The 57,430-nt window shown below is 69.1% G+C and carries 46 protein-coding genes (2 of these 46 only partly in view); 15 read left to right on the forward strand and 31 right to left on the reverse strand.

Translation table 11 applies throughout. The annotated features are described in order from the left end of the window. The 13 genes from UN84_RS03280 to UN84_RS03340 all read right to left on the reverse strand — a co-directional run. Positions 1–1,443 carry the 5' portion of a glycosyltransferase gene (locus tag UN84_RS03280; RefSeq protein ID WP_052719348.1) on the reverse strand. Its footprint begins 477 nt before the window's first position, so only the first 1,443 of its 1,920 coding nucleotides appear in the window; the start codon lies at positions 1,441–1,443; its stop codon lies beyond the left edge, outside the window. Positions 1,444–1,452: 9 nt separating this feature from the next. After that, positions 1,453–2,799, reverse strand: coding sequence for a UDP-glucose dehydrogenase family protein (locus UN84_RS03285; RefSeq protein WP_046079141.1), 1,347 nt, complete (start codon positions 2,797–2,799; stop codon positions 1,453–1,455). 513 nt (positions 2,800–3,312) lie between these two features. After that, the gene (locus UN84_RS03290) at positions 3,313–4,971 is read right to left on the reverse strand and encodes a BCCT family transporter (RefSeq protein WP_035598021.1); all 1,659 of its coding nucleotides are present in this window, start codon (positions 4,969–4,971) and stop codon (positions 3,313–3,315) included. Positions 4,972–5,012: 41 nt separating this feature from the next. Beyond that, the gene (locus UN84_RS03295) at positions 5,013–5,435 is read right to left on the reverse strand and encodes a universal stress protein (RefSeq protein ID WP_035598015.1); all 423 of its coding nucleotides are present in this window, start codon (positions 5,433–5,435) and stop codon (positions 5,013–5,015) included. A gap of 315 nt (positions 5,436–5,750) precedes the next feature. After that, positions 5,751–6,611: a glycine betaine ABC transporter substrate-binding protein gene (locus tag UN84_RS03300; RefSeq protein ID WP_046079140.1), complete on the reverse strand. Its 861-nt coding sequence runs from the start codon at positions 6,609–6,611 to the stop codon at positions 5,751–5,753. 85 nt (positions 6,612–6,696) lie between these two features. Further along, the gene (locus UN84_RS03305) at positions 6,697–7,536 is read right to left on the reverse strand and encodes an ABC transporter permease (RefSeq protein WP_375700484.1); all 840 of its coding nucleotides are present in this window, start codon (positions 7,534–7,536) and stop codon (positions 6,697–6,699) included. After that, positions 7,536–8,738, reverse strand: a complete 1,203-nt coding sequence (locus UN84_RS03310; RefSeq protein WP_035597988.1) for a quaternary amine ABC transporter ATP-binding protein — start codon at positions 8,736–8,738, stop codon at positions 7,536–7,538. The genes UN84_RS03305 and UN84_RS03310 overlap by 1 nt, the downstream gene beginning before the upstream one ends. A gap of 165 nt (positions 8,739–8,903) precedes the next feature. Then, entirely contained in the window at positions 8,904–10,100 is a 1,197-nt protein-coding gene (locus UN84_RS03315) for a PQQ-dependent sugar dehydrogenase (protein WP_046079139.1), read from the reverse strand. Positions 10,101–10,176: 76 nt separating this feature from the next. Continuing rightward, a complete protein-coding gene (locus UN84_RS03320) occupies positions 10,177–11,052 on the reverse strand; it encodes an AEC family transporter (protein WP_035597986.1) in 876 nt (291 codons plus the stop codon). A 52-nt stretch (positions 11,053–11,104) separates the two neighbouring features. Continuing rightward, positions 11,105–13,162, reverse strand: coding sequence for an FUSC family protein (locus UN84_RS03325; protein ID WP_046079138.1), 2,058 nt, complete (start codon positions 13,160–13,162; stop codon positions 11,105–11,107). A gap of 6 nt (positions 13,163–13,168) precedes the next feature. Further along, the gene (locus UN84_RS03330; protein WP_046079137.1) at positions 13,169–14,041 is read right to left on the reverse strand and encodes an efflux RND transporter periplasmic adaptor subunit; all 873 of its coding nucleotides are present in this window, start codon (positions 14,039–14,041) and stop codon (positions 13,169–13,171) included. 2 nt (positions 14,042–14,043) lie between these two features. Continuing rightward, positions 14,044–14,259 carry a DUF1656 domain-containing protein gene (locus tag UN84_RS03335; protein WP_046079136.1) on the reverse strand — a complete coding sequence of 72 codons (216 nt, stop codon included), beginning with the start codon at positions 14,257–14,259 and terminating at the stop codon, positions 14,044–14,046. Positions 14,260–14,328: 69 nt separating this feature from the next. Beyond that, the gene (locus UN84_RS03340) at positions 14,329–15,255 is read right to left on the reverse strand and encodes a LysR family transcriptional regulator (RefSeq protein ID WP_046079135.1); all 927 of its coding nucleotides are present in this window, start codon (positions 15,253–15,255) and stop codon (positions 14,329–14,331) included. Between the two features lie 226 nt (positions 15,256–15,481). Between UN84_RS03340 and UN84_RS03345 the strand changes: the two genes are divergently transcribed. From UN84_RS03345 to UN84_RS03370, 6 genes are all read left to right on the forward strand, one after another. Further along, positions 15,482–17,437 carry a ligand-gated channel protein gene (locus UN84_RS03345; RefSeq protein ID WP_046079134.1) on the forward strand — a complete coding sequence of 652 codons (1,956 nt, stop codon included), beginning with the start codon at positions 15,482–15,484 and terminating at the stop codon, positions 17,435–17,437. Between the two features lie 93 nt (positions 17,438–17,530). After that, entirely contained in the window at positions 17,531–18,409 is an 879-nt protein-coding gene (locus UN84_RS03350; RefSeq protein WP_082090887.1) for an ABC transporter substrate-binding protein, read from the forward strand. Positions 18,410–18,568: 159 nt separating this feature from the next. Further along, positions 18,569–19,504 (forward strand): ABC transporter substrate-binding protein, encoded by a 936-nt coding sequence (locus UN84_RS03355; RefSeq protein ID WP_046079133.1) that lies wholly within the window; start codon positions 18,569–18,571, stop codon positions 19,502–19,504. 59 nt (positions 19,505–19,563) lie between these two features. Next, on the forward strand, positions 19,564–20,532 hold the full coding sequence (locus UN84_RS03360; protein WP_046079132.1) for a FecCD family ABC transporter permease: 969 nt from the start codon (positions 19,564–19,566) through the stop codon (positions 20,530–20,532). A gap of 46 nt (positions 20,533–20,578) precedes the next feature. Then, positions 20,579–21,670 carry a FecCD family ABC transporter permease gene (locus UN84_RS03365; RefSeq protein WP_173835038.1) on the forward strand — a complete coding sequence of 364 codons (1,092 nt, stop codon included), beginning with the start codon at positions 20,579–20,581 and terminating at the stop codon, positions 21,668–21,670. Then, positions 21,667–22,455 (forward strand): ABC transporter ATP-binding protein, encoded by a 789-nt coding sequence (locus tag UN84_RS03370; RefSeq protein WP_046079130.1) that lies wholly within the window; start codon positions 21,667–21,669, stop codon positions 22,453–22,455. Before UN84_RS03365 ends, UN84_RS03370 begins: the two co-directional genes overlap by 4 nt. Positions 22,456–22,518: 63 nt before the next feature. Here the strand turns inward: UN84_RS03370 and UN84_RS03375 are convergent, their stop codons facing one another. Continuing rightward, on the reverse strand, positions 22,519–23,067 hold the full coding sequence (locus UN84_RS03375; RefSeq protein WP_035592859.1) for a PRC-barrel domain-containing protein: 549 nt from the start codon (positions 23,065–23,067) through the stop codon (positions 22,519–22,521). Between the two features lie 192 nt (positions 23,068–23,259). Between UN84_RS03375 and UN84_RS03380 the strand changes: the two genes are divergently transcribed. Genes UN84_RS03380 through UN84_RS03395 form a run of 4 tightly spaced genes read left to right on the forward strand, consistent with a single transcriptional unit; the run spans position 23,260 to position 27,331 of the window. Continuing rightward, positions 23,260–24,213 (forward strand): metal ABC transporter solute-binding protein, Zn/Mn family, encoded by a 954-nt coding sequence (locus UN84_RS03380; protein ID WP_046079129.1) that lies wholly within the window; start codon positions 23,260–23,262, stop codon positions 24,211–24,213. Between the two features lie 39 nt (positions 24,214–24,252). Beyond that, entirely contained in the window at positions 24,253–25,035 is a 783-nt protein-coding gene (locus UN84_RS03385; RefSeq protein WP_035592861.1) for a metal ABC transporter ATP-binding protein, read from the forward strand. Further along, positions 25,035–26,183: an iron chelate uptake ABC transporter family permease subunit gene (locus UN84_RS03390; RefSeq protein WP_046079128.1), complete on the forward strand. Its 1,149-nt coding sequence runs from the start codon at positions 25,035–25,037 to the stop codon at positions 26,181–26,183. The genes UN84_RS03385 and UN84_RS03390 overlap by 1 nt, the downstream gene beginning before the upstream one ends. Then, positions 26,183–27,331 carry a metal ABC transporter permease gene (locus UN84_RS03395; protein ID WP_046079127.1) on the forward strand — a complete coding sequence of 383 codons (1,149 nt, stop codon included), beginning with the start codon at positions 26,183–26,185 and terminating at the stop codon, positions 27,329–27,331. The genes UN84_RS03390 and UN84_RS03395 overlap by 1 nt, the downstream gene beginning before the upstream one ends. Before the next feature lie 7 nt (positions 27,332–27,338). Here UN84_RS03395 and UN84_RS03400 read toward each other — a convergent pair whose 3' ends face one another. From UN84_RS03400 to UN84_RS03425, 6 genes are all read right to left on the reverse strand, one after another. Continuing rightward, complete coding sequence (locus tag UN84_RS03400; RefSeq protein ID WP_046079126.1) at positions 27,339–28,259, reverse strand: sucrase ferredoxin; 921 nt, start codon at positions 28,257–28,259, stop codon at positions 27,339–27,341. After that, the gene (locus UN84_RS03405) at positions 28,256–29,101 is read right to left on the reverse strand and encodes an ABC transporter ATP-binding protein (RefSeq protein ID WP_046079125.1); all 846 of its coding nucleotides are present in this window, start codon (positions 29,099–29,101) and stop codon (positions 28,256–28,258) included. The genes UN84_RS03400 and UN84_RS03405 overlap by 4 nt, the downstream gene beginning before the upstream one ends. Before the next feature lie 140 nt (positions 29,102–29,241). Continuing rightward, positions 29,242–30,279 (reverse strand): FecCD family ABC transporter permease, encoded by a 1,038-nt coding sequence (locus tag UN84_RS03410; RefSeq protein WP_046079124.1) that lies wholly within the window; start codon positions 30,277–30,279, stop codon positions 29,242–29,244. Continuing rightward, positions 30,276–31,280, reverse strand: coding sequence for a FecCD family ABC transporter permease (locus UN84_RS03415; protein WP_107181704.1), 1,005 nt, complete (start codon positions 31,278–31,280; stop codon positions 30,276–30,278). The genes UN84_RS03410 and UN84_RS03415 overlap by 4 nt, the downstream gene beginning before the upstream one ends. Continuing rightward, a complete protein-coding gene (locus UN84_RS03420) occupies positions 31,274–32,293 on the reverse strand; it encodes an ABC transporter substrate-binding protein (protein ID WP_082090886.1) in 1,020 nt (339 codons plus the stop codon). The genes UN84_RS03415 and UN84_RS03420 overlap by 7 nt, the downstream gene beginning before the upstream one ends. A 77-nt stretch (positions 32,294–32,370) precedes the next feature. Continuing rightward, positions 32,371–34,515, reverse strand: coding sequence for a TonB-dependent receptor (locus UN84_RS03425; RefSeq protein WP_082090885.1), 2,145 nt, complete (start codon positions 34,513–34,515; stop codon positions 32,371–32,373). Positions 34,516–34,739: 224 nt separating this feature from the next. Between UN84_RS03425 and UN84_RS03430 the strand changes: the two genes are divergently transcribed. Together UN84_RS03430 and UN84_RS03435 are read left to right on the forward strand one after the other, a co-directional pair. After that, entirely contained in the window at positions 34,740–36,404 is a 1,665-nt protein-coding gene (locus tag UN84_RS03430) for a multidrug ABC transporter permease/ATP-binding protein (protein WP_046079121.1), read from the forward strand. 132 nt (positions 36,405–36,536) lie between these two features. After that, entirely contained in the window at positions 36,537–38,678 is a 2,142-nt protein-coding gene (locus UN84_RS03435) for a TonB-dependent siderophore receptor (RefSeq protein WP_052719346.1), read from the forward strand. Between the two features lie 90 nt (positions 38,679–38,768). Here the strand turns inward: UN84_RS03435 and UN84_RS03440 are convergent, their stop codons facing one another. The 5 genes from UN84_RS03440 to UN84_RS03460 form a co-directional block, all read right to left on the reverse strand. After that, entirely contained in the window at positions 38,769–39,785 is a 1,017-nt protein-coding gene (locus tag UN84_RS03440) for a nickel/cobalt transporter (RefSeq protein WP_237022356.1), read from the reverse strand. Beyond that, positions 39,770–40,468: a DUF1007 family protein gene (locus UN84_RS03445; RefSeq protein ID WP_052719345.1), complete on the reverse strand. Its 699-nt coding sequence runs from the start codon at positions 40,466–40,468 to the stop codon at positions 39,770–39,772. The genes UN84_RS03440 and UN84_RS03445 overlap by 16 nt, the downstream gene beginning before the upstream one ends. Further along, complete coding sequence (fhuB, locus tag UN84_RS03450; RefSeq protein ID WP_173834952.1) at positions 40,465–42,468, reverse strand: Fe(3+)-hydroxamate ABC transporter permease FhuB; 2,004 nt, start codon at positions 42,466–42,468, stop codon at positions 40,465–40,467. Before fhuB ends, UN84_RS03445 begins: the two co-directional genes overlap by 4 nt. Beyond that, positions 42,458–43,306: an ABC transporter substrate-binding protein gene (locus tag UN84_RS03455; RefSeq protein ID WP_046080371.1), complete on the reverse strand. Its 849-nt coding sequence runs from the start codon at positions 43,304–43,306 to the stop codon at positions 42,458–42,460. The genes fhuB and UN84_RS03455 overlap by 11 nt, the downstream gene beginning before the upstream one ends. A 98-nt stretch (positions 43,307–43,404) precedes the next feature. Then, positions 43,405–44,172 (reverse strand): ATP-binding cassette domain-containing protein, encoded by a 768-nt coding sequence (locus tag UN84_RS03460; protein ID WP_035592868.1) that lies wholly within the window; start codon positions 44,170–44,172, stop codon positions 43,405–43,407. Positions 44,173–44,421: 249 nt separating this feature from the next. Between UN84_RS03460 and UN84_RS03465 the strand changes: the two genes are divergently transcribed. The 3 genes from UN84_RS03465 (at position 44,422) to UN84_RS03475 (ending at position 49,371) form a co-directional block, all read left to right on the forward strand. Further along, entirely contained in the window at positions 44,422–45,033 is a 612-nt protein-coding gene (locus tag UN84_RS03465; protein ID WP_046079119.1) for a superoxide dismutase, read from the forward strand. 156 nt (positions 45,034–45,189) lie between these two features. Next, positions 45,190–46,989, forward strand: coding sequence for an ABC transporter ATP-binding protein (locus UN84_RS03470; RefSeq protein WP_046079118.1), 1,800 nt, complete (start codon positions 45,190–45,192; stop codon positions 46,987–46,989). 264 nt (positions 46,990–47,253) lie between these two features. Further along, positions 47,254–49,371 (forward strand): TonB-dependent siderophore receptor, encoded by a 2,118-nt coding sequence (locus tag UN84_RS03475; protein WP_237022357.1) that lies wholly within the window; start codon positions 47,254–47,256, stop codon positions 49,369–49,371. 152 nt (positions 49,372–49,523) lie between these two features. Here UN84_RS03475 and UN84_RS03480 read toward each other — a convergent pair whose 3' ends face one another. The 6 genes from UN84_RS03480 to UN84_RS03505 form a co-directional block, all read right to left on the reverse strand. Continuing rightward, positions 49,524–51,620, reverse strand: coding sequence for a TonB-dependent siderophore receptor (locus tag UN84_RS03480; RefSeq protein ID WP_046079117.1), 2,097 nt, complete (start codon positions 51,618–51,620; stop codon positions 49,524–49,526). Between the two features lie 106 nt (positions 51,621–51,726). Continuing rightward, positions 51,727–52,665: a helix-turn-helix transcriptional regulator gene (locus UN84_RS03485; protein ID WP_046079116.1), complete on the reverse strand. Its 939-nt coding sequence runs from the start codon at positions 52,663–52,665 to the stop codon at positions 51,727–51,729. Then, entirely contained in the window at positions 52,662–53,438 is a 777-nt protein-coding gene (gene fhuF, locus UN84_RS03490; RefSeq protein WP_052719343.1) for a siderophore-iron reductase FhuF, read from the reverse strand. The genes UN84_RS03485 and fhuF overlap by 4 nt, the downstream gene beginning before the upstream one ends. Positions 53,439–53,508: 70 nt before the next feature. Continuing rightward, positions 53,509–54,045 (reverse strand): RNA polymerase sigma factor, encoded by a 537-nt coding sequence (locus UN84_RS03495; RefSeq protein WP_046079115.1) that lies wholly within the window; start codon positions 54,043–54,045, stop codon positions 53,509–53,511. A gap of 150 nt (positions 54,046–54,195) precedes the next feature. Further along, on the reverse strand, positions 54,196–56,688 hold the full coding sequence (locus UN84_RS03500; protein ID WP_046079114.1) for a GNAT family N-acetyltransferase: 2,493 nt from the start codon (positions 56,686–56,688) through the stop codon (positions 54,196–54,198). A gap of 3 nt (positions 56,689–56,691) precedes the next feature. Beyond that, a protein-coding gene (locus tag UN84_RS03505) for an MFS transporter (RefSeq protein WP_173834953.1) crosses the window boundary here: on the reverse strand, positions 56,692–57,430 show its 3' portion. 446 nt of this gene lie beyond the right edge of the window; 739 of the gene's 1,185 nt are visible here — the last part of the coding sequence; its start codon lies off the right edge, out of view — the gene reads right to left on this strand; the stop codon is at positions 56,692–56,694.

Consider the following 57,430-nt stretch of genomic DNA (forward strand, 5'->3'; position numbering starts at 1 on the left):
GCCCATGCGACGCTGGCGGGTCACCGCGGCCGGGTCGTCCGGCTCGCCGGCGGAGATCCCCTGGCGGGACCATTTCTGGCGATTGAAGCGGAAGCTGACGTAGGTCTTGAGCAGCGCGCCGAAGACCTGGTTGTAGTAGATCAGCGGAATCCACAGCAGGCTGAAGCGGCCGCGCTGCCAGGCCAGGATCAGCGTCGAGATGCTGCGCGTGAACAGGATCCACAGCGCGTAGGCGAAGATGAACGAGGGGCGCACGAACAGGGTCACCAGGATCGCCACCGTGGGGCCGATCAGGGTCGTCCACATGGAGAGTCGCTGGTCGACCAGGCTCCACCAGGTGAACATGCCCATCGGGCGCGGCCCCAGGGCGATCGCCCGGCCGCTGGTGCGCAGCATGTTGCCGTACCAGCGTCGCATCAGGTCGGTGGTCGACTTGAAGAAGCGTCGGCGGTCCGGCAGCTCCTCGAAGCCGGTGACGAAGACGTCGGGTAGATACAGCATCCGCCAGCGGTGCTTGAGCAGCCAGTACCAGGTCGACTTGTCGTCCCCTGAGAGGAACGTGAAGTTGCCGAAGCGCCAGTGGTCGACCCGGTCGTTCTCCACCAGTTCGATGAAGCTCGGCTGGGTGGCGAGGTCGAGGCGGAAGGCGCTGTAGCGCCCGGTCAGCACCAGCAGGCGCCGCGACACCGAGCCGGAACTCATTACCAGATGGCGCTGGGCATAGCGCAGGTCGTACCACTCCTTGGTGGCGTCGCCGCCGGTGACGATGGCGCTGTTGTTGGTGGTCAGCGCGCCCAGATCCTCGTTGGTGCGGAAGAACGACAGCGAACGCTCGAGGGTCCGGGGCTCGAGCAGGATGTCGCCGTCCATCGAGACCAGCAGGGCGTCCGGGGCCGGGGCGCGGCGCGAGATGGCACGCAGCACTTCCGCCATGGCGGAGCGCTTGCCGTCCCCCTTCTGGAACATGTAGCGCAGCTCGACGTTGCTCGGCCAGCCGAGGTCCTCCATCACGTGGGTGATGATGTCGACATCGGTGCGGTCGGCCAGCGAGGCGAAGATGGTGGTCGGGACGCCGTAGTCCCGGACCTCGCGCACCAGCGCCTCATAGACGCGATAGCTGACGTCGGCATCGATGCGGAACGAGGTGCACAGCACGTACAGTTCGCTGGGCTTGCCGGCCTCGCCGGCGGCGTCCGCCGCGGCGCGCAGCCGCGGAAAGATGCGCCGGTTGTACCACACCGAGCGCAGCGCCTGGACGAACCACCAGGAGTAGCGCCAGGCGCCGATGGCCCCGATGGCGAAGAAGAAGCTCTTCGACGCCGGCGAGAAGACCTCCGACGGCAGCTCGGAAAGCAGCAGCACCAGCAGGGCCAGCATCAGCAGCAGGGCGGTGACCTCCGTCACCTTGCTGGCGACGGAGGTGTGGTCGGGGAGCTTCGACATGGCGAGGCCTCAGGCGACGACGGGACGGACGGAAGCGCCTCGACCGATGGCGTAGTAGGTGAGCCCGGCGTCCCTGGCGCTCTCGGGCGAGAAGAGGTTGCGGCCGTCGACCACTACCGGCTCGACCAGGCGCTCGCGGAGCTTGACGAAGTCGACGGTGCGGAAGGCCTTCCACTCGGTGCAGATGACCAGCGCATGGGCCCCCTCGAGGGTCTCGTCGCGATGCTCGGTGAGGTCCAGGTCTTCGCGGTTGCCGTAGATCCGCAGGCACTCCTCGGCGGCCTCGGGATCATGGGCCTGGACCCGGGCCCCGGCCTGCCACAGGGCCTCCATCAGCGCACGGCTTGGCGCCTCGCGCATGTCGTCGGTGTTGGGCTTGAAGGCCAGGCCCCACAGCGCGATGGTCTTGCCGGCCAGGTCGCCGTCGAAGGCGTCGCTGACCATCTCGAACAGGCGGCTCTTCTGGCGCGCGTTGACCTGCTCGACGGCGTTGATCAGGTGGGCCGGGTGACCGGCGGCCTCGGCGGTGTGGGCCAGCGCCTTGACGTCCTTGGGGAAGCAGGAGCCACCGTAGCCGCAGCCCGGATAGATGAAGTGGTAGCCGATGCGCGGATCGCTGCCGATGCCGTGGCGCACTTCCTCGATGTCGGCGCCCAGGCGCTCGGCCAGGTTGGCCATCTCGTTGATGAAGCTGATCTTGGTGGCCAGCATGGCGTTGGCGGCGTACTTGGTCAGCTCGGCGCTGCGCACGCCCATGAACATCAGCTTGTCGCGCTGGCGGTTGTAGGGGCCGTAGCACTCACGCATGGTCTGGCGCACGCGCTCGGACTCGGTGCCGATCACGATGCGCGAGCCGCGCGAGAAGTCCTCGATGGCGGCGCCTTCCTTGAGGAATTCGGGGTTGGAGCAGACGTCGAACTCGATGTCCGCGCCGCGCGCCTCGAGGGTGGCGGCGACGGTGCGCTCCACCTTGCTGGCGGTGCCGACCGGTACCGTCGACTTGTCGACGATGATGCGGTACTCGGTCATGTGCGTGGCGAGGGTCTCGGCGACCTTCAGCACGTGGCGCAGGTCGGCACTGCCGTCCTCGTCGGAGGGTGTGCCGACGGCGATGAACTGGAGCAGGCCGAACTCGACCGCGGCCTTGGCATCGTTGGTGAAGTGCAGGCGGCCGGCGTCCAGGTTCTGGTGGATCAGCGTCTCGAGGCCGGGCTCGTAGATCGGCACTTCGCCCTGGCTGAGGCGGGCGACCTTGTCGGCGTCCACATCGATGCACATCACTTCGTGGCCGACGTCGGCGAGGCAGGCGCCGGTGACGAGTCCTACGTATCCGGAACCGAAGATGGTGATCTTCATGGGCGTCTTGCTCCTGGTCATGGTCGGAAACGAACGTCATGTCCCTGGCCCCCGTCGGGGAGCGAGAGTCACGGACGATCATGGATCTGCCAGGGAGAGGGGCAAGCATCGGGCCGTAATGAGAAAAAATAATCTATATCAAGATGTTAAGTGATCTATGGCCGTGGTGTGGCCGTGTGGCGACTCGCCTGTGGCGTGTGGAGAGAGGAAAAGCGTCGCGATCAGCCAACAACATGCCGTGTCGGTCGGCGAGGGAGGTGGGATTCGAGGCGCCGTCGGCGTCGGCTGTCGCGCTCTGACATCACCGGCGGGAACTGTCGCAAAGGCCCGCACCGCATGGCCGGTGCGTGATCGGGTGGCGGGGGAACGACATTACATTAGGTAAGGAATATGTACGGGTGTTGCATCGTATCGACACCCGGCCCGGATCGGCGCCATGGCGTGACGCCCGGGAACGACGCCCCAACGAAAAAGGCGGCCCGAAGGCCGCCTCTTGGTGCGTCAGGGAAGCGCTCAGGTTCCCTTGGGCTCGCTTCTCAGCGCCTTGACCAGCGCGAAGCAGCCGATCAGCAGGACGATGGTGAAGGGCAGGCCGGTGGAGACGGCCGCCGTCTGCAGGGCCGTCAGACCGCCGCCCAGCAGCAGGGCGATGGCGATGGCGCCTTCGATGATCGCCCAGAAGATGCGCTGGGGCTTGGGCGCGTCGACCTTGCCGCCGGCCGTGATCGAGTCGATGACCAGCGAGCCGGAGTCGGAGGAGGTCACGAAGAACACGATCACCAGGATGATGCCGACGAAGGAGGTGATGGCTGCCAGCGGCAGCTCACCGAGCATGGCGAAGAGCTTGATCTCCAGCGCGGCGTCCTGGACGCCCTGGAAGCCGTCGGAGATGACCTGATCGATGGCGGTGCCGCCGAAGGCGGTCATCCACAGCACCGAGACCAGGGTCGGCACCAGCAGCACGGCGGTCAGGAACTCGCGCACGGTACGGCCGCGGCTGACGCGGGCGATGAACATGCCGACGAACGGTGACCAGGAGATCCACCAGGCCCAGTAGAAGGCGGTCCAGCCCTGGCTGAAGTTGGCGTCTTCGCGGCCGAACGGCATCGACAGCGCGGGCAGGTTGACCGCGTAGGCGACCAAGTTCTCGAAGAAGCCGGTGGCGATCAGCAGGGTCGGGCCGACGACGATCACGAAGGCCAGCAGCAGGAAGGCCAGCACCATGTTGAGCTGCGACAGGCGCTGCACGCCCTTGTCGACGCCCAGCATGATCGAGCACAGCGCCACGGCGGTGATGCCCATGATCAACAGCACCATGGTGATGTTGCTGTTGGGCACGTCGAACAGATAGTTGAGGCCGGCGGCGGCCTGGGAGGCGCCGAGGCCCAGCGAGGTGGCCAGACCGAACAGGGTGGCGAACACCGCCAGGATGTCGATCAGGTGTCCCGGCCAGCCCCAGACGCGCTCACCCAGGATCGGGTAGAAGATCGAGCGAATGGTCAGTGGCAGACCCTTGTTGAAGGCGAAGATCGCCAGGGACAGGCCGACGATGGCATAGGCGCCCCAGGGGTGCAGGCCCCAGTGGAAGATGGTGGCGGCCATGCCCAGCTTCTGGGCGGCGGCCTCGTCACCGGCGGCGGCGCCCAGCGGCGCCCAGTCGGTGCGTACGCCGTTCTCCATGCTGGTGCCACCCAGGGCGGTGCCGAAGTGGGTCAGCGGTTCGGAGACGCCGTAGAACATCAGGCCGATGCCCATGCCGGCGGCGAACAGCATCGCGAACCAGCCGGCATAGCTGAAGTCCGGCGTGGCATGGGCGCCGCCGATGCGCACCTTGCCCAGCGGCGATAGCACGATGCCGAGACTGACCAGCACGAAGACGTTGCCGCCCAGCAGGAAGACCCAGCTCAGGTTACCGGTCAGGAAGCTGAAGATGGTGTCGAAGACCGGCTCGATCTCGGCCTGCAGGGCCAGCGTCAGGATCACGAAGACCAGGATCACTAGCGACGACACGGTGAAGACCTTGCCGTGCAGATCGACATCGAGGCCGAACTTGTTGGTTCTGATGTTGTCCTGACCGATCACGTAATCGGTATCGATCAGGTTGGCCGGGCCTTCCGGGGCGGGAATGCCCTCACCCGGGCCGCCCTCTTGGGCTTTGTTGTCGTTCGTCACGGGATCTCTCCTTGTTGACGTCGAGGAACGAGTGGGGCGCATCAGTCCTGGGGGCGGACCAGAAACACCGATGCGTCGGTATGGGTGGCGATCTTGCCGCCGTGCGAGGGAAGCACGACATCCAGGTGCTTCGGGGGATGGGTCTGCATGATCACCAGATCGGCGCCTTGCTCGTCGATCGCCTCGACCAGCACATCATCCAGATCAGCGGTGGGGTCCGGACAGACCAGCGCCTTGGCGCTGACCGGCTGGCCGTGGACCTGGGCGCGCTCCTGGGCGAAGGCTTCCAGTTTCTGCTGGTACTCGTCCGGGGTGCGGGCCACGCTGCCCGGGGTGTTGGCGATGACCGCCACGTAGCAGACTTCCGCACCGTAGTGCTTGGCCTGATCGGCGACGATCTGCAGCGATGGTTCGAACACGTCGGGATGTGCCAGGTCCACCGGCACCAGAATCTTCTTGAACATGCCTGCGCTCCTTGTGGGTTGCGTCCGCGCTCACACGCTCAGTGTGGCCGTTGGACGACGATTTGGGAGTGCCGCGCTTTCAACGGCAGCGGGCCGGCAATCGGCGTCGTTCGGGGGAGGCTTGCCCTTGTTGTCATTGTCGTTGTCATCCGAAGGCTCGTGGCCCAGTCGGACAGGCGATTCTAATCAAATAGGGAGCGGCTGATAACCGGCGATTTGCGACGCCCTCGGTTCCGAGGGCGCTGGTGGCGTCGTTCGGCACGCAAGAGGGAGGTGCCCTGAAGGCACCTCCCTCTCGTCGTCATGCCGCCACGATCATGCCTCCGGCAGCCACTCCTGGACCAGGTCCTGGTTGTCCTCGACCCACTGCTTGGCGTTCTCGTAGGGGTCGGAGTCCTTCTCCTGGTTCATGAGCATGACCTCGCCCATCTGCTCCGGGGTCCACTCGAAGGCGTCCAGGATGGCGTAGGCGCCCGGCATGTCTTCCTCGAGGCCATCACGCACGATGGTATGGATCTGCTCGGCGCCGCCATAGACGTTCTTGGGATCCTCGAGGTACTTGAGGTCCCAGCGGGCGAACATCCAGTGCGGCGTCCAGCCGGTCACCGCGATCTCTTCCTGGTTGTCGATGGCGCTCTTGAGCGCCGCGGTCATGGTGGCACCGCTGCCGCTCTGCACGTCCAGGTCGAGGTCGTAGTCGTCCACCACCTGCTCGGTCAGGCTCATGATGCCGGCGCCCGGATCGATGCCGGTGATCTTGCCTTCGAAGGCCTCGGCATGCTCGTTCAGGTCGGTGATGGAGTCGGCTTTGCTGTAGGCCGGAACCACCAGGCCGAGCTTGGTGCCGTCGAGATTCGGGCCCAGGTCGTCGACCTGATCGCCGACCCGGTCGAGGTAGTCGGCGTGGGTGGTCGGCAGCCAGGCGGCGACGATGCCGTCGGCATCGCCGGTGGCCACGGACTGCCACATGGCGGCGGCGGACAGCGAGGTCATCTCGACCTCATAGCCGGCCTGTTCCAGCACGGCGCGCATCACGTTGGTGGAGGCGACTTCCGAGGCCCATTCGACATAGGCCAGGTGAACGCTGCCCTTGTCCTGGGCCTGGGCCGTCGCCGCGGTCAGGCTGGCGCCGGCGATGAGGGCCAGGCCAGCGATGCGCATCGGTTGCTTCGGCATTGTGCTTATCTCCGTTAGGAATGTATTCATGAGCATGCTGAGACGAGCCGCCGGTTGCAACCGGCGGTCGTTCAACGGCGTGACGTCAGCTCTTGCCCTGCTTGCGCAGCGACTGGGTCAGGCGGTCCAGCAGCATGGCCAGGATCACCACGGCGATGCCGGCCTCGAAGCCGTCGCCCGGACGCAGGCGTTGAATGGCGCGCCAGACCTCGCTGCCCAGGCCGTCGGCACCGATCATGGCGGCGATCACCACCATCGACAGCGCCAGCATGATGGTCTGGTTGATGCCGGCCATCACCGTGGGCAGCGACAGCGGCAGCTGCACCTTGACCAGCTTCTGGCCGCGGGTGGCGCCATAGGCGTCGGCGGCCTCCACCAGGTCGGTGGGCACCTGGCGGATGCCTAAGGTGGTGAAGCGGATCGCCGGCGGCATGGAGAAGATCACGGTGGCGAAGATCGCCGATACCGAGCCGATGCCGAAGAACGGGATGGCCGGGATCAGGTAGACGAAGGCCGGCATGGTCTGCATGAAGTCCAGCACCGGCATGATCGTCTTGTAGAGCCGCTCCGACAGCGCCGCGGCGATGCCGACCGGCAACGCGATGACCACCGCCACCAGGGTGGCGATCACCACCAGGGTCAGGGTCTCGATCATCGGCTCCCACAGGCCCAGGTTCATGATCAGCGCCAGCCCGGCGACGGCGCCGATGGCCAGGCGCACGTTGGCCAGCCACCAGCACAGCGCGGCGATGATCACCAGCAGCGACCAGTCGGGCAGCCACATCAGGGCGTCGTTGAGGCCGTCGATGCCGGTCTGGGTGATGCGGGAGATGCCGCGGGTCACGGCGGAGTATTCGCTGGTCAGCCAGTTGAGGCCGTTCTCGATCCAGTCGCCCAGCGGCATGCGCGGGAATTCGATAGCCATCAGTGGTCTCCTGCCTGTGCGAGTTCGTCGAGGACGGCGCCTTTCACGACCACGCCCTGGAGCACCTGGTCGTCATCCACCACGGCGATCGGGAAACGGTTCTCGCTGAACATGGCGAACAGGTTGTGCAGCGGCTCCTCGCGGGTGACCTTGCGGAAGTCCTGGGTCATCACCTCGGTGACGGTCTGCTTGCCGTCCTCCAGCGCCTGGCTGGCGGCGTCGGCGTCGATCAGGCCGATCAGGCGGCGGTCGCGGTCGAGGATGTAGATGGAATCGAGGCTGTGGTCGCGCATCTTGCGTAGCGCGGTGCGCGGACCGTCGGTGTCGCGCACCGTGGAGCGGACCTTGCGCATGGCGCTCTCGGCGCTGAGGATGCGCGACTTGTCGACGCCCTCGATGAAGCGGCGCACGTAGTCGTCGGCGGGCTTGGTGAGGATCTCCTCGGGGGTGCCGATCTGCACCACCTCGCCGTCCTTGAGCAGCACGATGCGGTCGCCGATGCTCAGCGCCTCGTCGAGGTCGTGGGTGATGAAGACGGTGGTCTTCTTCATGCGGTGCTGGAGCTGCAGCAGCTCCTGCTGCATGTCGCCGCGGATCAGCGGGTCCAGCGCCGAGAAGGCCTCGTCCATCAGCAGCACGCTGGCATCGTTGGCCAGCGCGCGCGCCAGGCCGACGCGCTGCTGCATGCCGCCGGAGAGCTGGCGCGGATAGGCGTTTTCCCAGCCTTCCAGGCCGACCTGCTTGAGCGCGTTACTGGCGGTCTCGCGGCGCTCGGCGGGATCGATGCCGCGGATCTCCAGGCCGAACTCGGTGTTCTGCTGCACGGTACGGTGGGGGAAGAGGGCGAAGTTCTGGAACACCATGGAGAAGTGGCGGCGGCGGCATTCCAGCAGCTCCTTCTCCTTGAGGCTCGGGATGTTCTGCCCGTCGATGACGATCTCGCCCTCGGTCGGGTCGATCAGACGGTTGAGGCAGCGGATCAGGGTCGACTTGCCGGAACCGGACAGCCCCATGATCACCAGCAGTTCCCCTTCGTAGACATCGAAGTCGATGTTCGACAGGCCCAGGGTCTGGCCGGTCTTGTCGAGGATCTCGGGGCGCTTCAGCCCCTGGTCGCGCAGTTCCAGCGCCTTCTTCGGCTGGTTGCCGAAGACCTTGCTGAGGTTGCGCACCCGAATCTTGACGTTTCGGTTGTCACTCATTGGCGAGCCTTGTGTGGTGCCGCGCTCTGGACAGGGCGGGCAAAATGGTTGCGTTGAATGTAACCCCAGAGTGACAGCCGCCAGCGTTGACTCGAACCGGACGCCAGCAACCCGGGAGTTATTGAATAACCGTTCAGAAATATGCCGGGGGCGTGCCGGGGCGGTCTATTCAGGGCAGGCCGAAGCGCCCGCCTGGCCGGCAACGGCCGGCGTCAGGCGCCAGAGACCGGCCTCGGCGGCGTCGTTGAGTATATAGAGCGTGTCGTCGTGCCCCTGGTCAACGGTGCGTAGGCGGCCGATCTCCCCATCGAGCACTTTCTCGCGTTCGATCACCGTGTCGCCCTCGAGGCGCAGTCGCAGCAGCGCCTCGCCGCGCAGCCCGCCGGCCAGCAGATCGCCCTGCCAGGGGGCGAAGGCCGGCGAGGTCACCCGGGTCAGGCCCGAAGGCGCGAACCGGCCGTCGAAGACATGCACCGGGTCGCGCATGCCCGGGGCGCTGTCGCGGCCGATCGGCAGGAAGGTGACGTAGTCGCGGCCCCGGGAGACCTCCGGCCAGCCATAGTTGGCGCCCGGCACCAGGCGATTGAGTTCGTCGCCGGTGCGCGGGCCGTGCTCGGTGGACCAGGCCGTGCCGTCGTCGGCGACGATCAGCCCCTGGGGATTGCGGTGGCCGAGGCTGAAGATCTCGTCGCGCACCTCGGTGTCGCCCACGAAGGGATTGTCGGCGGGCACGCCGCCAGTCTCGGTGAGGCGCAGGATGCTGCCGGCGTGGTCGCCGCCGTCCTGGGCACGCTCGGGGCTGCCGCGTTCCCCGACGCTCATCAGCAGGGTGCCGTCGGGGCGCCAGGCCAGTCGCGAGCCGAAGTGGCGACCGGCGTCGGTGGCGCGGTTCTGGGTGAAGAGGGGCTCGATGCCGATCAGGCGGCCGCCCTCGAGGCGTGCCCGGGACAGGGCGGTCGCGGCGCCGTCGGCCACCGGCCGGCTCCAGGTGAAGTAGAGCCAGTCATGCTCGCCGCTCTCGTCCTCGCCGAAACGGGGATGCAGGGCCAGGTCGAGCAGCCCACCCTGGCCACGGGCCGCGACCTCGGGCAGGCCGGCGATGCTCAGGCGCGAGCCGTCCGCGGCGATCCGCGTCAGGCGACCGCCGCGCTCGCCGACCAGCAGGGCGCCGTCGGGCAGCTGGGCCAGCCCCCAGGGGTGGCGGAAGCCATCGGCGACGCGGCTCAGGCACAGCGTCATGTGCCGGGTGTCCAGCCGCATCGGCGTGTCCTGGGCCTGGCTCGGCAGGGCGGCGGCCGTCAGCAGCACGCTCAGGACCGCCGCCGGCAGGCGCGAGGATGGACGGGGGCGAGAGAGGATCATGGGCCGACTCCTTGTCGATGGCGCCCCCAGTATAGAAGGCGCCGGCGAGGCGTCGGCCTGTCGGTTGCCTCTCCGGCTACATCAGCCACGCCAGCAGCAGCGGCAGGTAGATCAGCGACAGCAGGGTCGAGCAGAACACCAGGCTGGCCACGTATTCCGGCTCGCGACGGGCCTTCTGGGCGAACAGGTAGTTGAACACCGCCACCGGCATGCTCATCTGCAGCACCAGGATGGCGTGAGCCATGGGCGGCAGGGCCAGCAGCGCGCCGATGCCCCAGGCCAGGCCCGCGGCCAGCGGCAGGCGCAGCAGGCAGAAGCCGAGGCCCGAGCGCAGGCTCCTGACCTGGATGTTGGCCAGCGACACCCCGAGGGTGATCAGCATCAGCGGCACCGTGAAGCCCGAGATCAGATCCACGCTGTTGGCCAGCCACGGAGGCAGGTCGGTGTCGGTGAGCAGCAGCGCCAGGGCGATCAGGATGGCGTAGACCGTGGGCGTCCTGGCCAGCGACTTCAGCGGGTTGCCGCGGCTGGTCATCAGGGTGCCGAGGGTGAACTGGAACAGCGACACCGTGACCATCACCGTGATGCCGAAGGCGAAGCCCGCCTCGCCGAAGGCGTAGAGCACCACCGGCAGGCCCATGTTGCCGGTGTTGGGATACATCATCGGCGCCAGCAGCACCCGCCAGTCGCGCCGCAACAGGCGGGCGGAGACCACGGTGGCCGCCCCCATGGTGGTCAGTACCAGGGCGGTGGCCAGCATGGTGCGGCCGAAGCTGTCGGCGTCGATCTCGGCGCCGGCCAGCGAGGCGAGCACCAGCGCCGGGGTGCCGATGTTGAACACCAGGCGGGTGACGAAGGCCACGGGATAGTCGTGGCCGAGCCGAACCCAGCCGAAGCCCAGTCCGGCGCCGGCGATGACCGGCGCCATCACGGCGAAGAGTTCGGCGAGCATGGAGTGTCTCCTTGGTTGAGAGAAATGAAGGAAAGCCGTGCCGACGTCGGCCTCAGGCGACGTCCGCCTGCGGCGGTGGTGGCACCAGGCCTCGCGAGGCCCGGGCACGTTGGGCCTGGCGCTCCAGCGACAGTTCGAGGCGCTGCGCCAGTCCGGCGAGCCGGGCGTGCTGACGCTCGCTCAGTCCGGGCTGGTGGCGCACGGCCTCGACGAAGGCCTCGCCGGCCGGCTGCACCGCGCTCGGGGAGTGGCCCCTGGCGCTGTCGGCGTAGGCTTGCGCCAGGGCGGCGAAGAAGTCTCGCTTGGCGCGATGCAGGGGCTCGTCCGGCAGGTCGTCCAGGCGGCGGCGCACCTGCAGGCAGGCATAGCCGATGTCGAGCCCGGTCAGCCCCAGGGTGAAGAGGTGGCGCTGGTCCTCGGGCAGGACGTCGTCGTGCTTGGCCAGGTGCAGCAGGCGATCGGCCATGCCGCCGACGAAGCGTGCCTCCGCCTCGTGGATCGGCGGTGAGGTCAGGCGCCGCAGGTCGCCGACGATGGCGCCGACCAGCCGGCGCTTGCGCAGCCGTGAGCCGAAGCCGGGCAGCAGCCGGAAGCCGGCCACCACCGCGGAAAGGCCGATCATCACCGCGATGGCGCGGTTGATGAAGGCGTCGAACGAGAAGTCCATGCCGTTGCCGGGCATGGTCAGCAGGATGTTGCCGATGGTGAAGGCCAGGCAATAGCCCATCAGCCGTGGCACCGCCGCGCCCAGCAGGCCCAGGAACAGGGGCGGCATCAGCAGCATCGCCAGCATCGGGAAGCCGCTGGCCTGGGCCAGCAGCACGTGGCCGAACAGCAAGGCGCTGGGAATCGCCGCCAGCATGCCCTTGGCGAACATCATGCAGACCACCACGGGATTGTCGCGGGTGGCGAAGAAGGCCGAGAACAGGGTGCCGAGCAGCATCGCCACCTGGCCGTTGTCCCAGCCGGTCGCCAGCCAGAAGGCGGCCAGCAGCGAGAAGATCAGGCCGGCGCGCAGGGCGTTGAGCCCGGCGATCAGATGATCGCGATGCCAGGCCAGCGCCGCGCCGCGCAGGCGCATGCGGCCGGGATGGGAAATGGCATCGCGGGCGTCGAGCATCACCACCGCATGGCCCAGCGCCTCGCGCAGGCCCAGCAGGCAGCGCTGTTCGAGGGGCGTCCAGTCGTCGTCGGGGCAGTCCTTGACCCGATGGCGCAGCGCGTGGAGGCGGCGCTGGGCGGGGGCGACGCCGCTGACCTCCGCCGACTCGCGAAAGCCTTCCGCCAGCTCGGCGGCCAGCCGGTGGATCGTCGGCGAGAGGCGTTCGCCGTAGTGGTGAAGGATCTGCTGCAGGGCGTGCAGGGTAGCCATCAGGCGCAGGGTGCGGCGGGTCAGCACGTGGCTGGCGCGGATGCGCCCAGGGCCCTCGGGCCCTTCGTAGCGGGCGGCCTGGCTGTCGGTCTCGAGCTGGGTGAGCGGCTCCAGGCTGTCGGTCAGGGTCTGCTGCAGCGCGCTCGGGTCGTCGCTGTCGCTCAGCCTCAGGGCGGCGTGGCGGAAGGCCTGGTTGACCACCGCGTCGGCCTGGTGACCGAGATGGTCGCCGACCTTGATCGGCCACAGCAGGGCGCTGACCAGGGTGGCGCACGCCGCGCCCAGTGACAGCTCGGAGAGCCGGGCCACGGCGATGGAGAAGATGCCATCGGGCTGGCTGGCGCCGATCACCACGATCAGCATCGCCGTCACCGCGCCCATGATGCAGCCGTAGGAGGCATTATTGCGCAGCAGCGAACTGCCGTAGGTGCAGATCATGATCCACAGCGTCAGGGTGGCCAGCGCGGGAATCGGCGCCTGGGCGAACAATCCCATGATGACGATGCCGGCACCACAGCCCACCAGGGTACCGCCGATCTGGCTGAGTCCCTTTTCCACCACCATGCCGCTCATCGGCCGGACCTGCAGTAAGGCCGCCGAGATCAGCGCCCAGTAGGGCCGCTCCAGGTCGCACCACAGCGCCGCGTAGAGCGCCAGCAGCATGGCCAGGGTAGCCTTGACGGCGAATTTCACCGCATCGGCGCTCGGGGTGAGATAGGCCTGCAGCCAGGGGGACATGCGCCGTTACTCCGTCGGCTCGGCGTTCGGCTCCACGTACACCGAGGCCGTCATGCCGGCGCTCAGGGTCGTTCCCTCGGGAATCTCGTCCAGCGCGATGCGCACCGGAATGCGCTGGGCCAGCCGCACCCAGCTGAAGGTGGGCTGCACCCGGGGCAGCAGCTGGCTGTTGGGGTCGGTGTTGGGATCGGCGATGGCGCGGCCGATGCTCTCCACGTGGCCCCGGATCTCGGTGTCGCCGCTCATCAGCGTCACCCGGGCCGGATCGCCGACCGAGAAGTGCGGGGTCTTGGTCTCCTCGAAGTAACCGGTGACGAAGTAGGAGCCTTCCTTGATCAGCGCCATCACCTCCTCGCCGGCGCTGACGTAGTTGCCCTCGCTGAGCTGCAGGTTGAGCACGTGGCCCGCCGCCGGCGCCGCCACCGTGGTGCGCTCGAGGTCGAGCCGGGCGCTAGCCAGATCGCTCTGGGCCTGGTCGAGGCTGGCGCTGGCCACCTGGCGGTTGATGCGAGCCGTCTCCTGACCCTCGGCGCTGATTGCCTGGCGGCTCAGGCGGCTGCGTCGCGAGGCCTCGTCCTGGCTCAGCTGGAGCTCGGCCTGGCGCTGGGCCACCACTGCCTCGGCCCGGCTCACCGCCGTCTCGTAGCGCGATCGATCGATCCGGAACAGCGTCTCGCCGGCGTCGACGCGCTGGTTGTCGGCCACCGGCAGGGCCACCACACGCCCGGCGACGTCCGGGGCGACGGTGATCACCTCGGCGCGCACGCGGCCGTCGCGGGTCCAGGGCGTGTAGAGGTAGTAGTGCCACAGCCACAGGCCGGCGGCGATGGCCAGGGCGACGATGACCAGGGTGACGAGGCTGCGTAGCAGGGTGCGCATGTTCAGACGTTCCCGGTGGCGGAGGAGAGGTAGGCGATGACGGCGGTGAAGATCACGAACAGGGCGGTATCGAACCAGGCCTCGTACCACAGGCGGTTGGCGCCCAGCAGACGATAGAGCCCCGCGCGGATCAGCAGCGTGGCGCCGAAGCCGAGCAGGGCATACACCAGCAGGGGGGAGAGATAGAGGCCGCCGACGGCGATTTCACGAAGTCCCATGCTCGCTCCTTGAGCGTCGTCGAGGGCTCCATTCTAGCAATCGCGCTCGCCGGAGGCACGGCGGGTGGCTCAGGCCTCGACCGGAGCGGCCGCCGGCAGGGTGGTCCAGGCGGCGGGACAGGCTTCGCGCAGGAACTCGAGCAGCGCCGTGACCTTGCGCGGCAGGTGGCCGTGGGGATAGAGCAGGCTGACCGGCGCCGCCGAGGCCTGCCACTCGGGCAGGCAGCGCACCAGCTGGTCGGGATGGGCCTGCCGGCGGAGCTCGGCCATCCATACCGGCAGCACGCCCAGGCCGTGGCCGCGGGCGATGGCGTCGGAATGCAGCAGCAGGCGGTCGACGCGCAGCCGCGAGCCGGGCGGGCAGACGTCGTGGACGCCCTCGCGGGGATGACGCAGCGCCAGGCCGGACTTGGCCTCGCCGAGCAGGTCGATCCAGGCATGGCCGTCCAGGTCACGAGGGTGGGCCGGCGTGCCATGGCGGGCCAGGTAGTCGGGGTGGGCGTAGAGCCCGCGAGGCAGCCGGGTCATCGTCTCCTGGCGCAGGGAGGTCTCGCCGGGGTCGCCGTACCACACCACCACCGACTGGCTGGCCGCCTCCGACGTGAGTCGGTCGCGGGTGTGCAGGTTCAACTGGAGGCCGGGATGTCGGGCCATGAAAGCGTCGAGGGCAGGGGCCACCCAGCAGCGGGCCAGGGCCTCGTGGACCTCCAGCGTCAGCTCGCCGCTGATTTCCTCGCGCAGCTCGTCCAGGGCCTGGCGTCCCTTGTCGGCCAGCGCGATCAGCCGCAGGCAGTAGTCGTGGAAGACCCGCCCGGCCTCGGTGGGCTCCAGGCGGTTCGATTGACGGCGCATCAGCGGCTGGCCGAGCCGTGTCTCCAGCTGCTGGAGGCGGCGGCTCAGGGTCGATTTCGCCACGCCCAGCCGGCGAGCGCTCAGGGTCAGGCTGCCGCTGTCCATGACGTCGGCGAAGGCGATCAGTTCATCGGCATCGTGCATGGGGTAAAGCCGTAGGATGCTAACGGAGCCGCCATCCTACCAATACCTTTGTTGAAAATCATTCGCGTTGTGATGGGCAAAGGAGAATCCCTGCCAGCCGTTGCGCGTTTGGCAACGCGGCGTACGAGGACGTGGGCGAACGAATATGGAAGAATGTGAATGATAAAAATTCCTATTCACTAAAAGCCGGCCCAGCGGCCGGTGGGATCTTCAGGAGTCGCAACCGATGTCGTTTCCCTCTTCCCGCACCGTCCTTGCCACGCTGATCGCCGGCCTGGCGGCGTCTACCGCCGCGGCCCAGGAAACGGCCCGGCTCGACGATGTGGTGGTCACCGCCGCCGGGTACGAGCAGCAGGTCCAGGATGCCCCGGCCTCGATCAGCGTGATCACCCGCGAGGAGCTGGAAGGCCGCGCCTACCGGGACATCACCGATGCGCTGCGCAACGTGCCGGGCGTGACCGTCACCGGCGGCGGTTCGTCCCAGGACATCAGCATCCGCGGCATGGGCGCCAAGTACACCCTGCTGCTGGTCGACGGCAAGCGCCAGGGCTCGCGGGAAACCCGCCCCAACAGCGATGGCCCGGGCATCGAGCAGGGCTGGATGCCGCCGCTGTCGGCCATCGAGCGCATCGAGGTGATCCGCGGGCCGATGTCGTCGCTGTACGGCTCCGATGCGCTGGGCGGGGTGATCAACGTCATCACCCGCAAGGTGCCGCAGGAGTGGGGCGGCGAGGTCTCGACCGGCATGACGCTCCAGCAGGACTCTGCCTCCGGCGACGAGCACAACAGCCGCTTCTACGTGGCCGGTCCGCTGGTGGCCGAGCGGCTCGGCCTGCAGGTCTACGGGCAATATGACCAGCGCGACGAGGACGCCATCATCGGCGGCTACGCCGACCAGCGCCTGGCCAGCGGCACCGCGAAGCTGACCTGGACCCCCGACGACATCAACGAGATCGGCCTGGAAGCGGGCTACAGCGAGCAGCGCCGGATCACCAATCCCGGTGAGTCCGTGGCACTGGTGGGGCGTCGGGGGCCGAACGAGCGCTCCGAGCAGAAGTACGACCGCCGCCACTTCGCGCTGAGCCACGACGGCTACTTCGACTTCGGCAGCACCGAGAGCTACGTGCAGCACGAGGAGGTCGACAACCCCTCGCGCGACATGAACTACCGGAGCACTGTGGCGGACACCAAGGCGGTGCTGCCGCTGGGCGCCCATATCCTGACCCTGGGCGGCCAGTACGAGAAGCAGCGTCTGGAGGACGGCGGCAACGAATCCGCGACGTCCAGCCTGAGCGAGCTGGAACGCTATCGCTGGGCGCTGTACGCCGAGGACGAATGGATGCTGACCGAGGACGTCTCGCTGACCGGCGGCGTGCGCCTCAACGAGGACGAGAAGTACGGCAGCCACTGGTCGCCGCGCCTCTATGGCGTCTGGCACCTGGACGATCGCTGGACCCTGAAGGGCGGCGTTTCCTCGGGCTTCCGGGCGCCGGATCTGCGTGCCACCAACGCCGACTGGGTCCAGGTCAGCCGTGGCGGCAACATCTACGGCAACCCGGACCTGGAGGCGGAAACCTCGCTCAGCCAGGAACTGGGCCTGCACTACGCCGCTGACAACGGCCTGCTGGCCGGCCTGACCGTCTTCCATACCGACTTCGAGGACAAGATCACCCGCGTGGCCTGTCCGACCTCCGTGTGCACCGAAGGGGCCAACCAGTTCGGCTCCGATCCGACCTACCGGCTCAATGTCGACGAGGCGGTCACCCGAGGCGTCGAATTCTCGCTGTCCACGCCACTGGCCGACAACCTGGACCTGAGCACCAGCTACACCTACACCGACTCCGAGCAGAAGACCGGCGAATACAAGGGCGAGCCGCTGAACCAGCTGCCCAAGCATCAGGTCACGGCGTCGCTGGACTGGCAGGCCACCGAGCGCCTGAGCCAGTGGACGCGCCTGACCTATCGCGGCGAGGAGAGCCAGCCCACGACCGGCCCGTCCCGGGATGCCATCGTCGCCCCGTCCTACACCTTCGTCGACGCCGGCCTCGGGTATCAGCTGACGCCGCAGACCACCCTCAACGCCGGCCTCTACAACCTCTTCGACGAGGACATCACCGAGGAAGAGTACGGCTACGTCGAGGACGGCCGCCGCCTGTGGCTGGGCATCAACGTCGAGTTCTGATCGCCGCCACCGAGCAGGACACCACGCCGCGGCCGGGCACTCCGCCCGGTCGCGGTCGAAGATGGGCAATTCACGGATGAACCACAGGAGAGCATGATGACGAACGGATGGTTACGCACTGCGGTGATGGTCGGCGCCTGCGCCGCCCCGATGATGGCCCAGGCCCATGACGTCGAGGGCGAGGCGCACGGTCCCGCCGTGGTCAGCTTCGACTGGGGCGCCGCGGACACCCTGGCGGCGCTGGGGCTCGAGGAGCATCTGGTCGGCGTGCCGCATCAGGCGGCCCCGGCCTATGTGGCGGCCCTGGCGGAAGGGCGCGCCGACGTCGGCGGGCTCAAGTCGCCGGACCTCGAGGCGATCGCCGGCCTCGCGCCGGAGCTGATCCTGATTACCGGCCGCCAGTCGGCCTCACAGGGTGACCTCGAGGCGCTGGCCGAGACCCGCGACGTCACCCTCGCCGAAGGCGACTACTTCGCCGCGCTGAGCGACAAGGTGCAGGCCCTGGCCGCGCCCTACGGCGCCGAGGCGCAGGCCAGCGAGCGTCTGGCGGCGCTTGAGGCCGATATCGAGGCGGCCCGCGCGTCGCTGGCCGATGATCTCGAGGCGGTGGTGGTGACCCACAACGACGGTGGCTACTCGCTGCGCCAGGAGCCGGTGATCGGCGAGCTGCTGGGCATCGACCAGCCGGAGGTGCCGGCCTCGGTGGAGCCGGTGAGCCATGGCAGCCGCACCTTCACCCCGCTGGCCCCGGCCGATATCGCCGCGATGGCCCCGGACGCGCTGTTCGTGGTCGACCGCAGTGCGGCCATCGGCGACACCCCGCTGGACCTCGCCGGGCTGGAAGCGGCGCTGGCCGAGGCGGGCGGAGAGACGATCGACGTGACGGTGCTGACACCGGACCTGTGGTATCTCTCCGGCGACGGCCTGCAAAGCGTCCACGCCCAGCTGGGCGACGTCGTCGACAGCCTCTAGTTCCGCTTCCTGCGCTCCTGCTTCGGCATCGGTTGCCGTTGCGAAACGCCGAACGCGACGTTGCGGTGCGCAGGGCTGAGAACTGGTTTGAGATTCATTATCATCGGTAATCATTCGCATGATCGGGCGCGTCAGCGCCCGGCAAGCCCAGGAGCTTCCATGTCAGTTTCCCTGCCCAAGGCGTCGACCCTGATCGGCGCCTGCCTGGTGGCGGCGTTCGCCGCCGCGGTCACGCCGGCCCAGGCGCGCATGCTGGATACCGCCCACGGCGAGATCGAGGTCCCCGACGCGCCCGAGCGCGTGGTCACGCTCTATGAAGGCGCCCTGGACACCGCCCTGGCGGCCGGCGTGATGCCGGTGGGCGCCGTCACCACCCGCGGCGGCGACGACGTGGCCCGCTACATCGAGCCGCACCTCGGCGATCAGCGCCCGGCGATCGTCGGCGTGGTGCGCGAGATCAACATGGAAGCGGTGGTGGGCGAGCGCCCGGATCTGATCCTGGCCGGGCCGCGCCTGCCCGATGCCCAGTACCGGCTGCTGTCGCGCATCGCGCCCACCGTGGTGCCTCAGAGCCCGGGCATCACGCCCGACGCCTGGAAGGTCGAGGGCCGCCAGTTCGGCGAGGCCCTGGGCCGCGAGGACGCGGTGAACGCGGCCATCGATCACGTCGAGGCGCGCACCGCCGAGCTGCGCGAGACTCTGGGGGGCGCCGAGGCCCGGACCGCGAATCTGGTGCGCTGGATGCCCCAGGGCCCGCTGGTAATGTCCGATCAGCTGTTCGCCAGCGGCATGCTGGAAGCCGTCGGCCTGGACGTGGCCTCCAGCGGTCTGGTCAACGACGGCGGTGTGCACAGCGATCCGCTGAGCCTGGAGAACCTGTCACGGCTGCAGGGCGACTGGCTGTTCCTCGCCACCCTCAACGAGGAAGGTGACGCCGCCCTGGCCGCGGCCAAGGATTCCCCGGCCTTCGCCCGCCTGCCGGTGGTCGAGAACGGCCAGGTGGTGCCGGTGGACGGTCAGCTGTGGACCAGCGCCAACGGCCCGCTGGCCGCCGAGGCCATTCTCGACGATATCGAAGCGGCGCTCGTGCCCTGATGTCGAAGGCAGCCACCGTCAAGATCGAGCCCCGCCCATCGGCGGGGCTTTCCCGTGTCATGCTGATGCTTTCCGGGCTGCTGGCGCTGGCGGTCCTGGCCAGCCTGCTGTGGGGCGCCGGCGAGGTCGGCCCTGGTCGTGCCCTGGCGGTGCTCGCCGGCCACAGCGACGGCGAGGCGCGCTTCGTGGTCGAGACCCTGCGCCTGCCGCGGACCCTGATCGGCATTGCCGTGGGGCTGTCCCTGGGCGTGGCCGGGGCGCTGCTGCAGGCGGTGTCGCGCAATCCGCTGGCCGAGCCCGGGCTGCTCGGCGTCAGCGCCGGGGCGGCCTTCGCCGTGGCCGTGGCGCTGTGGCTGGGCGCCAGTGCGGCGACACTGCGCGTGGCCGTGGCCCAGATCGGGGCCCTGGTCGGCTGCTTCGCGGTGATGAGCGTGGTGCGGCTGCGCGGCCTGGGCGACGATCCGGTGCGCCTGGTGCTGGCCGGCGCCGCCTTCTCGGCGCTGCTGGCCTCGCTGACCTCGCTGCTGCTGCTGTTCGATCAGCGCACCGCCGACGAGATCCGTTTCTGGGTGGTCGGCAGCCTGGCCGGCCGCCGTCTCGACGACCTTGCCGCCGTGCTGCCGAGCCTGGGGCTGGCGCTGGTCGTCACCGCACTGATCGCCCGGCCCCTGGCGGCGCTGGCGCTGGGCGAGCGGGTCGCCTCCGGGCTCGGCCATCGCCCCGGCCGGGTGAGGGCCCTGGTGGTGATCGCCGTGGCGCTGCTGGTCGGTGCCGCCACCGCCATTGCCGGGCCGATCGCCTTCGTCGGACTGGTGGTGCCCTTCGCGGCGCGCGCCCTGGCCGGTCCCGATATTCGTCGCACCCTATGGCTGTGCCTGCCGCTGGGCCCGCTGATGGTGCTCACCGCCGACGTGGTCTCGCGGCTGGTGGTGGCGCCGTCGGAGCTGCCGCTGGGCGTGCTCACCGCCCTGGTCGGCGCCCCGGTGCTGGTCGCCGTGGTGCGCGCCCGTCGACTGCCGACACTGTGAGCCGGAGACCCTGATGTCCGAGACCCAGATGTCCGATACCCTGCTGATGCCTTCCCGCGCCGACGCCCCGCGCCTCGAGGCGGGCGCCGCCGAGCGCATCGCGCCGCCGCCCGGCTACTGGCGCCTGGCACGGGGCGAACGCCATCTGCTGGTCGAGCGCCGCGCACTGCTCGTCGGCCTGCTGCTGCTGGGGTTGCTGGCGGCAGCCTCGCTGGCCTATCTGTGCCTGGGCCAGCAGTCGCTGTCGCCCGCCGGCGCCTGGGCGGCGCTGCGCGGAGAGGGTGATCCGCTGGCCGGTTTCCTGGTGCAGGAGCTGCGTTTCCCCAGGCTGCTGGCGGCCTGGCTGACCGGGGCGGCGCTGGCCCTGGCCGGCTGCCTGATGCAGACCCTGGCCCGCAACCGCCTGGCCACCCCCGGCATCATCGGCATCGACAACGGTGCCACCGCCTTCGCCGTGGCTTCGGTGGTGGGGCTTGGCGTGTCGCTGGCGCCGCCGGCCATGGCGCTGGTCGGTGCCGCCACTGCCGCAGCCGTCACCTTCGGGGTGGCCACCGGCGGCGACACCCGCGGCTATCGCTTCATCGTCGCCGGCATCGGCGTCGGCGCGGTGTTCGGCGCGATCACCCAGCTGCTGCTGGCGCGGGTGGACATCGATACTGCCAACCAGGCCTACCCGTGGACCGTGGGTACCCTGAATGCCCGCCCGGGCGGCGCCGTGGCGGTGCTGGGCATCGGTCTGGCGATCGGCTGGCCGCTGGCCATGGCGTTGGCCCGCTCGCTGTCGCTGATGCGCTTCAGCGATGCCGTGGCCCGCGGGCTCGGCGTCGGGCTGCGCCGCCGGCGCGCCCAGATTCTCGGGCTGTCGGTGCTGTTGACCGCGCTGGCGGTGGCGGTGGCCGGGCCGGTGGGCATGGTCGGGCTGATCGGACCGGAGATCGCCCGCTCGTTGTCCACGTCGCGGGGCGTGCCGCTGGTCGCCTCGGCCCTGGCCGGCGCCCTGGTGATGGTGCTGGCCGACCTGACCGGCCGGCTGCTGCTGGCCCCCATCGAACTGCCGGTGGGCATCGTCACCGCCGTGGTCGGCGGCCCCTGGCTGCTGTGGATCCTGATGCGTCCCGCCAATAGGAGAGTTTCATGAACGCCCCGCAACGCCTGCAGGCCGAGGCGCTGAGCCTGAGCCACGGCCGCCGAACGGTCATCGCGGACCTGGCCGTCGCGCTGCCGCCGGGCAAGGTGACCGCCATCGTCGGCCCCAATGGCTGCGGCAAGTCGACCCTGCTGGCCGGCCTGGCGCGGTTGCACGCGCCGGACGCGGGCGCGGTGCTGCTCGACGGCCAGGACATCCAGCGGCTGCCGGCCCGAGAGCTGGCGCGGCGCCTGGCGCTGCTGCCCCAGGAGGCCACGGCGCCGGAGGGGCTGACCGTGGGCGACCTGATCCGCTTCGGCCGCCAGCCGCACCAGGGCTGGCTGCGCCAGTGGTCCGGCGACGACCAGCGCGCGGTGGAGGCGGCGGTGGCTGCGGCGGGGCTGGAGGCCCTGGCGGATCGGCCGCTGGAGGCGCTCTCCGGCGGCCAGCGCCAGCGCGCCTGGATTGCCATGACCATCGCCCAGCAGACGCCGCTGCTGCTGCTCGACGAGCCGACCTCGGCGCTGGACCTGGGCCATCAGCTGGAGGTCTTCGAGCTGGTCCGGCGCCTGGCCGCCGACGGCCGCACCCTGGCGCTGGTGCTGCATGACCTGGCCAGCGCCTGCCGCTATGCCGATCACCTGGTGGCCATGCGCGACGGGCGCATCGTCGCCCAGGGCACGCCCGCCGAGGTGGTCACCGAGGCGCTGGTGCGCGAGCTCTACGGCGTGACCTGCACCCTGGTGCCCGATCCGGCCACCGGCACGCCGATCCTGACCGACCTGCGTCGGGCCTGAACGCGATACGCCCCGGCAGGGCCGGGGCGTATGGGCGCGTGACGGCGTGTCGCCGAGACGGGATTATTCGGCGGCCTTCTGGGCGCTCTCGCCGGCGTTCTGCAGGGCCTGGCCGATGCGGTCCAGGGCGGTGGACGCGCCTTCCTGGGTGGTTTCCCAGGCACTGGCGGCGCCTTCCCGGGTATCGGCCCAGGCGTCACGCATGCTCTCGCGGGCCTGGTTCCACCAGCCATCGGTGTATTCGGGCTGGTCGCGCAGGCTGGCGGCGTCGAGGCTCAGGGTGACGCGGTATTCGATGTCCTCGATGCGCTCGCCGTGGCGGGTCTCGACCTTGAACTGGTCGGCCTCGACCACGTACTGCTTCTCGTTGAGGTCAAGCAGGCTACCGGAGTCGATGACCAGGGCGCGCAGGCGCATGTCGTCGTCGAGCAGCACGTCTTCCACTTCACCGATCGAGCGCTCGGGATCCTCCTGGGTATAGACGTCGGCATCCAGCAGCTCGTCGGCGGAGTAGAGACCCTGGGGCGCGGCCGAGGCCGTGGCGCTGACGGTCAGGCCAGTGGCGAGCAGGGCGGCGGTGATACTCGTCTTGCGCAGGGAATCGCGGGTCATGGCGTCTCTCCTTGAGTCGGTGTCCATGTGGCCGTCTTGCGTCGACGACACCCATTAGTGTCGTCTGATGTCCATGAGTTTCAAGTCGTCGTGTAACAGTGTGTGAGACGCGACGCTTTTACCTCGGCGTGGCCGGGGTGTTATATCTGCGGGGGCGGCACACCGGGAGGGACAAGGATGCGGATGCGATGGATGAGCATGGGGCTTGCCATGGCCCTGGGGAGCGGGCCGCTGCAGGCGGCGGAGCCGCTGGAGACGGTGGTGACCATCGGCATGCTCGGCGATGTCGCCGAGCGGGTCGGTGGCGAGTGCGTCGAGGTCACGGCGCTGATGGGGCCGGGGGTGGACCCGCACCTCTTCCAGGCCAGCGCCCGGGACGTGGCGACCCTGCAGCGTGCCGAGACCATCCTCTATTCGGGTTACAAGTTGGAAGGCCAGCTCGGCGACGTGCTGGAACGCTTCGCCGAGATCACGACGACCGTGGCGGTCTCGCCCGCCGCCATCGGCGAGGACGCGCTGATTCGGGTGCAGGATGCCTACGGCATCGATCCCCACCTGTGGATGGACGTGTCGCTGTGGGCGCAGACCCTGCCGGTGCTGGCCGAGACCTTCGCCGAGGCGCGCCCCGAGTGCGCGGCGACGATGCGGGCCAACGCCGAGGCCTATGGCCGCGAGCTCGCCGCCCTGCACGACTGGATCGCGGCCAGCGTCGCCTCCATTCCCGAGCAGCAGCGTATCCTGGTCACCGCCCATGACGCCTTCAACTACTACGGCCGGGCCTATGACATCGAGGTCGCCGGCATCCAGGGCATCAGCACCGAGACCGAGACCGGTGTGGCCGATATCCGGGCCATGACCGAGGCGGTGGTGACCCGCGGGGTGCCGGCGGTGTTCGTCGAGAGCACCATCAATCCGCGCACCGTCCAGGCGGTGATCGACGCCGCCCGCCAGCGCGGTCAGGAGGTCTCGATCGGTGCCCAGCTGTACGCCGATGCCATGGGCGAGGCGGGAACCGCGGAGGGCACCTACATCGGCATGCTGCATGCCAACACCCGGCACATCGTCGAGGCGCTCGGCGGCACCCCGGCGCCGCTGCCCGAGGCGCTGGCCGACTGGGCCGCCCGCTGGGAGATTCCCGCTCCCTGATCTTCCTTCCACGCATCTCACGCATCGAATAGGCCCACCATGACGCAGCCGCTGCATGAACCCGATCTCGCCCTGCACGTCGAGGACCTGACGGTCAGCTACCACAGCAAGCCGGTGCTGTGGGACATCGACTTCGACGTGCCGCCCGGGGTGATGGCCGGTATCGTCGGTCCCAACGGGGCCGGCAAGAGCACGCTGATCAAGAGCGTGCTGGGGCTGGTGCCCTCGGTGGCCGGCCACGTGCGGCTGTTCGGCCTGCCCTACAAGTCGCATCGCCGCCGCGTGGGCTACGTGCCGCAGCGCTCCAGCGTCGACTGGGACTTTCCCACCACCGCCCTGGACGTGGTCACCATGGGGCTCTATGGTCGGCTGGGCTGGCTCCGGCGTCCTGGCCGGCGCGAGCGCCGGGAGGCCATGTCGGCGCTGGAGCAGGTCGGCATGGCCGACCTCGCCGGACGCCAGATCAGCCAGCTCTCCGGTGGCCAGCAGCAGCGGGTGTTCCTGGCCCGGGCGCTGGTCCAGCAGGCCGATGTCTATTTCCTCGACGAGCCCATGGCCGGGGTCGACGCCACCACCGAGCGCGCCATCGTCGACATCCTTCGCCGCCTGCGCGACCAGGGCAAGACGCTGATCGTCGTGCACCATGACCTGCAGACGGTGCGCAGCTACTTCGACTGGCTGCTGCTGCTCAACGTGCGGGTCATCGCCCAGGGGCCGGTGCGCGAGGTCTATACCGCCGACAACCTGCGCCGCGCCTACGGCGGCCAGATCGCGCTGCTCGACGAAGCCGGCATGCTGGCCGGGGAGGGCGACGCCTCGTGATGGCCTCGCTGCTGAGCCTGTTGAACGACTACACCCTGCAGAACGTCATGGCCGGCGCCGCCCTGCTGGGGCTGATCAGCGGCGTGCTGGGCTGCTTCGCGGTGCTGCGTCGCCAGAGCCTGCTCGGCGACACCATGTCCCATGCGGCGCTGCCCGGGGTCTGTCTGGGCTTCATCATCGCCGGTGGGCGTCACATGGGCAGCATCCTGACCGGCGCGCTGGTGACCGGCGCCCTGGCGGCGCTGACGATGCTGCTGCTGACGCGCCTCAGCCGGCTCAAGACGGACGCGGCCCTGGGCATCGCCTTGAGCGTCTTCTTCGCTCTCGGGGTGGTGCTGCTGACCCATATCCAGGGCATGAACAACGCGTCCCAGGGCGGCCTCGACGCCTTCCTGTTCGGCCAGGCGGCGGCCACCCTGCGCGCCGACGTGTGGATCATGGCCGGCATCACCGCGATCGCCCTGGCACTGGTGGCGGTGCTGTGGAAGGAGTTCAAGCTGGTAACCTTCGACGCCGAGTTTGCCGCTTCTCTGGGCTTGCCGGTGGTCTGGCTCGAGGCGCTGCTGACGATGATGGTCGCGCTGGCCGTGGTGGTCGGCCTGCAGATGGTCGGCGTGGTGCTGATGGCGGCCATGATCATCGCCCCGGCGGTGGCGGCCCGGCAGTGGAGCCGGCGTCTCGAGGGCATGGTGACGCTGGCCGCGCTCATCGGTATGGCCGGTGGCGTGCTGGGCGCGCTGCTCAGTGCCCTGTCGCGTGGCCTGGCCACCGGACCGCTGATCATTCTCAGCGTCTCCGCCGTGGTGCTGCTGTCGATCGCCCTGGCGCCGGGGCGCGGCCTGGCATGGGAGGCACTGCGGCTGTGGCGGGGGCGTCGACGCCTGCGTCAGCAGCAGGTGCTGACCACCCTCTACGGGCTCGCCGCTCGCCACGAGGATCCGGTGTTCCGCTCCGAGCAGGGGCTGATCGACAGCTACCACGGGCTGCGCACCCGTACCGCGCTGCGCAAGCTCGAGCGTCGCGGCCTGGTCGAATGGGGCGAGGCGCCGCCGGGAGAGCCGGGGCCGTCGCGGCGCTGGCTGCTGACGCCGGCGGGTCGTGCCGAGGCCGAGCGGGTGCTGGCCTCGCTGTACGAGGAGGGCGCCTGATGCTGGCTGCGCTGTTCGACAATCCCGCGGCGATGATCATGCTGGTGGGCGCCCTGGTGGGCATCGCCTCGACCCTGGTGGGCACCTTCCTGGTGCTGCGCGGCAACAGCATGCTCTCGGACGCCATCGGCCACGCCATCGTGTTCGGCATCGTCATCGTGTGGCTGGTGACCCACCAGCAGAGCGGGCCGTTGCAGATCCTCGGTGCCGCGCTGACGGGGCTGCTCACGGTGGTGCTCACCGAACTGCTGGTCAGCACCCGGCGGGTCAAGCAGGACGCCGCCATCGGCCTGGTGTTTCCGGTGCTGTTCTCGATCGGCGTGCTGCTGCTCAATCTGTATGCCCGGGACGTGCACATCGACACCCATACCGTGCTGCTCGGCGAGATCGGCTTCGTGTGGCTCGATACCGTCACCCTGGGCGAGTATCGGGTGCCCCAGGCGCTGCTCTCGATGGGCGCCATGACGCTGCTCAACGCCGCCTTCGTCGGCTGTTTCTTCAAGGAGCTCAAGCTGGCCACCTTCGACGAGGGGCTGGCCCGGGCCCTGGGGTTGGCCCCGGGGCTGTTGTTCCATGGTCTGCTGCTGCTGACCAGCGGCACCGCGGTGGCGGCCTTCGACGCCGTGGGGGCGGTGCTGTTCGTGGCGTTCGTCATCGTGCCGCCGGCCACGGCCTATCTGCTGACCGACCGGCTGTGGCTGATGTTCGTCTACGGCATCCTGGTCTCGATACTGTCCAGCATCTCGGGCTATGTCCTGGCGGTGGCCTGGGACGTCTCGATCGGCGGCATGATGGCGGTGATGACCGGCGCGTTCCTGCTGGTGGCCTTCCTGGCCGGTCCACGTTACGGAGTGGTCGCCCAGTGGTTCCGGCGTCGCGGCCAGCGGCGCCTCAACGAGATCCGCACCCTGGCCGTGCACCTCTACAACCACGAGGGCAGCCCCGAGCAGCACGAGGAGAACGTCACCCGGGCGCTGCGCGAGCACCTGCTGTGGGACGATGCCAAGGCGCGCCGGGTGGTGGCGCGCAGCCGCGAGCAGGCGCTGATCGAGCGCAACGGCGAAGCGCTGCATCTGACCCCGGGCGGCCGCGAGCTGGCCCGGGAGATCCTCGAGCCGGGGCGTCGGGCCACGGACGGACAGGGGTAGGCGGCGCTCAGGCCTCGCCCGGCGGGAGGGGCTCGACCTCGACGGCGCGCCAGACGGGGCTCGGCGTGGCGCCGTCGCTTTCCAGGTCGGCGCAGGTGTCGAGACGCATCACGGTGTCGACCCGGCAGTGCACGACCAGCCGGCCGACATGGGCGCCGTCTTGCCAGTCGAACGTCAGCCGGCGGGCCTCGTCGTCGCCGTCCTCTGTCGCGAGGCGTGGCATCGCGACCCGCTCCCGGTTCTCGAGCCAGCCCAGCGCGGCGTGCTGGGCGCACTGCTGCACCGGCGACAGGTGGCCGTCGCCGCGGTAGCAGGGCAGGTAGGGCCTTCCCCGGGCCTCGGCTTCGAGCAGCGGCAGCACGTCGGCCTCGGTGATGCGCCCGTACTTGCGCAGCGCGGGAAACAGGATGGCGCTGGCGGCCAGCCGGCAGCCGCCCAGGTGGCTGCTCTCCCAGACCTCGAATGGCAGGTCGTGGGCGTCGATCGCCATGGCGAGCGCCTTGTAGGCGGCGAAGCCGAACTTGGCGCAGCACTTGTCCTTCTTGCCGTGGGTGCAGCACAGGAGCAGCGCGCCGGAGGGCGCCTCGGTCTCCCAGCGGGCCAACGATTCGCCGTTGTCGAAGGCGGCCAGGAACGCCGGCAGCGCCTCGCGCTCGACCTCGAAGCCGCGGTTCTCGGGCATCAGGTAGAGGCGATGGCGGTGGCTGGGGTGCCCGTGGCGGTGGATCAGGTTGACCCGGCGGCCGGCCTCGGCCAGGGCATCGAGCCGGGCCAAGATTTCTGCCGGCATGTCGCTGGCGTGGCGCAGGTTGCGCTGCCACTTGGCGCTCGGCCAAGCGAGCAGCAGATTGCGCTCGGCGTGTGTGGCGGTGCCAGCCAGGGGATCTTGGACGGCGGCGCTCTCGACCGCGCAGAAGCGCCGGCTCATGCGCTGACCTCGCGCTGGGCTTCTCGACGCGAGCGGGCCAGGGGCGACTGGAGAGGCACGCAAACCGGGCCGCCGCCCTGGGGATCGTCGATGACATGGGCATCGAGGTCGAAGACCCGCTTCAGGTTCTCGGCGGTGAACACTTCGGTAGGCGTGCCTCGCCGTTCGATGTGTCCGTCGCGCATCATCACCAGTTCGTCGGCATAGGCCGCTGCCAGGTTGAGGTCGTGCAGCACCACCAGCAGAGTGCGGCCCTGATCGTGGGCCAGTGCCACCAGCAGTTCCAGCAGTTCGACCTGGACCTTGAGGTCGAGGAAGGTGGTGGGCTCGTCGAGCAGGATCAGGTCCGTCTCCTGGGCCAGCACCATGGCGATCCAACAGCGCTGGCGCTGGCCGCCGGAGAGGGCGTCGACGCTGCGCTCGGCGAACTCCGTGACACCGGCGTAGGCCATCGCCTCGCGCACCGCGCGGGCGTCGCCCTCGGCGTCCTGGCGCCACAGCCGCTGGTGGGGGAAGCGGCCCATGGCCACGAGCTGGCGGACCGTCAGGCCCTCTGGGGCATCCGGCCCCTGAGGCAGGATGCCCAGGCGCTGGGCCACGTCCCGGGTGCGGCGACGGTGGATGTCCTGGCCGTCGAGGTAGACCCGGCCGCCGTCCGGCGTCAGGGTCCGCGCCAGGGTCTTCAGCAGTGTCGACTTGCCACAGCCGTTGGGGCCGAGCAGCACCGTCAGCTTGCCTTCGGTCACCGCCAGGTCGACGCCGTCCAGCACGGGGCGGGCGTCGTAGCCGGCACGCAGGGCTTCGCCCGTCAGGCGGGCCGTCGGGGCGGCGATCTTGGACATGGGAAAGTGTCGATCCGGGCTGGAAGGAGGCAGGGCAAGGTAAGACAAAACATTCTCATTTTCAACGTATGCCGGGCCGGCGGCCGAGACTGCCTCGGGCGCCCGTCCGCCGGGCGCTGTCGTCGTGTGCTGGCTCCGTTTCAACGGCGGCTGCGATACAGCAGATAGACGAAGAAGGGCGCGCCCACGCCCGAGACGAAGATGCCGGCCGGCAGGTCCTTGGGCAGGAACGCCACCCGCCCCAGCAGGTCGGCGTATAGCACGATCAGGGCGCCGATCAGCGCGGCGACGGGCGCCAGCCGAGCGAAGCCGCGGCCCACCAGGCGCGCCGCGATATGGGGTGCGATCAGGCCCACGAAGCTGAGCCCGCCGGCGAAGGCCACGGCCGCGCCGGCCAGCGCCACGCTGCAGGCCATCAGCAGCAGCCGGCTGCGCAGCAGGTTCACGCCGAGCCCCAGGGCCACGTGATCGCCCAGCGCCATGGCGTCCATGTGTCGCGACTGAGTCAGGCACAGCGGCACGGCGACCAGCAGCCAGGGCAGCAGGCCCATCACGTCCGGCCACTGGGCGGCATAGAGGCTGCCGGTCAGCCACACGTAGGCGCCCATGGCGGCGCTGTCGTCGCTGATCACGATCAGCAGTGTCGTCATGGCGCCCATGGCGGCGGAGAGCCCGATGCCGACCAGCACCATGCGCGACGGCGAGAGGCCGCGCCGCCAGGCCAGCGAGAACACCAGCAGGGCGCTGAGCAGCGCGCCGCCGAGCGCCGAGGCCGGCAGCCACTGGCGGTCAAGGCCGGCTCCGATCAGCGCGAGGAAGGCCACGGCGGCCAGGGCGGCGCCGCTGGTGATGCCGATCACGTCCGGCGAGGCCAGCGGATTGCGCACGATGCCCTGGAGGATGGCGCCCGCTACGGCCAGCGCCGCGCCGACCAGCACGGCCAGCAGCAGGCGCGGCAGGCGCAGTTCCCAGACGATGAAGGCGATGTCGCTGTGCCGGGGCGCCATCAGCGCATGCACGACCTCATCGAAGGCGGTGGGGAAGCTGCCGAGGGTCAGCGACAGGCCGACGCTGGCCAGCAGCGCCAGGCCCAGCAGCGCGAGCACGATGGCGTGGCGCGATGCCCGGGATTTGCCGTCGTCGTCAGCCGGGTGTGGCAGGGAAGAGGAAGGCGTCATGAGCGGGCCGATGTCCTGCGTGCCAGATGAATGAAGAAGGGCGTGCCGATCAGCGCGGTCATCACGCCCACCGGCACGTCCTGCGGGGGCATCAGGAAGCGCGAGGCGACGTCGGCCAGCAGCAGCAGACTGGCGCCCAGCAGTGCGCAGGCCGGCAGCAGCCAGCGATGGTCGACGCCGAACAGGCATCGCGCCATGTGCGGCACGATGAGGCCGACGAAGCCGATCATGCCGGCCAGCGCCACCGAGCCGCCGGCGAGCAGGATCACCGCCAGGCCGAGCAGCAGCTTGACGGTGCCGGCGCGCAGGCCCAGCCCCTGCACCGTCTCGTCGCCCAGCATCAGGGCGTTGGCGTGGCGGACCAGCGCAGCGCACAGCAGCAGGGCGGCGCCGAACAGCGGCAGCAGCGGCACCACCAGCGACAGCTCGCGCCCGGAGACGGAGCCGGCCAGCCAGTACAGCACGCTCTCGAAGCTCTGCCGGTCGACGATCAGCAGGCCTTGGCTGAACGAGACGAACATGGCGCTGACGGCCACGCCCGCCAGCACCACTCGCAGCGGCGACAGCTCGCCGCGTCGGCCGCGGCTCAGCAGCGCGATCAGGCCCGCGGCGACGAAGCCGCCCAGCAGTGCGGCCCAGACGATCTCGCCCGGCGCATGCAGGGGCAGCCACGAGACCGCTATCACCACGAAGAACATGGCCCCAGCGTTGATGCCCAGCAGGCTCGGTGAGGCCAGGGGGTTACGGGTCAGGGTCTGCATCAGGGCGCCAGCGATGGCCAGGCTAGCGCCGACCAGGGCGGCGATCACCGCCCGCGGCAGGCGCTCGGTGCGAATGATGAGATGCGCGACCCGGGCGGGATCGTAGTGCCAGAGGGCCTGCAGAAAGGTCGGTGCCGGGATCTCCGTGGTGCCCAGCATCAGGCTCGCGACGAACGCCGCCGCCGCCAGCATCAGGCCCAGTAGCAGCCCGGCGAGGCGCGATCGTCGGCCGTTCAGCATGCGACGGCCTCCTCGTCGGGCGCCGCGCATGACGAGGCCGGTGGCGTCAGCCCGTAGTGGGCATAGAGATCGTCGAGCATGGCGTTGGCGGCCAGGATGCCGCCGCCCATGATCCAGTTCACCGCATCCACCTCGAACACGCGGTCATGGCGTACCGCGTTCAGGCGTTGCCACAGCGGGTGGGAGCGCCAGTGGCGGTAGTTGCGGGCAATGGCGGGATCGTCCGGTTCCAGCAGCACGAAGATCACGTCGGCATCGATGACCGGAATGTTCTCCTCGCTGGTCAGCTTCATGCCCCAGCCCTGGTCCTGCACGGAGCTCGGCTGTTCGAAGCCCAGCTCGTCGAGAATCGAGCCGGCGAAGCCGGTGGAGTAGATGCGCACGTGGTCGCTCTTGAAGCGCACCACGGCGGCCCTCTGCGGCCAGGCGTCGCCCAGCGCGCGCCGGATGCGGCGGCGGAAGTCGGCCACACGGGCGTCCCAGTCGTGGAGCAGCGCCCGGGCACGCGCCTCCCGGCCCGTGGCCTTGGCCAGCAGCCTCAGGCTGGCCTTGAAGTCGAAGACGCTTTCGCTTGCCACCGTCGGTGCCATGGCCTCGAGCAGCGGCCGGACTCGCTGATGGCGAAAGCGCGTGGCTACGATTAGGTCCGGGTCCAGCCAGGCGATCTTCTCGAGGTTGGGCTGGGTCTCCAGGCCGACGTGCACCACGCCATCCAGAGCCTCGCGCAGATAGCGATACATCGGCGGTTCCAGCCACGAATCGACGACGCCGACCGGAGTGATGCCGAGCGCCACCGCGCTGTCTGTCGCGCCCTGGTAGAGGGTGACGACGCGCTGTGGCATGTCGGGAACGGACGTGTCACCGAAAGCGTTGGTGACGCCATGGCCGCCGGAGGGCACGTCGGCGGCGACGGCGCCTAGCGGCATCAGCAGGGCCAGCAGCGCTGCCAGCCATCGGCGCAGGCGAACGGCGTCCGTCCAAGCGCGATTCGAGTGGGAAGCAGTGTCGGGCATCGCGATCGGGCCAGCAGGAAACGGAAAGGAGCGGCATCCTGAGATGCCGCTCATGAAAGGCGTCATACGACGGCGGCTCAGAAGTTGAGCTGATAGCTCAGGGTCAGAGTGCGGCCGCGACCCTTGAAGTAGTACTCGTCGCTGTTGCGGGCGGCCTGGGAGTAGTAGGTGAAGTAGTCCTCGTCGGTGAGGTTCTCCACGCCCAGGCTGGTGCGGCCCACCGGCAGGCGATAGGTCAGCGAGGCGTCGACCAGGCCGTAGCCGTCGAACTCCAGCTCGGGGTCGTCGACGCTTCGGTTGAAGTAGCGGCTGAACTGCAGATGCGTGGAAAGCTCGTCGTTCCAGGCCGCGCTCCAGGCCAGCTTGAGGGTGTCCGGAGCGATGTTGATGCCGGTCAGCTCGGTGTCGACGCTGCCGTCGCCGTCGGTGTCCGACTCGCCTTCGGCGTGGGTGTAGGACAGCCGCAGCCGGTGGCGATCGCTGACCCGGGCCTCGCCGGTGACCTCGACGCCCTGGATCTCGGTCTTCTCGCGACTGCCGACCCAGGTGCCGTTCTCGAAGGCCAGGCGCTCGCCGTAGTCGGAGTTCGACTCGTAGTAGCTCAACTCGAGGCCGTAGCGATCCCAGTCGAAGCGGGCGCCGATCTCGCGGTTATCGGTGACGATGGGCTGCAGCTGCAGCAGGCCGTCAACGCTCTGGCCGGGTTCGCCGATGCCGCGTAGCACGCGGCCCACGTCCGGCATGCCGAAGCCTTCGGAGTAGTTGGCGTAGAGCTGCGCCCACTCGGTGGCCTGATAGACGATGCCTGCGTTGTACAGCGTCTCGTCGAAGTCGGGCGTGCCGCCCTCGACGCTGACGTTGTCCTGGGTGACGTTGCTGCGGTCGATGGTCGAGAAGTCGTCGACGTCGAGCTCGGCGCGCTCGTGGCGCACGCCGGCGTGCAGGCTGACCGCATCGGTCAGGCTGTAGTCGCCCTGCAGGAAGGCGGCGACGTTGCGGAACTGCGTCTCCGGTACGTAGGTGCGGTCGGTGTGCACCAGCATCTGCCGCGTCTCGTCCTCGAGCAGGTCGAGGCCGGTGGTCAGGGTCAGGCGATCGTTCAGCAGGCCGTCGCGGGACAGGGTGAACTTGGCGCCGACCTTGTCGGACTCGTTGCGGGTCTGGTCGTAGCGGGTCGTGCCGTCGTCGCCCTGGTAGGGGAAGTAGGGCGTGGTGCCGAACTGGGCCCGGAAGCGCTGGGTATAGAGCTGAGCGTCTACGCTGTTGCCGAGCCAGTCGTCATGGGAGTACGACAGCCGGGCGGTGGTGACCTCGTTGAAGCCGGGATCGCCGATCGGATCGCCCTTGCGCGCGGTGGTCGCGATGCCCGCGTCGCGGTCGCCCGTTACCGGGACATAGTCTCCGTTGCCCTCCAGCTCGAAGCGGTTGAGCGAGACCTCGACGTTCTGGCGATCGTCGATCCAGTAGCCCGCCTTGGCCATCAGGTCGTAGCTCTCGGCGTTCTGGATCTCGCCGGGATAGGCGATGCCGACCTCGTCGTCGCTGCCGTCGTAGAAGACGCCCCGCTCCTGGCGGCTGGCGGCCAACACATAGTCCCAGTCGCCGGTCTGGCCGCTCAGGCGATAGTCCAGCTTGTGGCCGAAGCCCTCGGACTCGAAGTCGTCGTCGCTGGTCAGGCTGATGCCGGCGTGCTGGCTCACCCCGGCGCCGTCGGGACGCTTGGTCACGTAATTGATGATTCCGCCGGTGGCGCCCAGACCGTGCTCGGCGCTGGCGCCGTGGATGACTTCGATGCGCTCGACCATCGAGAGGTCGATGGTGTAGCTGTCACGCCCGCTGTCGCGCAGTGGGTTGGACTGGGGCACGCCGTCGACCAGGAACAGCGGTGCGCGACCGCGGAAGGTCTCACCGGCGTTGGAGAGCTTCTGGCGGCTGGGCGAGTAGGAGGGAATCAGGTTGCTGAGCACCTGGCCCGGATCCTGGGTGATGGCCAGCTGCTGCTCGATCTGTTCGCGGGTGATGACGGTGACCTTCTGGGGCGTCTCGTCCACGCGGCTTTGATTGCGCTTGGCGGTGATCACCAGCGGGTTCATGGCCTGGGCATCGGTCGCGTTCGGCGCCTCGCTGGCGGACTGGGCCAGCGCCGTGACGGGCAGGGTGAAACCGAGGACGAGCGGCAGCATCGGCAGCCGCTGGAGATGCGGATGTCGGAGAGTGGGCATGTCGTGATGATCCCTTGTTCGATCCGGGGGATGGTTATCGTTGTGTGTCGAGGCCGATAGTATGTCTCGATATTGCAAACGATAATTCTTTTCATTGTGTTGCGCAATTCGGGAAGGCGTGTCCCGTGTGACGCAAGATGGCGGCATCGCCGTGCCCGCATTGACGCCTGCCCTCACAGGCGGACAATGCCTCCTTTCCTATCGCCCCATAACAAGGATGCATCGTGGAACTGCTGCGCGTCGTCTATCGCCATTACCGCTGGCCCTTCCTCGGCGTGATGCTGCTCAGCCTGGCCAGCGCCGGGCTTGGCATCGGTGCCATCGCCTTCATCAACCGGCGGCTGATCGACACCGTCGGCGATCCTGCCGGCGTGCTGCCAGCCTTCCTCGGCGTGGTGGTCGCGCTGCTGGTGGTGACGCTGGCCTCGCAGCTGGCGCTGACCATCCTCGGCCATCATTTCGTCCACGGGCTGCGCGGGCGGCTGGTGAAGCAGATCCTCGATACCGACGTCGAGCGCCTCGAGCGCCTCGGCAGCGCCGAACTGCTGGCCAGCCTGTCGAGCGACATCCGCAACGTGACCATCGCCTTCGTGCGCCTGCCGGAGCTGATCCAGGGCCTGGTGCTGACCGTCGGCTCGGCGCTTTATCTGGGCTGGCTGTCGCCGGGCCTGCTCGTGGTCACGGCCGCCTGGCTGGCCGTCACCATCGCCGTCAGCTCCTGGCTGGTGGCGCGGGTCTATCGGCATCTCTCGCGGGTACGCGAGAGCGAGGACCGGCTCTACCGCGACTACGAGGCGGTCATCCACGGGCGCAAGGAGCTGGCGCTCAACCGCGGACGGGCGCGGCGCCTCTACGACGAGCGCTACGAAGTCGACGCCCGCGACTACCGCGGCCAGATCATCCGCGCCGACACCTACCACCTGAGCGCGATCAACTGGTCGAATATCATGATGCTCGGCGCCATCGGCGTGGTGTTCTTCCTTGCCAACGGCCTGGGCTGGGCCAGCACCTCGGTGGCGGCGACCTACTCGCTGACCCTGCTGTTCCTGCGCACGCCGCTGCTGCAGGCCATCGGCGCGCTGCCGACGCTGATGAGCGCCCAGGTGGCTTTCGACAAGATCGCGGCGCTCGAACTGGCCGAGGCCGAGCGCGATTTCGCGGTGGCCGAGGCCGAGCCGGGCGACTGGCAGACCCTGAGCCTGCACGGCGTGCGCTTCGCCTACACCGGCGCGGACGGTGAGGCCGGCTTCGCCGTCGGCCCCCTGGACCTGACGCTGCGGCGCGGCGAGATGGTGTTCCTGATCGGCGGCAACGGCAGCGGCAAGTCGACCCTGGCCAAGCTGCTGACGGGCCTCTATCGGCCCCAGGAGGGCGAGCTGCTGCTGGACGGCGAGCCGCTGAGGGATGCCGCGTCCTACCGGCAGCGTTTCTCCGCGGTGTTCAGCGATTTTCACCAGTTCGCGGATCTGGTCGGGCCCGAGGGCGCCCAGGCCGACCCCGCCCTGGTCGAGGCGTGGCTGGAGGAGCTGGCGATGCGCGACAAGCTGGCCTTCGACGGCCAGAGCGTGACCAATCCCGAGCTCTCCCAGGGGCAGCGCAAGCGGCTGGCGCTGCTGATGGCGGTGGCCGAGGAGCGCGACCTGCTGCTGCTCGACGAGTGGGCCGCCGATCAGGACCCGCAGTTCCGCCGGGTCTTCTATCGCGACCTGCTGCCGCGGCTGCAGGCGATGGGAAAGACGGTGTTCGCCATCAGCCACGACGACCATTACTTCGATCACGCCGACCGGCTGCTGGAGATGCATGGTGGCAGGCTGAGCGAACTGACGGGCGACCAGCGGCTGAGCGTCAGCCGGGACGCGGTGGCCCGGCTCGACGAAGTGAGGGGGTAGCCGGTCGGAGGGGCGGGATGCGTCATATTTGTTTCCGCAAATAAAAGCCATTAGCATCTGTGTGCCGCCGTCTCGAACGTGGCGTTCCGCGCTGGCGGCTCCCTTGTCCCCCGAATCGTAAGGCACACACCAATGACTCGCGTATCCCGCCGCTCGTGGCGGCTGTCCCCCCTGACCGCCGCCGTCCGCTATGGCCTCGGCTTCACCCTCATCGGCGCCGCCGGCGCGGCGCTGGCCCAGCAGGACGCCACGGAGGTCGAGACCGACACCGTCGTCGTCAGCGCCACCGCGCTCAAGGTCGCGACGCCGACCATCGAGACGCCGCGGGCCGTGTCCGAGGTCGGGCGCGACGAGCTGGATCGGCGCGCCGTCGACAAGTACGACGAGACCTTCCGCTACCGTTCCGGGGTGGTCTCCCAGCCCTACGGGTCGGATAACAACGCCGACTGGATGTTCCTGCGGGGCTTCAGCGCCGAAGGCTCGACCTACCAGGACGGCCTGCGCCTGTTCCGTACCGGCGGCTACTTCTGGTGGATGACCGAGCCCTACGGACTTGAACGGGTGGAGCTGCTCAAGGGCCCTTCCTCGATTCTCTACGGCGAGGCGCCTCCCGGCGGGCTGGTCAACGCCGTCAGCAAGCGTCCTACGGCCGAGCCGCAAGGCGAGATCGAACTTCAGGTGGGCAACAAGGGGCATCGTCAGATCGGCATCGACACCTCCGGTCCGGTGTCAGGCCGTGACGACATGCGCTACCGCGTCGTGGGCATGGTGCGCGAGGGGGACGGCGAGCTCGACGGCACCGACATGGACCGCTATTACTTCGCCCCGAGCCTGGCCGTCGATGTCTCCGAGGACACCACGGTGACCTTCCTGGCCAGCGTCCAGAAGGACGACGGCGTGCCGACCACGGGGTTCTTCCCCGCCTACGGCACGGTCGAGGGGACGCCCTTCGGCAAGATCGATCCCGAGACCAATCTCGGCCAGCCCGACTATGACAATCTCGACCAGCGCCAGCTTTCCCTGGGCTACGAGCTCGAGCATCGCATCAACGATACCTGGGAGTTCCAGCAGAACTTCCGCTACAGCAACCTCGATCTCGAACTGCGTTCGGTCTATCCCAACTCCTACGTGACGCCGCCGCGCAGCATCTCGCGTGGCGTCGTCGACCGTGACGGCGAATATGACGCCTTCACGCTCGATAACCGCTTCATCGCGCGGACCTATACCGAGAACACCGAGAACACCCTGCTGCTCGGGGCCGGCTATCAGCGCCTGGATCTCGATTACGACAACGCGGACAGCTTCCGCACCCTGGGCGATGGATCGTCCTACTTCGTCAACATCGACACCGTGGACATGTTCGATCCGGATCACCGGGCCTTCCGCGAGCCGGAGACCGGTGACCCGACGCATCACGACGTCGAGAAGGAGCAGGTCGGCGTCTACGTGCAGGACCAGTTCCGCCTGAATGACAAGTGGATCTTCCTGGCCGGTGCGCGCTACGACAGCGTCGACAGCCGCGACGTCTATCGCGACGAGACCGGCCGCTCACGCGAGGGCTACGCCGACGATCAGGTCTCGCTGACCGGCGGCGTCATGTACCTGGCCGACAACGGTCTGTCGCCCTACGTCAGCTACAGCGAGTCGTTCACGCCCCTGGCCAGCACCGATGCCAGCGGCGAGAGCTACGAGCCGCTGGAGGGTCGCCAGTTCGAGGTGGGCGTCAAGTATGCGCCGCCGGGCTTCGACGGTTATGTGACCGTGTCGGCGTTCGATCTGGAGGAGAGCAATACGCTGATCACCAGTTCTGCCGGTGCTCAGCGACAGATCGGCGAGCGCAGCTCGACCGGGATCGAGATCGAAGGTGTGGGCTATCTCACCGACAACCTCAAGCTCACGGCGTCCTACACCTACACCGATACCCGAGTCGATGTCAGCGAGGAACAGCAGGACGAGCATGCCCCGCTTGTGCCGTACAACATGGCCTCGGCCTGGCTCGACTATGACTTCGCCGGTGCACTGCACGGTCTGTCGGTCGGCGGTGGCGTGCGCTATGTAGGCTCCAGCGCCAACAGCCCGGATGCGGGCGAGACTTACAAGGTGCCGTCCTACACCCTCTACGATGCCGTGGTGCGCTACGACGTCAACGAGCACTGGGGCGCGCAGCTCAACGTCAACAACCTGACCGACGAAGAGTACGTCAGCGGCTGTGACTTCTACTGCTACTACGGCGAATCGCGCAGCGTGATCGGCAGCCTGAGCTACCGCTTCTGAGTCGCTTCTCTTGCCCGAAAAGCAAAGCGCCCGGCCATGGCCGGGCGCTTTGCGTCTGGGCAGGCACTCCCATGTGAGCGTCGTGTCCCGCTAGCCGCCGAAAGGCGAGGGCGAGGTCGTGGGGGCGCCCTCGAGCAGCGGCGGCGCGTCGGGTGACTGGGCCCCGGCCACGAACAGTGAAAGCCCCAGCATCAGGATGAGGGCACCGCCTGCGAAGCCGGCCGCTCTCAGGCAGCGTTCCAGGGTCGCGCCACGCGTCGAACGCTGCAGGCGGCGCTCGGCCCAGCCCCGGGCCATCACGCTGGCCAGGGCCAGCGCCGAGACCGTCAGGGCGGTACCGGCAGCCATGGCCAGCACCGCCAGCACACCGCTCCAGTAGTGCCCCAGCAGCGAGGCGGCGCCGACCAGCAGCACGCTGCCGCTGCAGGGACGCATGCCGATCGAGGCCACCACGGCCAGGGCACCGCGCCAGTCCGAGGCCTGTTGGGGCGTCAGATGGTGGGCGCAGTCACACTCGTGCGGGTCATGGTCATGGTCATGGTCATGGTCATGGTCATGGTCATGAGAGCCTGGCGCGTGCCGATGGCCGGCCAGGGCCCGCCAGCACAGCCAGAGCCCGAGTGCCGCGACGAGCAGGTAGCTGGCCTGCTCCAGCCATACCACCGAGCCCATGGCCTGGCGGGTCAGCCAGCCCAGTCCATGGACCAGCACCGTGACCAGGCCGATGGCCACCAGGGCCTGCAGCAACGAGGCCAGACAGGAGAGCAGCAGGGCCCGGCGCAGCGCGCCGCCCTGGCTGAGCAGGTAGGTGCCGAGCACCGCCTTGCCGTGGCCCGGGCCGGCGGCATGGAAGACCCCATAGCCGAAGCTGAGGCCCAGCAGGCCCCACCAGGCGGCCGCCGTCGGGGCAGCGTCGAGGGCCGCGATCGCCTCCGTCAGGGCGCGGTGCAGGTCGCGCTGCCAGGCGACCAGTTGCAGGCTGGCCTCCTGGCCCAGCGTGACCCAGGCCGCGGCGAGCAGCGCCAGGGCGAGTCCGCCAATGACCACGGGGCCGAGCCACCGGGGGCGAGGCCGAGCCCTGTCGGCCGGGTTCATGGATGATCGCATCGTATCTCTCCAGTTTCCGCGAAGAAGCGGCCGAGCCCTTCTTCCGCCTGTTCGCCGCGATCCAGCATGGCCGCCTCGGCGACCTTCGCTGGATCGGGATCGGCGGCGATGATCCGGGTACGGCAGCCGTCTTCTTCGACCGTCAGCGCGTCCGGCCTGGGCGTGTCGCCGTCCGCCTCGTGCACGACCTCGAGGTAGTAGGTCGGGTCATAGATGCGGTAGCGCACCGGCGACTCGTCCAACGGAAGGGGATTGGCCAGCGGTAGTCGAAACATCAGCTCGACGCGACCGCCGCGTGCCAGGGTGGTGAAGTCGTCGACGTCGCCGAGCTCGACCGGCTGGCCGGCCCGGGTCACGTGGGTGAAATAGCGCTTCGGGGCCAGGGTATTGCGGATCTCCACCCCCAGCTGGTCGAGACGCGCCGCCATCGGTTCGTCGCCCTGGGCGGCGCGAAGTTCTTCCAGCAGCAGCTGGCTGTAGAACGGATCCAGTCGCCAGCGCTGCTGAAGGGCCTCGGCACGTCCTTGGGTATCCGTTATCACCTTCACCGAGACGTCCACCCAGCCGTGGGGATGCGCGGCCCCCGTCAGCGGGAAAAGCGCCAGGGCGCAGGCGATGCCACAGGCGAGCCGGCCTTGCCAGCGATCGGCCCATCGGCGGGCCCGGTTATCGAGATGGCTCATAGCCGTCGCATCCCCCACATGAAATAGGCGCCGCCGATCAGCGAAGCGACCAGGCCGGCAGGAATCTCCTGGGGGAACAGTAACTGGCGGCCCAGCCAGTCCGCCAGCACCATCAGCAACGCGCCGGTCAGGGCGGCCCCGGCGAGATGCGTCCGGGCGCGGGTGAAGCCCAGCAGCCGTGCCATGTGGGGAGCGAGCAGGCCGACGAAGGACAGCGGCCCGACCACCAGGGTGGCGGCGGCGGTCAGCAGGGCGACCAGCAGCAGCAGGCCGAGCCGCGCCCGACGCAGCGGGATGCCGAGCGCGGCGGCCGTGGCGCCGCCCAGCGGCAGGATGTCCAGCCAGCGGGTGAGCGGCGCGGCGATGACCGCCAGCACCACGGCCGCGCCGGCGACCGTCACGGCGCTCGCCGCATCGACATAGTAGGTGGAACCGGAGAGCCAGGCGATGACCTGCTGGCCGCGCGGGTCGCCGCCGGCCAGCACCACGGCCTTGACCGCCTCGAACAGCGCCGTGATCGCCACCCCGGTGAGCAGCAGCCGTTCGGGCTGAAAGCCGCTCTTGCGGTTGACGATTACCAGCACCGCCAGGGCGGCGAGGGCGCCCAGCACCCCGGCGCCGACCAGTGCCAGGTTGCCCGGCGACGGCAGCAGGAAGATCGCCGCCATGAGGGCGATGGCGCTGCCGCCGCTGATCCCCAGGATCTCGGGGCTGGCCATGGGGTTGGCGGTGAGGCGCTGGATCAGGGTCCCGGCGACGGCCAGCATCAGCCCGCAGCCGGCGGCGGCGAGCAGCCGTGGCCAGCGCCACTCGAGCAGGTCGGTGTTCAGGGGCGAGGCCCACTGCCAGCCGTCGGCGCCCTGGCCGGCCAGCGCCGCCACCGCGGCCATCGCGACCAGGGCGAGGGACAGGCCGACGATCAGCCGTCGTGGGGCAGGATGCCGCATGGCGGGCGTGCCGGCGTGGCGCGGCGGCGCCGAGCCGTTGAGGCGCAGGCGCGGAATCAGCCACAGCAGCAGCGGCGCGCCCAGGGCGGCGGTGGTGGCGCCGGTGGGAATCAGCGTCGGCAGGGTGCCGGCGTAGCGCTGCAGCAGCTGGTCGGTGGTGGCCAGCAGCAGGGCGCCGAGCAGCGTCGACCACAGCAGCCGCGTGCCCAGCCGGCGGGCCCCGGCCAGGCGCACGATGTTGGGCGCCGCCAGGCCGATGAAGCCGATGACACCCACCGTGCTGACCACGCAGCCGGTGAGGAACACCGCCAGGCCGAGCCCGGCCAGGCGCAGCCACTTGAGCGACACGCCGAGGCTGCGGGCGCCGGCTTCGTCGAGCTCCAGTACCGCCAGCGGGCGCAGCAGCCAGAAGGCGCCGAGGACGCCCAGCGCCAGGCGCGGCGCGAGGAAGGCGGCGTCGCTCCAGCCGTTCTGGGCCAGCGAGCCGGCGCCCCAGATCAGCAGACCCTTGAGCGCCTCCTGATGAAACAGCAGCAGCACCATGGCCAGGGCGCCGAAGTAGAGGTTGACCACCAGCCCGCCGAGCACCACCACCACCGGCGACAGGCCGCGTCGCCAGGCCAGCGCGAATACCAGCCCCATGGCCAGTCCGCCGCCGGCCAGTGCCACCCATTCGCGGCCCAGGGCCAGCAGCCCGGGGGCCAGCAGGCTGGCGGCCATCAGCGCCAGGTTGGCGCCGCTGGCCACGCCCAGGGTGGTGGGCGCCGCCAGCGGGTTGCGCAGCACCTGCTGCATCAGCACCCCGGCCAGCGCCAGGCCACCGCCGGCCATCAGCGCCATGACCAGCCGCGGCCACCAGGCGAAGTGCAGCACCAGGGTTTCCGATGAGGCGTCGGGGATCGTCACCAGCGACGACAGCCCGGTCACGAGCCCCGTGCTCGACGTCAGGTGGGCCAGAGCGAGGCCCGCGGTGAGCAGGCCCAGCAGCAGGCAGGCGCGGCCCGGCGTCAGCCGGCGTGAAGGTGTGGCGTGGGCAAGCGCATCAGCGGACATCGTCGTTCTCCAGGGCGGTGGCCAGCTGTTCGGCGAAGCGCTGGGCGGAGGGCAGAGCGCCGAAGCTCCACACCGGGGGCAGGATCAGCGGCTCGCCGCGGCTGCGTTCGACCAGCCTCCGCCACAGGCCGCTGTCGGCCAGGGTCTCGCGCACGCCGGCCGGATAGGGTTCGACCACCACCAGCCGGGCGTCGAGGCCGGCCAGGGCCTCGATGCCGACCAGCGAGAAGCCCCAGGCGTTGGTGACGCCGTTCCAGGCGTTCTGAAGCCCCAGGCGGTCGAGCACCGCCTGATAGAGGCCGTTGTCGCCGAACACCCGCACGTGGCGGGCGTCCATGAACTGCACGACGAGCAGCGGTGGGGCGTCGTCCCCGAGGCGCTGCTCGAGGCGCGTCAGACGCGACTCGGTGTCCTCGATCAGCCGCTCGCCGGCCTTGGGCCGTTCGACGATATCGGCGACGCGGCGCGTCAGCTCGCGCATCTCCGTCCAGGTGTCCCGGCCGGGGGTATAGAGCGTCAGGGTGTCCACCGGGGCGATCGCCTCGAGGCGCGGGGCGAGGTTGGCGAACATCGGCGAGATCAGGATGCGCTCGGGATCGAGGTCCGCCAGCAGCTCCAGATTGGGCTGGGAGCGCAGGCCGAGGTCGATCACCGCGTCCGGCAGCGCCGGCTCGCCCACCCAGGCGTGATAGGCGTCGAGCTGGGCCAGCGCCGCGGGCGGAGCCTCGAGGGCGGCCAGGGTCTCGGCCAGGGTCCAGTCGAGGGTCGCCAGCCGCGGTGATGCCAGATGTGGTGAGTCGGCCAGCGCCGGCAGGGCGGTGAAGAGCGTGAGCAGCATGACGAGCGAGCCGGCGAGCCAGCGGCGGGCCCGTCGACGAAGGCGGCGGGGAGGAGACAAGCGGAACTCCATGAACGAGTGACGAGCGAGTGATGGAATCAGTGGGCGATGGCGACCCGGTGCTCGCCGACGGGATGGTGCATCACGTGCATGGGAATGCCGTAGATCGCTTCCAGGGTGTCGCCGGTCATCAGCTCGGCCGGTGTGCCCTGGGCCAGCACCCGGCCGCCGTGCAGCGCCACCAGGCGGTCGCAGTAGCGCGAGGCCATGTTGATGTCGTGCAGCACGATGATCACGCCGAGGCCCAGCTCCTGGGAGAGCCGGCGGGTCAGGGCCAGCACCTCGACCTGGTGGGCGATGTCCAGCGCCGCCAGCGGTTCGTCGAGCAGCAGGAAGCGGCTGCCCTGGGCCAGCAGCATGGCGAGCCACACGCGCTGGCGCTCGCCGCCGGAGAGGGTGTCCACCAGGCGGTCGGCGAAGGCTTCGGTGTGGGTCAGGGCGATGGCGCGCTCGACCTGCTCACGATCCTCGCGGGTATGGCGCCCCAGCAGGCCGCGCCAGGGGTAGCGGCCGAAGGCGATCAGCTCGCGGCAGGTCAGGGTCTCGGCGCTGGGCAGGTGCTGGGGCAGGTAGGCCACCTGGCGGGCGAACTCGCGGTGGCCCCAGTCGCCGAGCGGCCGGCCGTCGAAGCGGATGACGCCCTGGCTGGCGGGCTGCTGCTGAGCCAGCAGCTTGAGCAGCGTCGACTTGCCGGAGCCGTTATGGCCGATCAGGCCGTGGACCCGGCCTTCCTCGAAGCGAAGATCGGTGGGATGCAGCAGGCGTTTGCCGTTGACCTCGAAGGTCGCGGCCTGGGCGTCGAACATGGTGGGCTCCGTGGATCGTCGGCGGCGCGAGGGCATCACGATGGGCGAGGGCTGCGCACCCGCGTGAGGTTACCTTCGATACGAATGGTTATCAAATCTCGTCGGGATGGAGCTGGCTATTTATTGATATTGGTTTTCATTTCGTTTTGTGAGGCGTAGTCTGAGGCTTGGTCGTTCGTTTCATCTCTCGTCTCTCTACGTCTCTCTACGACTCTCTCGACCGACCCTCTCGAAAAAGGAGCCGCCGCCATGCCGCATGCGTTGCCCGAACTGCCCTATGCCTACGATGCCCTCGAACCGCATCTCGATGCCCTGACCATGGAGATCCACCATTCCCGGCATCATCAGACCTACGTCAACAACCTCAACGCCGCCCTGGAAGGCACCGGCCTCGAGGACGTGCCGGTGGAGGCGCTGGTCGCCGATCTCGACCGGGTGCCCGCCGACAGGCGCCAGGCGGTGATCAACAACGGCGGCGGTCACGCCAACCACTCGCTGTTCTGGCGGGTGATGTCGCCCGAGGGCGGCGGGGCGCCGACCGGGCGGGTGGCGGCGGCCATCGAGCGAGAGCTGGGCGGCGTCGAGGCCTTCCAGCAGGCCTTCACCCAGGCCGCCGTCTCCCGCTTCGGCAGCGGCTGGGCCTGGCTCAGCGTGACCCCGAAGGGCGCGCTGGTGGTGGAGAGCACCGCCAATCAGGACAGCCCGCTGATGCACGGCAACACGCCGTTGCTGGGCCTGGATGTGTGGGAGCACGCCTACTATCTGAAATTCTGGAACAAGCGCCCCGAGTACATCGCCGCCTTCTACGAGGTGGTCGACTGGAGCGAGGTCGAGCGGCGCTATCTCGCCGCCATCGGCTGAGCGGCGATCCTTCCGCCATCTTGTCCTCCCGGGCCCTGCCGGGAGGACAGTCCCGCGACGACGGGGTATGGTAGCCGTCTCGTCCAGACCGCCGGGCCTCCCAGGGCCCGGCGGTCTCGTGTCGTTCACCGGACAGCCGCCACAGAGAGAGTCCCCATGTCGAATATGAGAAGCTTCGAGGCGCTGGGCCGCCTGCTTCGCTATGCCCGCGGACACCGGCGTCGGATCGTCGCCGCCACCGTCTGCTCGGTCATCAACAAGCTGTTCGATATCGCCCCGGAGATCCTGATCGGGGTGGCCATCGACGTGGTGGTCAACCAGGAGGACAGCTTCGTCGCCGGGCTGGGCTTCACCACCGCCCGCGAGCAGATCCTGATCCTCGGGGTGCTGACCTTCTTCATCTGGGCCGGCGAATCGCTGTTCGAGTATCTCTACCAGATCCTGTGGCGCAACCTGGCCCAGCGGCTCCAGGCCGAGCTGCGCCAGGACGCCTACGAGCACGTCCAGCGCCTGGACATGGGCTTCTTCGAGTCGACGAGCTCCGGGCAGCTGGTGGCGACCATGAACGACGACGTCAACCAGCTCGAGCGCTTCCTCGACGGCGGCGCCAATTCGATGATCCAGGTCGGCGTCACCGTGGTGGCGGTGGGCGCGGTGTTCTTCGTGCTGTCGCCCTTGATCGCGCTGCTGGCCTTCACGCCGATCCCGCTGATCGTGTGGGGCGCCTTCTACTTCCAGCGCAAGGCCGGGCCGCTGTACGCCGAGGTGCGCGAGCGGGTCGGCGAGCTCTCCAGCCGACTGGCCAACAACCTGGCGGGCATCGCCACCATCAAGAGCTTCACCGCCGAGGCGCGCGAGGCCGAGCGCCTCAAGGCCGCCAGCGAGGCCTACGTGCAGGCCAACCGTCGCGCGATCCGCATCAGCTCGGCGTTCATCCCGGTGATCCGCATGGCGATCCTCACCGGCTTCCTGGCCACCTTCACGGTGGGCGGCATGATGGCGCTGAACGGCGAGCTCAACGTCGGCGCCTACGGGGTGCTGGTGTTCCTCACCCAGCGGCTGCTGTGGCCCCTGACCGGCCTGGCCCAGGTGATCGACCTGTTCGAGCGCGCCATGGCCAGCACCCGACGCATCCTCGACCTGCTGGCCACGCCGATCCGGGTGCGCGACGACGCCGGCCAGCCCCTGGCAGAGCCGGTGCGCGGCGAGGTGCGCTTCGAGGGCGTGTCCTTCCGCTACGGCGAGTCCAGCGCCGGGGTCGAGGGCATCGATCTCTCGGTGCCGGCGGGCCACACCCTGGCGCTGGTGGGCGCCACCGGCTCCGGCAAGTCGACGCTGATCAAGCTGCTGCTGCGCTTCGTCGAGCCGGCCGCCGGGCGGGTGTGCGTCGATGGCCAGCCGCTCGACGAGGTGGCGCTGGCCTCGCTGCGCCGCTCGATCGGCCTGGTCAGCCAGGACGTCTACCTGTTCGAGGGCTCGATCCGCGACAACATCGCCTACGGCAAGCCCGATGCCGATGACGCCGAGATCGTCGAGGCGGCGCGCACCGCCGAGGCCTGGGACTTCATCCGGGCGCTGCCCGAGGGGCTCGACACCGCAGTGGGCGAGCGCGGCGTGCGCCTCTCCGGCGGCCAGCGCCAGCGGCTGTCACTGGCCCGGGCGCTGCTCAAGGACCCGCCGATCCTGGTGCTCGACGAGGCCACCAGCGCGGTGGACAACGAGACCGAAGCGGCCATCCAGCGCTCGCTGCGCCGCATCGGCCACGGCCGCACGGTGATCATGATCGCCCACCGGCTGTCGACCATCGTCCACGCCGACGAGATCGCGGTGATCGAGGCGGGCCGGGTGGCCGAGCGCGGCACCCACGCCGAGCTGCTGGCCCGCGCCGGGCGCTACGCCGCCCAGTGGCGGGTGCAGACCGGCGAGCTCGAGCCGGCCGACATGCGACTGGCCTGAGTCACCGCCTTCTTTCCTTACCCTTGATCCTGCCGGCGCCCTCTGGGCGCCGGCGTCGTTTCCGGATATCGCGAGCCGACCGGCATTCCTGGGCGGGTGCGGGAATGCTTACACGGCTAATCAAATGAGAGTCGTTATCATTGCCACAAATAATGCGAGTCATTACCATGCGCATTCCCGCACAACACAATAACCCAGAGGCTTGTTCACTCCATGTCCCATCCTGCATCCCGCCCGATCGGACTCCACCCGGTGACCCGTGCCGTGCGCCGTGCTCTCGGTCTGGCCACCGCCGGTTCACTGGCGCTGATCTCCCCCGCGCTGCTGGCCGACGAGGCCGAGTCCGCAGAGGCCCTCGAGACGGTGACCGTCGAGGCCGAGGCGCTGTCGCTGGTGACCGAGGGCAGCGACGACTACCGCGTTTCCCGCACCAGTACGGCGACCAAGCTCGACCTGACGCCCCGCGAGACGCCGCAATCCGTCTCGGTGGTCACCCGTGCCCAGCTCGAGGACTTCAACCTCGACACCATCAATGATGCCCTGGAGAGTGCGCCGGGCGTCACGGTGGAGCGAGTCGAGACGGACCGCACGTACTATTCGTCCCGCGGTTTCGAGATTTCCAACCTGCAGGTCGATGGCCTGCGCCTGCCCATGCCCTACAACAACGTGCATGGTGACATCGATACCGCCGTCTATGACCGGGTCGAGGTGGTGCGCGGTGCCACCGGCCTGATGTCCGGCTCCGGCAACCCGGCGGCCACCGTCAACTTCGTCCGCAAGCGGCCCACCGCGACGCCGCAGGCCTCCGTCAGCGGCACGCTGGGCAGCCACGAGCATCGTCGCCTGGCGGTGGACGTCTCCGGGCCCCTGGACGACGAGGGCCGGGTGCGTGGCCGCCTGGTGGCCGCGGGGCTGGATGCCGACGCCTACCTGGATCGACTGCATCGAGAGCGCGGCGTGCTCTATGGCGTGCTGGAAGCCGACCTCACCGACAGCACCCAGCTGGCGCTGGGGCATACCTGGCAGCGCAACGATACCGACAGCAACATGTGGGGGGCGCTGCCGCTCTACGACTCGGCCGGCAACCCCACCGACTATGATCGCTCGACCTCGTCGGCGCCCGACTGGTCCTACTGGAACGGCGAGACCCAGCGCAGCTTCGTCGAGCTGACCCAGCGGCTCTCCGACGACTGGTCGCTCAAGGGCACGGTGACCCATCTGGACATGGTCTCCGACACCGAGCTGTTCTACATCGGCAGCGTGCCGGATGCCGACACGGGGCGGATTCCCAACAGCTTCACTCTGAGCAAGTACGATCGGCACCTGGAGCAGTGGGTGGCGGACGTGCATGCCAAGGGTGATGTCGAGGCGTTCGGGCGCACCCATCAGCTGGTGCTGGGATCGGACTGGAGTCAGAGCCGGAACCAGCAGAGCTCGCTCTACGCGGCCGCGTCCGAGGACCTGCCGCCCCTGGACGAGTGGGACGGCGACTATCCGGAGCCCGAGTTCGGCGATCCCGACTTCGCCAACGATGCCACCATCAAGGAGCGCAGCCTCTACGGTGCCGGCAAGCTGGACCTGGCCGATCGCTGGACCGCCGTGGTGGGCGCGCGGATGAGCTGGCTGGATACCGTGGGCGAGCAGTACGGCAGCTCTCAGGACACCACCCTCGACAACGAGCTGACGCCCTATGCCGGCCTGATCTATGACCTCACCGATCAGGCCTCGCTGTATGCCAGCTATACCGAGATCTTCAATCCCCAGACCGAGATGGACCGCGGTGGACAATATCTCGACCCCATCGAGGGCAGCAGCTACGAGCTGGGGCTCAAGGCGGATGTCTTCGACGGGGGGGCCGATGCGTCACTCGCCGTGTTCCGCACCGAACAGGACAATGTCGCCCAGCCTGACGGCCAGGTGAACGGGCGGGATGTCTATCGGGCGGCCGATGGCATCACCAGCGAGGGCGTGGAGGTCACCCTGGCCGGCGAGCTCGCGCCGGGCTGGCAGGCCAGCGCCGGCTACACCTACCTGGAGATCGAGGACGCCGACGGCGAGGCCACCAATACCTATATTCCGCGCAACATGGTGAAGGTCGCCACCAGCTATCGGCCGGCGTCCCTGGAATCCCTGAAGGTCGGCGCCCGGCTGCGCTGGCAGGACGATATCGAGCGCGAACGCGACAACGCCGATGGCAGGACCCGTCAGGAGGCCTATGCGCTGGTCGACCTGATGGCGAGCTACGACTTCAGCGATAGCCTGACCGGCTCGCTGAACGTCAATAACGTCACCGACGAGAAGTACCTGACCAGCCTGAAGTGGGATCAGGGCTACTACGGCGCGTCGCGCCACGTGATGGCCAACCTGACCTGGCGTTACTGAATCGGTCGACGACCGAGCTGAGCGAACAGGGCCCATCCCGCTGACGGGATGGGCCCTTTGCGTCTGGGTGGCCCGGGCAATGGCGAGGCAGGAAACAAGAACACCGGCGGCCCTCGGGCCGCCGGTGTCGTCTTGCCGATGGTCGTGGCGGATCAGAAGTCGTAGCTGACGGTCGCCTTCACGCTGCGTTCGGCGCCGAAGTAGCAGTACTGCAGGGAGTTGCAGGAGGCCACGTAGTCCTTGTCGAGCAGGTTGTTGACGTTGAGGCGGGCGTTGACGCCGTCCAGGCCGAGCTGGCCGAGGTCGTAGCTGAGGGCGGCGTCGACCAGGGTGTAGTCCGGCACCTGCTCGGTGTTGGCGCGGTCGGCCTGGATGTCGGCGTGGTAGCGCACGCCGAGGCCGGCGCCGAGGCCCTCGAGGGCGCCGTCCTGGACCGCGTAGGAGCCCCACACGGAAGCGATGTGGCGTGGTGCATAGATGGCGCGATTGCCTTCTTCACCTTCGACATCGCTCTTGGCGTAGGTGATATCGGTGAAGCTGTAGCCGGCCTGCAGGCGCAGGCTGTCGGTCAGCTGGGTGCGTGCCTCGAGCTCGACGCCCTGGGATTCGATCTCGCCGATGGCGCGATACGGATCGGTGGGCTGCTCCTTGGTGGCGACGTTTTCCTGCTCGATATGGAACAGCGCCAGGCTGTACTGGTCCCGGGTGCCGTTGGGCTGGTACTTCAGGCCGGCCTCGAGCTGTTCGCCTTCCATCGGCTCGAGCAGGTCGCCGCTGGCGTCGACGAAGCTGGTCGGCGTGAAGGCCGTGGAATAGCTGACGTAGGGTGACACGCCGTTGTCGAACAGGTACAGCAGGCCGGCGCGGCCGCTGAACTGGGTATCGTTCAGCTCGCTGGTCGTACCGGCGGTCTCGCTCTCGTTCTCGATGTCGACCCAGTCGTAGCGGCCGCCGAGGGCGAGGCGCCAGTTGCCGAGGGCCATCTGGTCCTGGACGTAGACGCCGGTCTGGCGAAGGTCGTGCTGTTCCTCGGTGGCAGCGTACATCGCTGTGGGTTCGGCACCGTATTCGGGATGAAAGGCATCGAGGGTCGGGAAGGCGCCGGACGGCCAGCTGATATCGTTCTCGCGCTGCTGGTAGTCGGCGCCGACCAGCAGGGTGTGGTCCACGGCACCGCTGCTCAGCTGTGCCTCGAGCTGGTTGTCGAAGGTCCAGGCTTCCATGGACTCCTCGCCGCCGGAGTAGTAGCGGTTGAGCTCGGTGTCGTTGGCCCAGCCGAAGCCGTAGACCTGATCGAGGGTCACGTCGGTATTGAGGTAGAGCAGCTTCTGGCGGCCCGTCCAGGCATCGTTGAAGCGGTGTTCCAGGTCGTAGCCGAACAGGCGCTGGGTGCGCTCGAACGTGTCGTAGTCTTCCTCGCCATCGAAGAAGGTGTTGTCGATGTGGCGGCCATTGCGGCTGTCCACCGAGCCTTCATAGGGTACCCCGGAGTGATAGCCGCCCTCCGGATCCTTCTGCAGGTAGGCATGCAGGGTCAGGCTGGTGTCGTCGGTGATGTCCCAGGTCAGCTGGGGCGCGATGGCATAGCGCTCCTCTTCCACGTGGTCGAACTGGGTATCGGCGCTCTCGGCCAGGCCGGTGACGCGATAGGCGACCCGGCGCTCGTCGTCCAGCGGGCCGGTGAGGTCGAAGGCGGCGCTGCGCTGGGCGTTGTTGCCGACACCGAGCTGGATCTGGCCCGAGCGCTCGAACTCCGGGCGCTTGCTGGTCATCGACACCAGACCGCCGGGGGAGGCGCGGCCGTAGAGCACCGAGGCCGGCCCCTTGACCACTTCGATGCTCTCGAGGAAGTGCGGGTCGATGACCAGCGAGCTGTAGGAGTTGGCGTCTCCCATCAGCTTGAGGCCGTCGAGGAAGGTGTTGCTCAGGCTGCCGTCGGAGAAGCCTCGCAGCACGATGTAGTCGTAGCGGTTGGAGGCGCCGACCTGGTTGGCGTAGACCCCCGGCGTGTAGTTCAGGGCTCGCTGTACCGTTCCGGCGCCCCGTTCCTCCCATTCTTCCCGCTCGATCACCGAGATTGCCTGAGGGGTCTCGTTGATCGGTGTCTCCGTCTTGGTGGCCGCCTGACCGGTGACGGTCAGGGTGGAGAGGCTCTCGGGGCTCTGAGACGCGTTCTGGGCCTGGGCGGAGAGAGCGACGCCGGCGGCGGCGAGGGCGATGGCCAGTGCCAAGGGACGTGGGGTCGGCATGCAGAAGTTCCTGTGACGATGATTTGACTCATTGATTAATGAGAATTATTGCTTTTTGTGTCGCCGGCTGAGGTATGCGCCGCGCTCACTCATCTATGCGCAGTGCTCAGGTGGCGTTCGTCAGGGAACTCGGCGGGACGCCGTAGCGACGGCGGAAGGCGGTGGCGAAGTTGGTGGCGTGGCGGTAGCCGCAGAAATGGGCGGCCTGCTGCACGCTGAAGCCGCGGCTCAGGTAGTCGTGGGCGAGACCCAGACGGCAGTCGCGCAGGTAGTCGAAGACGCTCATGCCGAAGGCCGCGCGGAACTTGCGGCGCAGGCTGGCGGGGCTCATGGCGGCGAGCTCGGCCAGGGCGCTCAGGCTGTGCTCCGCCGCGGGATCGTCTTCCAGGGCGGCGCGTACCCGTTCGAGGCGCCGCTGTTCCCGTGGCGGCAGGCGTGATGCGTTCGCGTCATCGAGCGTGTCCTGTGGCAGGCCGAAGGCCACCAGCTGCAGCCCCAGGCCCTCGAACAGCAGCCGCTGGGCCGGGGCGGGCAGTGGCGTGGTGAGCGCCTGCTCGAGCCCCTGCAGCAGCGAGATCGGCGGTCGCCAGGCGTGCATCCGCGAGCCGTCGTGGCCGGGCTGCGCCGGGCCCAGTTCGGCCAGCCGTGTCTCGCTGAGGCTCAATGTCAGCGCACGCAGGCGCTGGCCGGCGGGCTGGGTGGCCCGCAGGCCGTGGCGCGCATCGAGGCGTAGGCTCAGCGCCATGCCCGGGGTCAGCGTCAGGGTGCGTCCCTCGAGGCTGACGTCGGCGCAGCCTTCCAGCATCACCACGATCGACAGCGGTGAGGGCGCATGGGAGTGAGAGTCGTAGCGGTGCAGCACCTCCACGTCGGAGGCCACCAGCTCCATGCCCTGGCCCAGCGACAGCTCGCGTACCTCGCCGCGCACCACCGGTTCTTCCTCGCGGGAGGCGAGCGCCGGCACCCGGTAGTCGATGCCGTAGCGCCGCCCGTAGGCCTGCAGGTCGCGGGCGGAGTGCTGGCGCACGCCGGCCGCCGTGCTCACGAAGCCGCCCGTTCGAGTGTCGCGGCCTTCTCCGCCTTGGAAGCCTTGCCCTGGCGCCGGCATTCCAGCGGGCAGTTGGCGCAGTAGCCGAGCTCGTCGATCAGGTAGCGGATGCAGCACTGTCGCCGGACGCGGCTCGGGGCTTCAGGGGTGGCGGGCTCGACATAGCGCACCGGCTGGTAGAGCGGGTTGCGGCGCCCATCGGGCAGGTGGCGGCTCGTGATCAGGGCTCGGGCGGGATCGACCGTCCCCGCGGAGGCCATGGGATGGTCGGCGAGGGCGTTGGTGAAGTGTTCGATGTAGTTGCCGGCATTGCTCCAGAACACCTTGGGCGAGGCGCCGCTGATCGAGGCCAGCGCCTCGATCAGCGGCGCCAGGTGGTCGTCGACCAGGGTGGCGAAGCGCGACAGCCCGTCGAGATCACCGAGCGGGCGGCCGGCATGGCGCAGGCTGAAGCCGGCGGTCTGTCCCTCGTCCGTCTGGATCACATGCAGCGTGTCGATCCCCAGGGGCAGGTCGCGTTCCAGCAGCAGGTTGGCCGCCAGGCCGTGGGCGGCCAGGCCGGCGAAGTGCCACTTGGACCACAGCGAGGCCACCGCCCGGCGGTCGCCGTGACCGTACTGGGCGCCGAAACGCGTGAACAGCGCCTCCAGCCTGGCTGGGTCGAGAAGACGATGTGCGGGGAGGGTGTCCGCGCCGGGAGTGGCCTCGACGCGCGGTGGCGTCAGGAAGTCGAGGGGGCCGAGATAAAGCTGCGACAGCGCGAGGGTCATGGCGCATTCACCGGAAGAAGCGTTCGGGCATGGTAGATCAAATGGGAATCGTTATCAAAGTGGCGCGCTGTCAGATCGCCGGCGCGGTCAGCCGGTCGCGACAGTGCGAGATGGCCTGCCTGACGTAGCGCCCTGCCATGCGCTCCGAGACGCCGAGGCGACGGCCGATCTCGGCCTGGGAAAGCCCTTCCAGTCGATGCCAGACCAGTGCCTGGCGCAGGTGCGGTGGCAGGCCCGCCATGGCGCGCTCGAGGCCGCGACGGCACAGCCGGCGCTCGGCGGCGGCCTCGGGGTCCGAATAGCGGGCGGCATGGGGGCAGGCCAGACACGCGATGTCATCGTCCTCCGTCGGCCGGTCGCCGGGGCGTGCCTGGCGGCGGCGATGATGGTCGATGAGCAGGTTGCGGGCGATGCGGAACAGGTAGGCACGGGGCTGTTCCAGTCGCGTGTCGGACGCGTTGGCGTCGAGTCGCTGCCGGCCGAGGCGCAGGAACACCTCCTGACACAGATCGTCGGCCAGGTCGGGGCAGGGCAGCTGGTGTCTGAGAAAGGCGGTGATGTCCCGGGCGTGGGCGCGGAACAGGGTGTCGAGGGTCGGGGAATCCATTCGTGGAACGCTCCGTACGTTGTGCCGGAACGGCGATTCTATTCAATAATGATTATTATTATCAAATATAATCGCCCAGGAACGAGGTCCTGGGCGAAGCGTGTGCTCGCTGACGTCAGGCCGAGCATGATGCGCGGCGATACCGAGCGATCAGCTCGGTGTGGCCTCGGTCTCCTCACGGGCTCTCTCTCGATTTCCCTCACGATCTTCCTCACGCGCCGCGGCGGCGGGGCGGTAGGCGGCGATCGGGTTGTCGAGGGTACCGGCGAACTGCAGGTTCTTGGCCGGATCGGCGAGGTCGATCATCTGCTGGTGGTTGTTGAGCTGAAGCCGGTTCAGGCAGGAGCGGGTGAACTCCGGGGCGAACAGGTCGTGACGGGCGAACTTGTCGGCGAACTCGGGATGGTCCCGCTGGTAGTCGATCACGCAGTCGGCCACCAGCGCCCAGAAGCGCGACTCGGTGATGTCGCCCTGTTCGACGAGGATCGACGACATGAAGCGCAGGAAGCAGTCGAAGACGTCGGTGAAGATCGACAGCACCTTGAGCGGCTCCGGCACGTCCACGGCGATGCGGGCGATGGCCTCGGGCAGCTCGGCCTCGACGTTCATGATGCCGATCTCCTCGGCGATGTCCTTCATGATCGCGCGTACCGGCACGCCGTCCTCGAGCTGCAGGATCAGGTTCTCGCCGTGGGGCATGAACACCAGGTCGTAGGCGAAGAAGCAGTGCAGCAGCGGGCGGAAGTAGGCCCGCAGGTAGCGCGACAGCCAGTCCTCGGTGGCGAGGCCCGAGCGTGCGATCAGCCGCGGCAGCAGCGCCCGCTCGTCGCCGTCGACGTGGAGCAGGGCGGCCATGGTCATCAGCCGCTGGCCGTTCTGCTGGTAGTGCACCGGGCTCTCGCGCCACAGGCAGGCGAGCATCTTCTTGTAGGCGCTGTAGGTGTCGAAGGCCGGCTCGACGGCGTCGCGGCGAACGCCGATGGCGGCCTCCTCGCGCAGCACCGTGAAGCCCTGGGCACGCAGTTCCGGGTCGCCGTCGACCAGGCGCTTGATCCAGTCGTTGATCGCCGGCGTGGCGCGCATGTAGCTCGGCGAGAGGCCGCGCATGAAGCCCATGTTGAGGATCGACAGCGCGGTCTTCACGTAGCGCCGGCTTGGCTGGCTGGTGTTGAACCAGGTGCGGATCGACTGCTGGGCACGATACTGGTCGCTGCCGTAGCCCAGGCAGACGATGCGGTGGCGGGCCACCTCGCCGGCGAAGGTGATGGCCAGCTTGTGGAACCACTGCCAGGGATGCGCCGGCATCAGCAGGTAGTCGGCGGGATCGAGCCCCCGGGCCTCGAGGCGGCGGTGGAAGTCGCCCAGCGTCGCCTCGCCGAGTTCGTCACGCAGCAGGGCCTCGTAGTCGAGCCCCTCGATGGCGCTGTAGTGGGCGTCCTCGCGGTGCACGGCGAGCCACACCAGGGTGATCGGCGCGGCGGCCTCCGGGGCATAGGCGTGATAGTCCACGGCGTCGAAGCCCATGCGGCCGTTGTTGGCCACGAACACCGGATGGCCCTCGGTCATGGCGGCCTCCAGGGTCTGGAAGTCGGCGTCGACCAGGCCCTCGGCGTCCGGGCGGGTGCCGTCGAGCTTGTAGGCGCCGCCGAACAGGGTGCTCGCCACTTCCTCCAGATAGAGCGGCAGCATCGCCTCGCCGATGCCGAGCGGGCCGCGGAACTCGAGGATGAACTGCTGGGCGTCGAGCTCGGCGGGGACGCCGTCGACGCGCTTCTCCAGCGAGTCGAGCTCGATCGCCCAGTGGTCCAGCGCCCGGCGCCGGGCGCGGAAACGGTACTCGATACCGCCCTCGGGGGCGCTCAGTCGATAGTCGGCGGCCTCGTCGTCGCCTGTCGGGTCGGCGTTGACGGCCTCGGGTTCCAGCAGCCGCTCGTGGCTGAACTCGGCGATCGCCTTGCGGATCAGCCAGCGGTTGGCCCGGGCCCAGAGCTCGGGGCGCAGGTGGCCGGCGGCGCGGGCCGGATCGGAGGAGAGTGCCGGATCCAGGCGTGGACTCTGCCGGCTCACCGCCGCGGCGAAGCTCTGACGATCGCAGAAGGCCAGGTGGGCGGTCTTCTCCTCGAGTTCGACCTCGCGGTCGTAGACGAAGCCGACCCGGCGGTTGAGGGGATGAATCTGGCGGTTAGTGACGTCCGGTTCCACGACCACCCTTTGGGTGCCCACGTCTTCGAACATAAAGGCCAGGATGGCGGTGATCACCTGGGTGCTGAAGCCGGGCAGCGGCGTCTCGGCCGGGGCCACCAGGAAGTGCATGCCGCGGTCGCCCTCGGCGACGTCATAGTGGTGGCCGATGGGGTCGTGGCGCGGGTCGTAGCACTCGACCAGGAAGGCCGGCCGGCCGTCGAACAGCCCCAAGTAGCCCTGGGCGTGCTCGCTCTCCTGAAGCTCGCGATAGAAGGCCTGCACGCGCTCGAGCGAGTGGCCCTGCATGCCCCAGAAGTGGGCCCGCGGCGCGGTGACCCACTCGTGGATCAGCGCCAGGTCCTCGGGCAGGTGCAGCGGGCGCAGGCTGAAGGTGCCGAGCCCCTGGGCATGGCGCGAGTAGAGGGGCTTCGTGGTCGGCGTCGGTTGGAACAGGGTCATGGATCAGGTCCTTGCAGAAACGGAATCGGAAGGTGCGGCCGGGCGCGTTTCGGCGCCGGCCAGCAGCCGCCGGTAGGCCAGGGCGCACAGCGCCAGGCCGGTCGCAGCGACGAGGAAGGGGGCGGTCAGCCCGAAGGCCTCGACCAGGCGGCCGGCGCCCCAGGAGGCGACGAGCACGCCGAGGCCCTGGAAGACGTGGACCTTGCTGAAGTCGCTGGCGTAGCGGTCGGGCGTGCTGAGCCGGAACAGGCGCAGCTCCAGGCGCACGGTGACGCGGAACAGCGCCCAGCCGAACAGCACCCGGCCGGCCAGGATGGCGGCGACCTCGCCGCTGGCCTGCAGCAGCAGGCCGACGAGGCCGATGGCCAGCGGCAGCAGGATGGCCTGGCCGGCGGGGCGGCGCGCGAGCAGGTCGAGCGCCAGCAGGGCCACCGCCACGGCGCCGGGAATGGCGAACACCGCGCCCGCCAGCACCTCGCCGGGCAGCCCGGAGGCCAGCTCCCAGTAGCGGGCGAAGAACGGCCGTGCCAGATAGGCGCTGAAGGTGAACAGCAGCATCACCAGGCCCAGGCGCAGGATAGCGGCGCTGGAGGCCGGCGCCCGCTCGGTGGTGGGGGCCGCATGGGGTGTAGAGTGAGGCGCGCGGCCGCGGCGGATCAGCCAGGCGCAGACCGCGACCTGCAGGGCGTCGCCCAGCGCCATCACGCGAAACACCTGGGCCGCGGCCCAGTGCTCCAGCACC

This window comes from Halomonas sp. HG01, assembly GCF_000968715.2.
GTDB classification, from domain to species: Bacteria; Pseudomonadota; Gammaproteobacteria; order Pseudomonadales; family Halomonadaceae; genus Halomonas; species Halomonas halophila.

What these genes read in the sequence shown, in the direction of transcription:
- UN84_RS03465 (WP_046079119.1), top strand. Translation starts at nt 44,422, where the DNA reads ATGCCGCATGCGTTGCCCGAACTGCCCTATGCCTACGATGCCCTCGAA.
- UN84_RS03330 (WP_046079137.1), bottom strand. Translation starts at nt 14,041, where the DNA reads ATGCGCACCCTGCTACGCAGCCTCGTCACCCTGGTCATCGTCGCCCTG.
- UN84_RS03380 (WP_046079129.1), top strand. Translation starts at nt 23,260, where the DNA reads ATGAGCATGGGGCTTGCCATGGCCCTGGGGAGCGGGCCGCTGCAGGCG.
- UN84_RS03375 (WP_035592859.1), bottom strand. Translation starts at nt 23,067, where the DNA reads ATGACCCGCGATTCCCTGCGCAAGACGAGTATCACCGCCGCCCTGCTC.
- UN84_RS03355 (WP_046079133.1), top strand. Translation starts at nt 18,569, where the DNA reads ATGTCAGTTTCCCTGCCCAAGGCGTCGACCCTGATCGGCGCCTGCCTG.
- UN84_RS03460 (WP_035592868.1), bottom strand. Translation starts at nt 44,172, where the DNA reads ATGTTCGACGCCCAGGCCGCGACCTTCGAGGTCAACGGCAAACGCCTG.
- UN84_RS03315 (WP_046079139.1), bottom strand. Translation starts at nt 10,100, where the DNA reads ATGATCCTCTCTCGCCCCCGTCCATCCTCGCGCCTGCCGGCGGCGGTC.
- UN84_RS03455 (WP_046080371.1), bottom strand. Translation starts at nt 43,306, where the DNA reads ATGCTGCTCACGCTCTTCACCGCCCTGCCGGCGCTGGCCGACTCACCA.
- UN84_RS03435 (WP_052719346.1), top strand. Translation starts at nt 36,537, where the DNA reads ATGACTCGCGTATCCCGCCGCTCGTGGCGGCTGTCCCCCCTGACCGCC.
- UN84_RS03335 (WP_046079136.1), bottom strand. Translation starts at nt 14,259, where the DNA reads ATGGGACTTCGTGAAATCGCCGTCGGCGGCCTCTATCTCTCCCCCCTG.
- UN84_RS03350 (WP_082090887.1), top strand. Translation starts at nt 17,531, where the DNA reads ATGATGACGAACGGATGGTTACGCACTGCGGTGATGGTCGGCGCCTGC.
- UN84_RS03285 (WP_046079141.1), bottom strand. Translation starts at nt 2,799, where the DNA reads ATGAAGATCACCATCTTCGGTTCCGGATACGTAGGACTCGTCACCGGC.
- UN84_RS03360 (WP_046079132.1), top strand. Translation starts at nt 19,564, where the DNA reads ATGCTGATGCTTTCCGGGCTGCTGGCGCTGGCGGTCCTGGCCAGCCTG.
- UN84_RS03345 (WP_046079134.1), top strand. Translation starts at nt 15,482, where the DNA reads ATGTCGTTTCCCTCTTCCCGCACCGTCCTTGCCACGCTGATCGCCGGC.
- UN84_RS03390 (WP_046079128.1), top strand. Translation starts at nt 25,035, where the DNA reads ATGGCCTCGCTGCTGAGCCTGTTGAACGACTACACCCTGCAGAACGTC.
- UN84_RS03400 (WP_046079126.1), bottom strand. Translation starts at nt 28,259, where the DNA reads ATGAGCCGGCGCTTCTGCGCGGTCGAGAGCGCCGCCGTCCAAGATCCC.
- UN84_RS03495 (WP_046079115.1), bottom strand. Translation starts at nt 54,045, where the DNA reads ATGGATTCCCCGACCCTCGACACCCTGTTCCGCGCCCACGCCCGGGAC.
- UN84_RS03415 (WP_107181704.1), bottom strand. Translation starts at nt 31,280, where the DNA reads ATGCTGAACGGCCGACGATCGCGCCTCGCCGGGCTGCTACTGGGCCTG.
- UN84_RS03500 (WP_046079114.1), bottom strand. Translation starts at nt 56,688, where the DNA reads ATGACCCTGTTCCAACCGACGCCGACCACGAAGCCCCTCTACTCGCGC.
- UN84_RS03310 (WP_035597988.1), bottom strand. Translation starts at nt 8,738, where the DNA reads ATGAGTGACAACCGAAACGTCAAGATTCGGGTGCGCAACCTCAGCAAG.
- UN84_RS03405 (WP_046079125.1), bottom strand. Translation starts at nt 29,101, where the DNA reads ATGTCCAAGATCGCCGCCCCGACGGCCCGCCTGACGGGCGAAGCCCTG.
- UN84_RS03365 (WP_173835038.1), top strand. Translation starts at nt 20,579, where the DNA reads ATGCCTTCCCGCGCCGACGCCCCGCGCCTCGAGGCGGGCGCCGCCGAG.
- UN84_RS03480 (WP_046079117.1), bottom strand. Translation starts at nt 51,620, where the DNA reads ATGCCGACCCCACGTCCCTTGGCACTGGCCATCGCCCTCGCCGCCGCC.
- UN84_RS03325 (WP_046079138.1), bottom strand. Translation starts at nt 13,162, where the DNA reads ATGTCCCCCTGGCTGCAGGCCTATCTCACCCCGAGCGCCGATGCGGTG.
- UN84_RS03385 (WP_035592861.1), top strand. Translation starts at nt 24,253, where the DNA reads ATGACGCAGCCGCTGCATGAACCCGATCTCGCCCTGCACGTCGAGGAC.
- UN84_RS03340 (WP_046079135.1), bottom strand. Translation starts at nt 15,255, where the DNA reads ATGCACGATGCCGATGAACTGATCGCCTTCGCCGACGTCATGGACAGC.
- UN84_RS03295 (WP_035598015.1), bottom strand. Translation starts at nt 5,435, where the DNA reads ATGTTCAAGAAGATTCTGGTGCCGGTGGACCTGGCACATCCCGACGTG.
- UN84_RS03320 (WP_035597986.1), bottom strand. Translation starts at nt 11,052, where the DNA reads ATGCTCGCCGAACTCTTCGCCGTGATGGCGCCGGTCATCGCCGGCGCC.
- UN84_RS03425 (WP_082090885.1), bottom strand. Translation starts at nt 34,515, where the DNA reads ATGCCCACTCTCCGACATCCGCATCTCCAGCGGCTGCCGATGCTGCCG.
- fhuB (WP_173834952.1), bottom strand. Translation starts at nt 42,468, where the DNA reads ATGTCCGCTGATGCGCTTGCCCACGCCACACCTTCACGCCGGCTGACG.
- UN84_RS03305 (WP_375700484.1), bottom strand. Translation starts at nt 7,536, where the DNA reads ATGGCTATCGAATTCCCGCGCATGCCGCTGGGCGACTGGATCGAGAAC.
- UN84_RS03470 (WP_046079118.1), top strand. Translation starts at nt 45,190, where the DNA reads ATGTCGAATATGAGAAGCTTCGAGGCGCTGGGCCGCCTGCTTCGCTAT.
- UN84_RS03445 (WP_052719345.1), bottom strand. Translation starts at nt 40,468, where the DNA reads ATGAGCCATCTCGATAACCGGGCCCGCCGATGGGCCGATCGCTGGCAA.
- UN84_RS03370 (WP_046079130.1), top strand. Translation starts at nt 21,667, where the DNA reads ATGAACGCCCCGCAACGCCTGCAGGCCGAGGCGCTGAGCCTGAGCCAC.
- UN84_RS03420 (WP_082090886.1), bottom strand. Translation starts at nt 32,293, where the DNA reads ATGCCCGACACTGCTTCCCACTCGAATCGCGCTTGGACGGACGCCGTT.
- UN84_RS03440 (WP_237022356.1), bottom strand. Translation starts at nt 39,785, where the DNA reads ATGCGATCATCCATGAACCCGGCCGACAGGGCTCGGCCTCGCCCCCGG.
- UN84_RS03410 (WP_046079124.1), bottom strand. Translation starts at nt 30,279, where the DNA reads ATGACGCCTTCCTCTTCCCTGCCACACCCGGCTGACGACGACGGCAAA.
- UN84_RS03300 (WP_046079140.1), bottom strand. Translation starts at nt 6,611, where the DNA reads ATGCCGAAGCAACCGATGCGCATCGCTGGCCTGGCCCTCATCGCCGGC.
- UN84_RS03395 (WP_046079127.1), top strand. Translation starts at nt 26,183, where the DNA reads ATGCTGGCTGCGCTGTTCGACAATCCCGCGGCGATGATCATGCTGGTG.
- fhuF (WP_052719343.1), bottom strand. Translation starts at nt 53,438, where the DNA reads ATGACCCTCGCGCTGTCGCAGCTTTATCTCGGCCCCCTCGACTTCCTG.